39 protein-coding genes and 1 pseudogene (1 of these 40 cut by a window edge) are annotated in these 44460 nt (G+C 60.0%); 11 read left to right on the top strand and 29 right to left on the bottom strand.

The window, feature by feature from the left end; all coding sequences use genetic code 11:
- Both CFII64_RS08060 and CFII64_RS08065 read right to left on the bottom strand, forming a co-directional pair.
- Positions 1–317, bottom strand: the 5' end (the start) of a protein-coding gene (locus CFII64_RS08060; RefSeq protein WP_020290297.1) for a glucose 1-dehydrogenase. The gene continues 541 nt to the left of window position 1, outside the view; the window shows 317 of its 858 coding nt (coding positions 1–317); the start codon lies at positions 315–317; its stop codon lies off the left edge, out of view.
- A 199-nt stretch (positions 318–516) separates the two neighbouring features.
- Positions 517–1554 carry an ABC transporter substrate-binding protein gene (locus CFII64_RS08065; protein ID WP_020290298.1) on the bottom strand — a complete coding sequence of 346 codons (1038 nt, stop codon included), beginning with the start codon at positions 1552–1554 and terminating at the stop codon, positions 517–519.
- Positions 1555–1894: 340 nt separating this feature from the next.
- Here CFII64_RS08065 and CFII64_RS08070 point away from each other — a divergent pair, with 340 nt between their 5' ends.
- A complete protein-coding gene (locus tag CFII64_RS08070) occupies positions 1895–3265 on the top strand; it encodes an LLM class flavin-dependent oxidoreductase (RefSeq protein WP_020290299.1) in 1371 nt (456 codons plus the stop codon).
- Between the two features lie 52 nt (positions 3266–3317).
- A complete protein-coding gene (locus CFII64_RS08075; RefSeq protein WP_020290300.1) occupies positions 3318–4268 on the top strand; it encodes a D-isomer specific 2-hydroxyacid dehydrogenase family protein in 951 nt (316 codons plus the stop codon).
- A 215-nt stretch (positions 4269–4483) separates the two neighbouring features.
- Here the strand turns inward: CFII64_RS08075 and CFII64_RS08080 are convergent, their stop codons facing one another.
- The 3 genes from CFII64_RS08080 to CFII64_RS08090 all read right to left on the bottom strand — a co-directional run bounded on the left by CFII64_RS08080 (position 4484) and on the right by CFII64_RS08090 (position 8717).
- Positions 4484–5095: a peroxiredoxin-like family protein gene (locus CFII64_RS08080; RefSeq protein WP_020290301.1), complete on the bottom strand. Its 612-nt coding sequence runs from the start codon at positions 5093–5095 to the stop codon at positions 4484–4486.
- Between the two features lie 87 nt (positions 5096–5182).
- Entirely contained in the window at positions 5183–7669 is a 2487-nt protein-coding gene (locus CFII64_RS08085; RefSeq protein WP_020290302.1) for a TonB-dependent siderophore receptor, read from the bottom strand.
- A gap of 148 nt (positions 7670–7817) precedes the next feature.
- Positions 7818–8717, bottom strand: coding sequence for a TauD/TfdA family dioxygenase (locus CFII64_RS08090; RefSeq protein WP_020290303.1), 900 nt, complete (start codon positions 8715–8717; stop codon positions 7818–7820).
- A gap of 367 nt (positions 8718–9084) precedes the next feature.
- Between CFII64_RS08090 and CFII64_RS08095 the strand changes: the two genes are divergently transcribed.
- From CFII64_RS08095 to CFII64_RS08105, 3 genes are all read left to right on the top strand, one after another.
- The gene (locus tag CFII64_RS08095; RefSeq protein ID WP_020290304.1) at positions 9085–9894 is read left to right on the top strand and encodes a class II aldolase/adducin family protein; all 810 of its coding nucleotides are present in this window, start codon (positions 9085–9087) and stop codon (positions 9892–9894) included.
- Positions 9895–9956: 62 nt separating this feature from the next.
- On the top strand, positions 9957–10829 hold the full coding sequence (locus CFII64_RS08100; protein ID WP_020290305.1) for an ABC transporter permease: 873 nt from the start codon (positions 9957–9959) through the stop codon (positions 10827–10829).
- A gap of 2 nt (positions 10830–10831) precedes the next feature.
- Positions 10832–11644: an ABC transporter ATP-binding protein gene (locus CFII64_RS08105; RefSeq protein ID WP_020290306.1), complete on the top strand. Its 813-nt coding sequence runs from the start codon at positions 10832–10834 to the stop codon at positions 11642–11644.
- Positions 11645–11708: 64 nt separating this feature from the next.
- On the opposite strand, the gene CFII64_RS08110 is transcribed toward CFII64_RS08105, so the two are convergent.
- The 4 genes from CFII64_RS08110 to CFII64_RS08125 form a co-directional block, all read right to left on the bottom strand.
- The gene (locus tag CFII64_RS08110; protein WP_020290307.1) at positions 11709–12683 is read right to left on the bottom strand and encodes an aliphatic sulfonate ABC transporter substrate-binding protein; all 975 of its coding nucleotides are present in this window, start codon (positions 12681–12683) and stop codon (positions 11709–11711) included.
- Between the two features lie 115 nt (positions 12684–12798).
- Entirely contained in the window at positions 12799–13512 is a 714-nt protein-coding gene (locus CFII64_RS08115) for an ABC transporter ATP-binding protein (RefSeq protein ID WP_020290308.1), read from the bottom strand.
- Positions 13513–13515: 3 nt separating this feature from the next.
- On the bottom strand, positions 13516–14364 hold the full coding sequence (locus CFII64_RS08120) for an ABC transporter permease (RefSeq protein WP_020290309.1): 849 nt from the start codon (positions 14362–14364) through the stop codon (positions 13516–13518).
- Positions 14365–14392: 28 nt separating this feature from the next.
- Positions 14393–15388 carry an aliphatic sulfonate ABC transporter substrate-binding protein gene (locus CFII64_RS08125; RefSeq protein WP_020290310.1) on the bottom strand — a complete coding sequence of 332 codons (996 nt, stop codon included), beginning with the start codon at positions 15386–15388 and terminating at the stop codon, positions 14393–14395.
- A gap of 348 nt (positions 15389–15736) precedes the next feature.
- On the opposite strand from CFII64_RS08125, the gene CFII64_RS08130 reads away from it, so the two are divergent.
- On the top strand, positions 15737–15952 hold the full coding sequence (locus CFII64_RS08130; RefSeq protein WP_020290311.1) for a molybdopterin-binding protein: 216 nt from the start codon (positions 15737–15739) through the stop codon (positions 15950–15952).
- 77 nt (positions 15953–16029) lie between these two features.
- On the opposite strand, the gene CFII64_RS08135 is transcribed toward CFII64_RS08130, so the two are convergent.
- The 6 genes from CFII64_RS08135 to mgrA all read right to left on the bottom strand — a co-directional run bounded on the left by CFII64_RS08135 (position 16030) and on the right by mgrA (position 22646).
- Positions 16030–17118, bottom strand: coding sequence for an LLM class flavin-dependent oxidoreductase (locus tag CFII64_RS08135; protein WP_020290312.1), 1089 nt, complete (start codon positions 17116–17118; stop codon positions 16030–16032).
- 155 nt (positions 17119–17273) lie between these two features.
- Positions 17274–18509: an alpha-hydroxy acid oxidase gene (locus tag CFII64_RS08140; protein WP_084488248.1), complete on the bottom strand. Its 1236-nt coding sequence runs from the start codon at positions 18507–18509 to the stop codon at positions 17274–17276.
- Between the two features lie 331 nt (positions 18510–18840).
- Positions 18841–19677, bottom strand: a complete 837-nt coding sequence (tauC, locus tag CFII64_RS08145) for a taurine ABC transporter permease TauC (RefSeq protein WP_020290314.1) — start codon at positions 19675–19677, stop codon at positions 18841–18843.
- Positions 19674–20465, bottom strand: coding sequence for a taurine ABC transporter ATP-binding subunit (gene tauB, locus CFII64_RS08150; protein WP_020290315.1), 792 nt, complete (start codon positions 20463–20465; stop codon positions 19674–19676). The genes tauC and tauB overlap by 4 nt, the downstream gene beginning before the upstream one ends.
- A 26-nt stretch (positions 20466–20491) precedes the next feature.
- Positions 20492–21469, bottom strand: coding sequence for a taurine ABC transporter substrate-binding protein (gene tauA / locus CFII64_RS08155; RefSeq protein WP_020290316.1), 978 nt, complete (start codon positions 21467–21469; stop codon positions 20492–20494).
- 139 nt (positions 21470–21608) lie between these two features.
- Positions 21609–22646, bottom strand: coding sequence for an L-glyceraldehyde 3-phosphate reductase (gene mgrA / locus CFII64_RS08160; protein WP_020290317.1), 1038 nt, complete (start codon positions 22644–22646; stop codon positions 21609–21611).
- Between the two features lie 377 nt (positions 22647–23023).
- Between mgrA and CFII64_RS08165 the strand changes: the two genes are divergently transcribed.
- The 3 genes from CFII64_RS08165 (at position 23024) to CFII64_RS08175 (ending at position 25057) form a co-directional block, all read left to right on the top strand.
- Complete coding sequence (locus CFII64_RS08165; RefSeq protein ID WP_020290318.1) at positions 23024–23842, top strand: energy transducer TonB; 819 nt, start codon at positions 23024–23026, stop codon at positions 23840–23842.
- Between the two features lie 86 nt (positions 23843–23928).
- Positions 23929–24654: a MotA/TolQ/ExbB proton channel family protein gene (locus CFII64_RS08170; protein ID WP_020290319.1), complete on the top strand. Its 726-nt coding sequence runs from the start codon at positions 23929–23931 to the stop codon at positions 24652–24654.
- Between the two features lies 1 nt (position 24655).
- On the top strand, positions 24656–25057 hold the full coding sequence (locus tag CFII64_RS08175; RefSeq protein ID WP_020290320.1) for a biopolymer transporter ExbD: 402 nt from the start codon (positions 24656–24658) through the stop codon (positions 25055–25057).
- A gap of 112 nt (positions 25058–25169) precedes the next feature.
- Here CFII64_RS08175 and CFII64_RS08180 read toward each other — a convergent pair whose 3' ends face one another.
- From CFII64_RS08180 to CFII64_RS08190, 3 genes are read right to left on the bottom strand one after another with little or no spacing between them, the layout of a single operon-like run.
- The gene (locus tag CFII64_RS08180; RefSeq protein WP_020290321.1) at positions 25170–26579 is read right to left on the bottom strand and encodes an efflux transporter outer membrane subunit; all 1410 of its coding nucleotides are present in this window, start codon (positions 26577–26579) and stop codon (positions 25170–25172) included.
- A 1-nt stretch (position 26580) separates the two neighbouring features.
- On the bottom strand, positions 26581–27612 hold the full coding sequence (locus CFII64_RS08185; RefSeq protein ID WP_020290322.1) for an HlyD family secretion protein: 1032 nt from the start codon (positions 27610–27612) through the stop codon (positions 26581–26583).
- Positions 27609–29177, bottom strand: a complete 1569-nt coding sequence (locus CFII64_RS08190; protein WP_371106426.1) for an MFS transporter — start codon at positions 29175–29177, stop codon at positions 27609–27611. Before CFII64_RS08190 ends, CFII64_RS08185 begins: the two co-directional genes overlap by 4 nt.
- Positions 29178–29218: 41 nt before the next feature.
- Between CFII64_RS08190 and CFII64_RS08195 the strand changes: the two genes are divergently transcribed.
- Positions 29219–29977: an IclR family transcriptional regulator gene (locus CFII64_RS08195; RefSeq protein WP_020290324.1), complete on the top strand. Its 759-nt coding sequence runs from the start codon at positions 29219–29221 to the stop codon at positions 29975–29977.
- A gap of 248 nt (positions 29978–30225) precedes the next feature.
- The gene (locus CFII64_RS08200; protein ID WP_020290325.1) at positions 30226–31386 is read left to right on the top strand and encodes a DUF1624 domain-containing protein; all 1161 of its coding nucleotides are present in this window, start codon (positions 30226–30228) and stop codon (positions 31384–31386) included.
- Between the two features lie 40 nt (positions 31387–31426).
- Here CFII64_RS08200 and CFII64_RS08205 read toward each other — a convergent pair whose 3' ends face one another.
- The 11 genes and pseudogenes from CFII64_RS08205 to purU form a co-directional block, all read right to left on the bottom strand.
- A complete protein-coding gene (locus tag CFII64_RS08205; RefSeq protein ID WP_020290326.1) occupies positions 31427–32155 on the bottom strand; it encodes a DUF4198 domain-containing protein in 729 nt (242 codons plus the stop codon).
- Positions 32156–32173: 18 nt separating this feature from the next.
- The gene (locus CFII64_RS08210; RefSeq protein WP_020290327.1) at positions 32174–34288 is read right to left on the bottom strand and encodes a TonB-dependent siderophore receptor; all 2115 of its coding nucleotides are present in this window, start codon (positions 34286–34288) and stop codon (positions 32174–32176) included.
- A gap of 131 nt (positions 34289–34419) precedes the next feature.
- A complete protein-coding gene (locus tag CFII64_RS30490) occupies positions 34420–35187 on the bottom strand; it encodes a methyl-accepting chemotaxis protein (protein ID WP_371106427.1) in 768 nt (255 codons plus the stop codon).
- 90 nt (positions 35188–35277) lie between these two features.
- A pseudogene (locus CFII64_RS30495) lies at positions 35278–36366 on the bottom strand (cache domain-containing protein); the annotation flags it as partial.
- 173 nt (positions 36367–36539) lie between these two features.
- Complete coding sequence (locus CFII64_RS08220) at positions 36540–37313, bottom strand: IclR family transcriptional regulator (RefSeq protein ID WP_020290329.1); 774 nt, start codon at positions 37311–37313, stop codon at positions 36540–36542.
- Positions 37314–37379: 66 nt separating this feature from the next.
- On the bottom strand, positions 37380–37967 hold the full coding sequence (locus tag CFII64_RS08225; RefSeq protein WP_020290330.1) for a sarcosine oxidase subunit gamma: 588 nt from the start codon (positions 37965–37967) through the stop codon (positions 37380–37382).
- A 3-nt stretch (positions 37968–37970) separates the two neighbouring features.
- Positions 37971–40877, bottom strand: coding sequence for a 2Fe-2S iron-sulfur cluster-binding protein (locus tag CFII64_RS08230; protein ID WP_020290331.1), 2907 nt, complete (start codon positions 40875–40877; stop codon positions 37971–37973).
- A complete protein-coding gene (locus CFII64_RS08235) occupies positions 40874–41182 on the bottom strand; it encodes a sarcosine oxidase subunit delta (protein WP_020290332.1) in 309 nt (102 codons plus the stop codon). Before CFII64_RS08235 ends, CFII64_RS08230 begins: the two co-directional genes overlap by 4 nt.
- A gap of 25 nt (positions 41183–41207) precedes the next feature.
- Positions 41208–42449 (bottom strand): FAD-dependent oxidoreductase, encoded by a 1242-nt coding sequence (locus tag CFII64_RS08240; protein ID WP_020290333.1) that lies wholly within the window; start codon positions 42447–42449, stop codon positions 41208–41210.
- A complete protein-coding gene (gene folD / locus CFII64_RS08245) occupies positions 42431–43336 on the bottom strand; it encodes a bifunctional methylenetetrahydrofolate dehydrogenase/methenyltetrahydrofolate cyclohydrolase FolD (RefSeq protein ID WP_020290334.1) in 906 nt (301 codons plus the stop codon). The genes CFII64_RS08240 and folD overlap by 19 nt, the downstream gene beginning before the upstream one ends.
- Positions 43333–44199 (bottom strand): formyltetrahydrofolate deformylase, encoded by an 867-nt coding sequence (gene purU, locus CFII64_RS08250; protein WP_020290335.1) that lies wholly within the window; start codon positions 44197–44199, stop codon positions 43333–43335. The genes folD and purU overlap by 4 nt, the downstream gene beginning before the upstream one ends.
- Positions 44200–44460: the final 261 nt, after the last annotated feature.

The following is a 44460-nucleotide window of genomic DNA, read 5'->3' on the forward strand; positions in this document are numbered from 1 at the left end:
TGCTCTTTTTCGGCGATGTCGCCGGGGATCAGCAAGCATTGGCGGCCCGCCTTTTCGATCCACTCGGCCGTGGCTTTGGCGTCTTCGTGTTCATCCAGATAGGAAATCACCAGGTCCGCACCTTCGCGAGCAAAGGCAATGGCGACAGCCCGGCCAATGCCACTGTCGGCACCCGTAATCAGCGCCACCTTGCCTGTCAGCCGGCCATGGCCGACATAGCTTTCTTCGCCGCAGTCAGGCACCGGATTCATGATGTGCTGGGTGCCGGGCACCGGTTGTTTTTCCACAGAAAATGGCGGGCGAGGATAGGATTTCATAAGGTTTTTCTCCAGTGTGGTTGACCCGTTGCAAGTCAGGCATCGTCAAGCGACGGGCCGACTCGATTGGTCTTGCGACCGGGAGAAATACGCCTGGGTTCAGAAAATTTGGCTCAGTGGTCTCAAAAATGGCTGTCGAAAAAAAAGCCCCCGTGCCACCAATCAGGCAGCAACGAGGGCTATAAAACTCAATCCTGCGTTAGCCGCCTTGCAGCGGTTTGGCGTCCTGGAAGAAGTAATCCTTCCATGAAGCCGGTTTGTTCTTGATCGCGCCGACCCGGTGCATGAATTCCGCCAGCGGATAAGTGTTCTTCGGTGTGATAGTGAAATCGAATTCCGGGTTGTCGATGATTTTCAGCAGCGCCGCCCGGTTGATTTTCGCCTTGGTCACCCGAATGTAGGTGTCCGCCGCAGCGCCCTTGTCCTTGCGAATGAAGTCTTCAGCTTCACTCAGCGCTTCAATGAAGGCCTTGTACGTTTTGGGATTGTCGTTGCGAAATTTTTCCGTGGCGAACAGCACAGTAGGCGAGTTCGGCCCCAGCAGGTCGTAAGTGTTGAGCACCACATGCACGCCGGGCGCCTGGACTTCCTGCTCCTGGAACGGCGGATTGGAGAAGTGCCCGGTCAGCTCGGTGCCACCGGCAATGATGCTGCCAGCCGCATCGGGATGGGGCAGGTTGACGGTGTATTTGTCCAGTCGTGCATACTCGGCATCGCCCCACAGTTTCGCCGAGGCGTATTGCAGGTAGCGGGACTGCACCGACACCCCCACTGCCGGCACCGCGATGCGGTCTTTTTCGGTGAAGTCGGCGATGGTTTTCACCTTGGGATTGTTGCTGACCAGGTAATACGGAAAGTTACCCAGGGACGCGACAGCTTTCACATTCTGCTTGCCGTGGGTGCGATCCCAAATGGTCAACAGCGGGCCGACCCCAGCCCCGGCGATATCCACCGAACCAGCCAACAACGCGTCGTTGACGGCTGAGCCACCGGACAGCTGCGTCCAGTCCACCTTGATATCCACGCCATCCTGCTTGCCATGCTTCTCGATCAACTGCTGATCGCGGACCACATTGAGCAACAGATAGACGATGCCGAACTGTTCGGCGATGCGCAGTTGGCCTTCAGCCTGGGCCAGGCTCGGCATGGCCAGCGTGCCAGTAAGCAACGAGGCGGCAAGCCCGATGGTGGCGGCCAGGCGGGTGAATCGAGGACGTGACGTCGAGTTTTTGCGCATGCCTTGCTCCAGCTGTGGCGGGGAATTCATCCGAGGGCTAAACAATATAGGTATAAGAAAAATTATTTAAATAACAATAATGAATAACGATATGGCCGTTAAATTTCCTTGTGCCGGACCCGTTTTCACCCCCATTCCGCAGTCCTTGGAGCGTGGCTTACTTCCTAATGCGATAAAAATCGTTTCGATGATTATGCTATCCTCTAATTAATTCTGGATATTTGATAACCTAAAATCATATTAGGTTAGATCCCTTCGGCATTTCACAGGCTCGCGTCCAGCGCTTATGTTCATCCCCGAACCCGGCTTGTTAGCCGCCACGACAAAGGGGACATTCAGCATGGCGAAGCAGCGACAACTCAAATTCGGGGCCATTCTCACGGGCGTTGGCACCACTCAGAACGAATGGCTGAATCCGGAAATTCCCGGTGATGCCAGCGTCGACATCGACTGGTTCCGGCGTCAGGCGCAGCAGGCCGAGGCGGCGAAATTCGATCTGGTATTCATCGTCGACAGCCCGTACATCACCCCGGAATCGGCGCCGCATTACCTCAATCGACTGGAGCCGTTGACGCTGCTGTCAGCCGTTGCTGGAGCCACTTCCAAGATCGGTCTGGTGGCGACCCTGACCACGTCCTACACCGAACCTTTCAACGTCGCGCGCCAGTTCGCGTCGCTTGACTTGATCAGCAACGGCCGTGCCGGTTGGAACGTGGTGACCACCGGGCTTGAAGGCGCTGCCGGTAATTTTGGTCGCGAACAGCACATTGATCACACTGACCGCTATCGCCGTGCCCGCGAGCACATTGAAGTGGTGCAGGGTTTGTGGGACAGCTACGAAGACGATGCCTTCCCCCGCGACAAGCAAGGCCGGACTTTCCTTGATAAGCGTCGCCAACATCGTCTTGACCATCAAGGCGAGTTCTTTTCTGTCACCGGCCCGTTGAATATCCAGCGCTCCAGGCAGGGTCAGCCGGTGATCTTCCAGGCCGGTATTTCCGAGTCGGGCCGCGCCCTGGCGGCGGATTTCGCCGAAGGAATCTTCGCTGGCGTGGACAATTTTGAAGATGCCCAGGCCTATTACCAGGACATCAAGCAGCGCGCTGCGTTGGCCGGTCGTAACCCCGACCACGTGGTGATCCTGCCTGGCATCGCGCCGATCATTGCCGACACCGACGAGCAAGCGCGGCAGATCGAACGTGACTTGCACGGCGAACTGGACCTGAACAAGGCTTTGGTGGAGCTGGGCAGGCCGTTCAACTACCACGACTTCAGCCAATACCCGCTGGACGAACCCTTTCCCGAGCTGGGCGAGCTGGGCAGCAACGGTTATCGCGGACATGCCGAACACATCAAAAACACTTCCCGCGAACAAGGCCTGACCCTGCGCCAGGCCGCATTGCGCTTCGCCACCCGCTATTCGAGCTTCGTCGGCTCGCCGCTGACCGTGGCCAATGAAATCGAGCGCTGGTTCGTCGAAGGTGCGGTGGACGGTTTCAATATCCGCCTCACCGCGCCCAGCGATTTTGCCGCGTTTGCCGACAAGGTCCTGCCGATCCTGCGTGAGCGTGGGCTGTTCCGCACCGAATACAGCCACGACACCTTGCGCGGACATCTCGGGCTGCCGGTCCCGCTCAATCGCCATACCGCGAGTGCGCAGCAGGTCAGTCAAAGCAACGTTGCCCAGCAAATCCTAGAAGTGGCGCATTGATGCACAGCGCCGCTGAATTCCTGTACGCCCAGCCATCGGCACGAGGTAATTGATGACACAGACCGTAATAGCCAGTCAGCACGACGAAGAGCTCAACGCGCTGCTGCGCCAGCGTTTGCCGGAGCACACCATCATTGGCATCGGGCCCGGCTTACCGCAGTCGATCCCTGCCGAAGCGACGATTCTGCTGGCGCGCCCGCTGATCAAACCGGGCACCACCGAGCAACCGGCGAGGCCCGAAGGCTGGCCCTTCAAGCTGCAATGGGTGCAGTTGTCGTCGTCCGGCATCGATACTTATCCCGACTGGTTGTTCGAGGTGCCCAAGGTGTCTTCAGCCCGGGGCACTTCGTCGGTGGCGGTGGCGGAGTTCGCCCTGGCGGCGATTTTTGCCGGGGCCAAGAACTTTCCGCAGGTGTGGATCAAGGACGTCTCCCAATGGCAGCGATTCACCTTGCAACGGGTCAGCGGCAGCGTGTTGGGTATTGTCGGTTTTGGGGCGATCGGCAGTGCGCTGGCCAGTCGCGCACTGGCGCTGGGGATCAAGGTGATTGCGCTGAATCGCTCGGGTAAGCCTTTTGATGTGCCGGGCGTGGAGCGTGCGTCGAGCCTGCAAGCACTGTTTGCCGAATCCGACCATGTGGTCCTCGCCGCGCCGGCAACTGGCGATACCCGGCATTTGGTCGACAGCGAACTGCTGCGCCACGCCAAACCCGGCCTGCACCTGATCAACATCGCGCGGGGCAGCCTGATCGACGAAACCGCGCTGATCGCTGCGTTGGACCAGGGCCTCCTCGCCAGTGCAAGTCTGGACGTCACCCAGATCGAACCCACCCCGGCGGACCACCCGTTTTACGCCCATCCGCAGGTCAGATTGTCACCCCACGTTTCCCCGGCGACGGGCGATCTGTGGGGCAACATCATCGAGCAATTCGCCGACAACCTGCGCCGCTTTCATCAGGATGATCCGTTGACGCAAGAGGTGGATTTTCAGCGGGGTTATTGATCGCTACCGCAGCGGGTTGCCCACTGCGCAAAACCTGCGCTCGGCCTTCCGACGGGGCAGATCAAGATCAAAAGCCAAAGCGACTTGAATCTGTGGGAGCCGAGCTTGCTCGCGAAGAACGGTGACGCGGTAGATCTGGGCCACCGAAGCGCCTGGTTCGCGGGCAAGTCGGAACGCCGCCCGCTCGCTCCAACAGATTTCCTCTTCCGCAACAATCACACCGCCAATTGCACCGCCCGATCATCCAGCACATTCGCCACAGCTTGCAGGATCGGCCCGGCTTCAGTGCGCACCAGCCAGTCCGGGCTGACGTCGGCGAAGATCACCTGACCGTGGCCATCGATCACCACGACCGTTGGTTGCGGCAATTCCCAGGTTCCGGTTCCGGTGACTTCGCCGATGCCGTTGCCTTTGCTCAACGAGGCCGCGCGTGAGGCTTCGTGGAAGCTGTAGAGAATCCCCAACTGCCGAGCCAGTACGTTATCGGTATCCGTGGCGACATCAAACTCCAGACCGTGTCGCTGTTTGATCTCGATCAGACGTTCGGGAACTTGCGGGCTCACGGCAATCAACGGCACGCCAAGCGCCTGCAATTTGGGGAATAGCTGGCGCTGGTAATAGGGCAGGGCAATATTGCAGGCCGGGCACCCGGCGAAACGGAAGAAAGTCAGCACAGCAGGGCCGTAGGCGATGAGTTGATCGCGGCTGAAAGTGCCGCCTTCGACATTCTGCAATGTGAAATCCGGTGCCTGATCGCCAACCTGCACGAAGCGCGCATGCTTGGCGGCATCCACCAGCGTCTGGCGTTGATCGATATTGACCTGCAAGGCTTATGGCGCCCAGCTGGTCAGGCGTTCGCTGTGCAGATCGGCCAGCAGTTGATTCAGTGATTCGCTCATGGGAATTTCCTCTGATTAAAAGTTGTAAGCCAGACGCGTGTAGTAATACGAACCGCCGAAACCAAAGGGCGAGAACTGGCCGTATTTGTATGCGCCGCCCCAATCGGAGATGCCTTTCTTGTCCGGGTAGACGTTGAACAGGTTGTTTGCGCCCAAGGCCAGGGTCAGGCTTTTGCTCATGGCGTAGGCGACGTCCAGGTCAGTGATCCATTTCGCCGAATAGGTGCGGTCGTTGACCGGGTTATTGTCCCCTTCGGTGTAACTGCCGAAGCGGGTCACGGTTAGATTCAGGTCGTAATCGTCGACCTTCCAGTTGGAGGCCAGAATCAGCTTCGATTGCGGCGTGGCGACGGTCAGATCCTTTTGCAAACGTCGATCAAACAGCTGGTATTGCGAGCCAAGGCCGGTCAGTGCGGCGGGGTTGGCCTGGAGTTTCTCGATCTTGGTCTGGTTCCAGTTGTAGGCCGCGCTCCAGCGCACCAGACCGTATTGACCGAGGTTCTGCCTGAACTCGTTGACCACATCGACGCCGCGAGTGCGGGTGTCCACGGCGTTGGTGTAGTACTGCGCATACAGCGAGGGCGACAGGCCGTTGGCGGCGAGAATTTGCGACACCGCGCTGCCGCCCAGCAGGCTGGTGGAAACAATGCGGTCACGAATCGCGATCTGATAGAAATCCGTGGTCAGGCGATAGTTGTCCGTGGGTTCGAAGGTCACGCCGAAGCTGTAGTTGAGGGATTTCTCCGGCTTCAGCTGTTCCGCGCCCAGCGCCTTGGCCTCGGCGCTGTCCACCGGCAGCACCTTGACTGGCACCGAGACTTGCTGGCCGTTGACTACGCCCGCCGAGGTGAAAGTAGAAGAGGCATAAATCGTCTGCGCCAGCGACGGCGCGCGAAAGCCGTTGTTGACCGTGCCGCGCAGGGCCAGGCCGGGCAGGATTTCATAGCGCGTCGAGAACTTGCCGCTCCAGGTGCTGCCGATGTCCTGGGTGTAATGCTCGTAGCGACCGGCCACGCCCAGGTACCACTTGTCTGTCACGTCCAGGCCCAGGTCAAAATAGCTGGCGACGTTGTTGCGGCTGATACTGCCGGCATCTGCAGTGCTGGTGCCGTTGTAGGAGGCAAGGCCCGGCAAAGGCGTCAGTCCGGCAAACGGGCCGCTGGGCAGAATGTAATTACCCGGCGTATAGCTGGCGTAATCCCCGGCTTCGATTTCAAAGCGCTCGAAGCGGTGCTCGAAGCCGAACGCCGCTTGCAGCGGGTTTTTCATGCCGATGTCGAAGCTGCGATTGAAGTCCAGGTTGTTGGTCCACTGATCGAAGATCTGCGACGCCAGATTGAACGAAGTGGGGCTGGTCGGCCCCCATGACGGGTTGATCGTGTTATTGGCATTGAGCGTCGAATCGTCTTCGCCCCAAGTGGAGCTGGCGTCGTAATTCCAGCCGCCCACTTCACCCTTGAAGCCACCGGCAATCTGGAAATCCTTGGTGCGGTTACGACGTTGCGCGTGGATGCCGTCCGGGTAAGGCGTATCCGGGTCGCCGGCCAGCGAGGTGATTTCGTTGGGCCGATAGTTGCCGGTGACTTTGGTGGTTTCCATGTAACTGAAGGTCGAGAACGAATAGAACTTGAGATCATCCTGCAGCGGGATTTCCAGGTTATAGCTGCCGTTGGTGACCTTCTCGCGGCCCAGCCCGTAACTGGGGTTCCAGCCATGGGGATCAACCGTCTGGTCGCGGCTGTCGGGGCGGCCGGCCGAGCCGTACAAGTTGCCGGTGGCGCTGCCGGAGCGGCTAAAGGGTTCTTGCACCTTGCTGTCCAGGGCCAGATTGAGGAAGCCATCGTTGGGCAGTGGCAAGCCGTAATTGAACATCTGGTGCGTGGTGTCGCCATCGCCACTGCCATAGCGTCCGAAACTGGTTTCGGCGCTGCCGCCGTTGTCGCTTTCCTTGAGGATGATATTGATCACCCCGGCGATGGCGTCGGAGCCGTATTGCGCCGAAGCGCCGTCGCGCAGCACTTCGATATGGTCCACGGCAGAAACCGGAATCAGGTCGAGGTTGACCGGCACCGCCGCCGTGCCGATTCGCGCCAGGTTGTTGATCAGCGCGGTGTTGTGACGACGCTTGCCGTTGACCAGCACCAGCACTTGATCCCCGGACAAGCCGCGCATGGTCACGCCGCGCACCGACCACGATGTGCCGCCGCCATTGATGGCCGGCAGATTGAAGGATGGCAGCAGACGCGAGAGTAATTCCTTGAGCCCGACCTTTCCGCTGGCCTGCAGTTGCTCGGCGCTGATCACATCGATGGGCGAAGGGCTGTCGGCCACGGTCCGCGCCTGACCGCCGCGATTGCCGGTGACTACTACGGTGTTCAATGTCTGGTCGGCACTGGCCTTGCCTTCGTTGCTGGCGGCCTGCACCTGAATGCTGCTGGCCAGCAGGCTCAGCGCTGCGTAGGCCATGTATTCGTTGTTCTTTCGGGGTTTGATGGCTTGCATGTCTACCGCTTCCTTGAAAAACCCGGATATCACTGGGCCGACTGGTGCGCGCTTGTGTTGTAGGACTGGCTTCAGCCGGAAGTAAGCTTTCGCGGCTGAAGCCGCTCCTACGAACAATCGAGCCCCTACAAATAGAATGGCTGCTTCGTTAGTCCTGCGCGGTGCGCCGCACGCGGTGGGGAATGTCGTCGTCGGCGATCAGCACCCGTTCCATGCGTCGTGGGTAGTCGCCGTAGTTGTAGATCGGGTAATGCAGGGTGGCGCGGTTGTCCCAGAAAGCGATGGAATGCTTGCGCCATTTGAAGCGCACCTGATGCTCAGGTTTATTGAATTCCTGATGCAGGCGCTCAACCAGCTGCTTGCTGCGCGCGGGCTCCCAGCCAATGATCGAAGGGTTCTGCGAGAAGTTGATGAACAGGCTGTCTTCCCCGGTTTCCGGATGCGTGCGCACCAGCGGATGGGCGAGGATCGGGTAGTGATAACCCACCGCATCCAGGGATTTCTTGAAGTCGTGGACCACTTGCAGTGTGTCGATTTCCTCGCGCAAGGCTTCCGGCAAGGCGCGATACACCGCCCCGGCATCCGCCCAGACCGTATCGCCACCCACTGGCGGCAAATCCACGGCGCGCAGAATCGCGCCAAACGTCGGCTTCAACAGCCAGCTGGTGTCGGTGTGCCAGCGGCCGGTGGTGTTGGGTCCGTACAGCTTGCGCGCGTCCTTGGCTTCAATGAGGTGGGCGAAGGGTTTGCTGGTGTCGTTCTGTTGCGTGGTGGGATGCACATACAGTTCGCCAAACTCACGAGCGAAGGCGATTTGCTGCGCCGAATCGATGTCCTGGTCGCGGAAGAAAATCACTTTGTGTTCCAGCAACAGCGCACGGATTTCATCGCGCTGCGCGGCAGTGATCGGCTGGCGTAAATCGACACCGGAAATCTCTGCGCCGATGGTAGGTTCCAGGCGGTTGACCTGCAACGAACGGACAATCTGCAGTGGAGCAGCAGGGTGGTCATGCTGTGACTGAAGGGCTTTTTCGAGGATTGCGGACATGGCGATGGAACCTCTCTTTGTTATGGATGGTTAACCTCCGCCTGGAGAGGGGTCGGGTAGGGAAGTCCGGCTAACTGGGGATGGGGCCGGTTATTAAAGATGCCGACGGTGCAAACATATAAGCATAATGATTGTTGTTAATATGCTACTTTTTAATGATTAGGTTATAACGAAAATGCATTTGCGGCTCTGGCTTGCCCGCTGCAGGGGCCTACTGGTTGACGAGAAGATTGAAATGCTCGTTCCTGCAGAACGCGATAACAAATAAACAAATTTCATAATTAGCTTAGATTAAAATGTGCTTTTTAAATGTTTTCTTATGCGCTTAGGCTACTTCAATACTTTTTTGAGCCCTTGGAGCCAAGCCATGAGCAACGTCAGCGCATTACCTGTCCATTCCAACGTTACCGGTTCCGCAAGCGTGCGTGAGCGCGTCACGCCAGAAGAGTGGGAGGTGCGTGTCAAGCTGGCGGCGGCCTATCGACTGGCGGCGCAGAAACGCTGGACCGACCATATCTACACGCACTTTTCCGCTCGCGTGCCCGGCGCGGAAGAACATTTCCTGATCAACGCCTTCGGCTTGTTGTTCGATGAAATCAGCGCCTCGAATCTGGTCAAGGTCGATATCGACGGCACCATCGTCGACGATCCTACCGGCCTGGGCATCAACTACGCCGGCTACGTCATTCACAGCGCAATTCACGCGGCACGTCACGATCTGGTCGCGGTTCTGCACACTCACACTCGCGATGGCATTGCGGTTTCTGCGCAGAAAGGCGGACTGTTGCCGATTTCCCAGCATTCTCTGGGTTTTTCGGGGCGCATTGCTTATCACGGCTATGAAGGCGTGGCGCTGGATCTGGATGAGCGCGAGCGACTGGTGGCGGATCTGGGCGACAAGAGTGTGATGATCCTGCGCAATCACGGCCTGTTGACCGGCGGGGTCAGCGTCGAACATGCGTTCCAGCAACTGCACCGCCTGGAATACGCCTGCAATATCCAGATCGCCGCTCAGTCGGCCGGCAATGCCGAGTTGATCTATCCGCCTGCCGAAGTCGTGGCCAAGGTCGAAGAGCAAGCCAAAGTATTTTCCGATGGTCACGGGCCGGGTGTTGCCCGTCACTGGAACGCACTGATTCGCGAGCTTGAGCGGACCGATACGTCCTATAAGGAGTAACTGGGGCTTTTCGCAGTCAACCGTTTATGGGCCTGGCCCACCGCATTTTCAGGAAGACGCCGATGTCTGCAAAAAATCTGGATGTTCGAGACGCCGACGCGGGCTTTCTGACAATTGATAAAGCTGCACCCCTTGATTCGGCGACGCAGCGTCGGGCAAACAGCGAGCGCTGGAAAGCGCCGGATTTTGTCCTGCGTCTGCTGAGCCCCATCGCCTTGCTGCTGCTCTGGGAGGTGGCCTCGCAAACCGGTCTGCTGCCGGCACGGGTCATCGCCGCGCCGTCGCAGATTGGCGGCACGCTGTGGGCGATGATCGAGTCCGGCGAGTTGGCCACGCACCTGTGGGTGTCATTGCAGCGAGCCTTGCTGGGCTTGAGCATTGGCGTGTGCATCGGCGTGGTTGCCGCGCTGATCACCGGTCTGTCGAAGCGCGGCGAAGTGGTTCTCGATTCGCCGATGCAAATGTTGCGCACCATTCCTTCGCTGGCGTTGGTGCCGCTGTTCATCCTCTGGTTTGGCATCGGCGAGTTTACCAAGGTCGCGCTGATCGTTACCGGCACCACGTTCCCGGTGTACCTCAACCTGTTTTCCGGTATTCGCAATATCGATCCCAAGTTGATCGAGGCGGCCAATACCTTGGGACTCAATCGCCGCCAGCTGATCTGGCACGTGATCCTGCCCGGTTCCTTGCCGTCGTTTTTTGTCGGCCTGCGTTACTCCCTGGGGATTTCCTGGCTGGCGCTGGTGTTCGTCGAACAGATCAACACCACCGCAGGCATCGGCTATCTGGCCAGTGACGCGCGAGACTTCATGCGCACTGACGTGATTGTCATCTGCCTGCTGATCTACAGCATCCTCGGACTGGTCATCGACACCATCATCCGCACGCTGGAGCGCTATGCGCTGGCCTGGCGTCCAACATTCGTGAGGAATTGAACATGGCTGCCCTGGACCTGCTGCACCCTGATTTTCATCCGGTTTCCGGCAACATCGCACCTGTGCAACTGCGCAACGTGGTCCGTCAGTTTGGCCCGCAACGGGTGATCGACGGGCTCGATCTGGATATCGCGCCGGGTGAATTCGTCGCCTTGCTGGGTGCCAGCGGTTCGGGCAAGACCACCTTGCTGCGCGCTTTGGCGGGCCTTGATGATATTGACAGCGGCAAGTTGCGGGTGCCAACCGCCCGCGCTGCGGTGTTTCAGGAACCGCGCCTGATGCCGTGGAAAAGTGCCTGGAAAAACGTGGTGCTGGGCCTGGATATCGATAACGCCAAGGATCGTGCGCTGGAGGCCTTGAGCGAAGTCGGCCTGACTCATCGGGTCGACGCTTTTCCCGCCACTTTATCTGGCGGCGAGGCGCAGCGAGTGGCCCTGGCCCGTGCGCTGGTGCGAGAACCTAAGTTGCTGTTGCTGGACGAACCCTTCGCCGCGCTGGATGCCTTGACCCGAATTCGCATGCATCAGTTGATCATTGAGTTATGGCGCACACACACGCCAGCAGTGCTCTTGGTAACTCACGATGTGGACGAAGCCATTCTGTTGGCGGATCGAGTGATTGTGCTCAATCAGGGCAAGATCGCCGACGAGCTACGCATTGATCTGCCACGGCAGCGCAGCACCGCGCAGGCGGGATTTCAGGGGATTCGCACGCGTTTGCTCGGCTTGCTGGGTGTTGACCACGACGCGAGCCATGCTGTTGAAAATGCCCAGCCGGTGCAGGAGCACCTGCGCCGCTTTGCCAATGTTCGCTGAGCAAATGCTCTGTTCCCGGCGTCTCAGCGTCAGCTGCTGCGCCGGGAACGTTGAACGGCTTTAATCAAGGCTTCCAGATATCCACATCCTTGGCATCGACTGCCTTGGGCAGCAGGCCGGCGGCAAAGAATGCGTCGGCGATTTTCTGTTGCTCGCCCAGCTGATCGGCCTTGACCGGTTGCACGTCATAGCTGCGATGCTGGTTGGCGATTTCTACGGTGGCCGCATCCAGATTGCCCCACAGCGGACCGAGCAACTGTGCTGCGTCACGGGGATTGTTCTTCACCCAGCTGCCGGCTTGTTGCAGTTGCGCATAGACAAGTTTCAGTACTTGCGGGTGCGCTTTGGCGTAGCTGGTGCTGGTCAGGTAATAGCGCTTGTACGTCGCCAGGCCCGTGCCGTCGGCGAGGGTGCGTGTCGGCAGTTGCCGCTGCACGCTGGTGAGGAAGGGTTCCCAGGTCACCCAGGCATCGACCTTGTTGTTTTCGAAGGCGGCGCGGCCATCGGCGGGAGTCAGGTAGGCCGGCTGGATGTCGGAGAATTTCAAACCCGCCTTTTGCAGCGCGGCGATCAGCAAATAGTGGCTGCCGGCGGCCTTGGTTACCGCGACTTTCTTGCCTTTGAGGTCTGCGAGCTGCAGCAGCGGCGAATCCTTGTGCACGACAATCGCCTGGGCAGCAGGTGACGGGGTTTCTTCAGCGAAATACGTCAGTTTGGCCTGCGCCGCCTGGGCGAAAATCGGCACGGTATCGGCTACATCGGCGCTGATGTCGACATTGCCGATATTCAGGGATTCCAGCAGCGGCAAGCCACTCGGAAACTCGTGCCAGCTCACGGCGATGTTTTCCCTGGCCAAGGCTTTCTCCAGCGTGCCCTGGGTTTTCAGGATGGTAATCAGCGTCGACGACTTTTGATAACCAATGCGCAGGGTTTCCTGAGCCTGGGCGGGCAACATCAACGACCAGGTGACAGCGACGGCAAGACCGGCCAACAGCGGCCGGCGGAGAATGGAGCGGCGTTTCTCGATGGGTCTGGACATGGCGTACTCGGATTTTGGTAGGACATAGTGGGTTGTGTCAGGATCTGTAGGACCGGCTTCAGCCGGGAGAACGTTCTCCCGGCTGAAGCCGGTCCTACAGGACGAAGAGCGGCTTTCAAATCACATGCGCATGCTGCAACTGGGTCAGCGCGGCGGCTTTCAGGCTTGCCAGCAGCGGGTCGCGGCGGTCCCTTGGATGGGCCAGATCCACCGGCAATTGTTCGCGGATGCTGCTTGGCCGATTGCCCATCACCAGCACCTGATCGCTCAGGTACAGCGCCTCATCGACGTCGTGGGTGACCAGCAGCAGCGCAATGGCGTGGTGGTGCGCCAGTTGCAGCAGCAGGTCCTGGAGTTTCATCCGGGTGAAAGCGTCCACCGCGCTGAACGGTTCGTCGAGCAACAACACGTTGGGCCGCGAGTACAGACCGCGAGCAATCGCCACACGCTGAGCCATGCCGCCGGACAGGGCTTTAGGCAGCGCCTGGGCAAAGCCGGTCAGGCCGACTTCCTCGATCAGCTGCGCGACCCAGGCTTTGTCGTAATGGCGGTCGTCACTGAAGCCGATGTTCTGCTCCACGGTCAGCCAGGGCATGAGGCGCGGTTCCTGGAAAATGAACGCGACTTCCCCGGCGGTGCTGCGCAGCTCGCCCTGGTAATCCTTTTCCAGCCCGGCAACGATGCGCAGCAGAGTACTTTTGCCGCAGCCGCTGGGGCCCAGCAGGCTGATGACCTGGCGGGCGTGCAATTGCAGATGAACGTTGTGCAGCACAGTGGTGGTGTCGAACGTCTTGCGCTCGACGCGGATATCCAGCAGGGGTTCGGGCATGATTCAATCCTTTGCGCTTTGGCCGGTGAAAGTGTCGCGCCACGCCAGATAGCGTTTTTCCAGCCCGGCGAGCACTCCGTCGCTGAGTTTGCCGAGTACCGCCAACACGATAATCGCGGCCAGCACGATGTCCGGACGCGAGGTCTCCCGGCCATCGCTGAGCAGGTAGCCCAGGCCTTTGGTGGCGGCAATCAATTCCGCGGCGACCAGAAACATCCATGCCAGGCTCATGCCGCTGCGCAACCCGGTGAACAAACCGGGCAGGGCGGCGGGCAGCAGAATCCGCCGCACCAGACGGCGCCGACTGAAGCCATACATTTGCCCGACTTCCACCAGCTTGCGATCGATGTCGCGGATCGCTGCGACGCCATTGAGATAAACCGGGAAGAAGGCGCCGATGGCGATCAGCACGATCTTTGAAGTTTCGTCGATGCCCAGCCACAACAGCAGCAGCGGCACCCAGGCCAGGCTTGGAATGGAACGCAGACCCGCGAACGTCGGTTCCAGATACGCTTCGGCTTCCCGGCTCAACCCCACCCACGCGGCGAAGATCAAGGCCAGGCTGGCGCCGATGGCAAAGCCGATCAGCACCCGCAGCAGACTGGCGCTGATGTGTTTCCACAGCGCGCCTTCCGCCAGATCGCCAAGGGTGACGGCGATTTCGCTGGGTGCTGGCATCTGATAAGACGGCAGCCAGCCGATGCGTACCACGATTTCCAGCACAACAATAATCGCCAACGGCAGGGCCAGACCTTTCAAACGGCGGATCCATGCTGATCGCCGAGCGACCTGCGGCGGGCTGGATTGGTCTTGCGCCAGGTCCGCTGGCAGTGCTTTGGTTTTGCTGTTCATGGCTTTCTCCGGCAGCCGCCGTCCGGGTTTACTTGCTGGCGGTCAGGGTTTTGCTGAAGCCGGTATCGATCAACTGATCGATCACTTGATCGACGTTCACCCCACGACGCACCAGTTCTTCCGAGACCAGAATCGGCGCAGCGGCCTTGGACGCGATCACGTCCTTGCTGCTCAGCTGCGGCGTGCTCAGATCGGTACGCGACAGTTGCAGCTTGGCGACTTCCAGCGGCAGGCCGGATTCAGTGGCGAGCAACTGCGCCAGTTCATCCGGGTGCTTGACCGACCATTCCCGGGCTTTTTCATAGGCGCTCAACACCGTCTCGATAGTTTTCGGGTGCTCTTGGGCGTACTTCTCGGTGACGCTGACCACGCCATAGCTGTTGAAGTCGGTGTTGCGATACAGCAAGCGCGAACCGGCCTGAACCTGACTCGCGGCCATGTGCGGATCAAGCCCGGCCCAGGCGTCGACATCGCCTTTTTCCAGCGCGGTGCGGCCATCCGGATGCTGAAGGTGCACAAGCTCTACGTCATCCTTGCTCAAGCCGGCCTTTTGCAGGCTGCGCAGGGTGAACAGGTAAGGATCGGTGCCCTTGGTGGCGGCGATTTTCTTGCCCTTCAGATCGGCCACGGTTTTGTATGGCGAATCCTTGCGCACGACCAAAGCGGTCCATTCCGCGCGGCTGTAGACATACACCGACTTGATCGGGCTGCCGTTGGCGCGGTTCAACACGGCGGCCAGGCTGGCTGACGAAGCGAAATCGACGCCGCCGCTGTTCAGGTATTCCAGCGAGCGGTTGCTGCCCTGACTCAACACCCAGCCGACCTTGGTTTGCGGCAGCGCCTGCTCCAGCCAGCCGAAGTGCTTGAGCACCAGACTCACCGGCGAGTAATACGCGTAATCGAGATGCACTTCAGCGGGCGTGGTTTCGGCGGCCTGAGCCCAGGATTGCAGGCCGATGGCAAGCGCGCAGGCACCGAGTAAGTAGCGAGCGCCGGGGAAGGGGAATCGAGCAGGATTTTTCATCGGAGGGTTCTCTCGTAGAGGCAAGCCAGGCAAGGCGATAGCGTTATTTTCTTATTCAGAAATTCGCAGTTAAGAGCTGCGCTCCTGCATAAATGGAATAATGCAGGCTCTGTGCCACATGCTGAGGGGCAGCGTTTTCAACGGGCAAGCGGCAGAGGGGTGGGCATGAACTGTGTGCTGTTGAAGCAATCTGTTGGGCTGCTGTTGCTGGGCAAACACTTCCGGTTTGCCTGATGAATTCGCTATATACCTTTTAGGAATAAAAACATAGTTATTCATTCCTTGTGGATGTTGATGGGCTCGCGCACCTTATGTGCAACATCCCGTCAATTCCCGAGGAACATTCACATGACCATCAAGGCAATCAACGTTCGCAACCAGTTCAAAGGTGTCATCAGCGCCATCGTCGAAGGCCAGGTGGTTTCGGAAATCGACGTGCAAACCGCGTCGGGCATCGTCACTTCAGTCATCACCACCCGTTCGGTGCATGATCTTGAATTGAAGATCGGCAGCGAAGTCATCGCTTTTGTTAAGTCCACAGAAGTGTCGATTGCCAAGCTCTGAATCTCGGCCGTTGGAGCGAGCCTCATTTACAAATAAAGAGAGCGGCCTTGGCCGCTCTTTTTTGTTTGTGCTTGTGATCAAGCCACTCGCTCTTGCGCCTCGCGTTCGCGCTGGGCGACCAGTTCGCGGGTCAGGGGGATGAGTTTCTTGCCGTAGTCGATGGCGTCGTCCAGTGGGTCAAAACCACGGATCAGGAAGGTGGTGATGCCCAGGTCGTAGTAGTCCAGCAAGGCCTCGGCCACTTGTTCCGGCGTGCCCACCAGTGAAGTCGAATTACCTTGCGCACCCAGCAGGCCGGCGATGCCGGTCCACAGGCGTTTGTCCAGGCGCGAGCCTTGGGCGGCGGCGGCCAGCAGGCGACGGGAGCCTTCATTGGGCGGTTCGCGGCGCACAAAACCATTGGCCTGCGCGATGGCCGTGGCTTTTTGCAAAATGCTGTCGGCGCGCGCCCAGGCTTGTTCTTCGGTATCGGCCAGGATCGGCCGCAGTGACAGGCTGAAACGCACGGTACGCCCGTGTTTGGCGGCTTCTTCACGCACCTGCTTGACCACCGAGCGCACCTGATCGTAAGTCTCGCCCCACAGCGCATACACGTCGGCATGCTTGCCGGCCACGGCGATGGCGGCATGCGACGATCCGCCGAAGTACACCGGGATATGCGGCTGTTGCGGGGATTTCACCTGCGAATGCGCGCCTTCGAACTGGTAGTACTCGCCTTGATGATCGAACGGTTTTTCGCTGGTCCACTCCTGACGCACGATGCCCAGGTATTCATCGGTACGCGCGTAACGCTCGTCCTTGCCGATGTGACTGCCGTCAGCACGCAACTCCTTGTCGTCGCCGCCGGTGATGATGTGAATCGCGGTGCGGCCACCGTTGAATACGTCCAACGTTGCGAATTGGCGGGCAGCCACGGTCGGCGAGATGAAGCCGGGACGGTGGGCGATCAAAAACTTGAGTTTGCTGGTGACACTGGAGGCATGCGCCGCGACAAAAGCGCTGTCCGGACTGTTGGAATGGTAGGCCACCAACGCACGGTCGAAACCGGCGTCTTCGTGAGCCTTGGCAACCTTGGCAACGTAGTCGGGCTGGATGGTCGGGCCGCTGCGCGGGTGAATCTCCGATCCGGGTTGGGTAGCGATGTAGCCGATGAATTCGATAGTCATGAAGAACGTTCCTTACAGGTTCATGAATGGGATCAGGGCAGCGTCCGGACGATGAAAAAACCTGAGCGTCCGGATCCATCGTTACAACATATGGATATGAGGGCGTGGTGTAAAATTCTATTATCTTCTAAGGTAATTATAAAAAAGTTGCATGGTTATCCTAGCGGTTCGAAGCCCGATTGAGGTTTGCGCAGCAGCTGCGTCGGACCCAGCTCCGCCACCGAGCACACGCCGAGCATGGCCATGTCGCGGGACACTTCGTTGGCGAGCAGATCGATGGCGTGGGCAATTCCTTGCTGGCCGGCCACCGCACCGGCGAAGGCGAACGGGCGACCGACGAAGACAAACCTGGCCCCCAGCGCCAGGGCCTTGAGCACATCGGTGCCGCGCCGGACACCGCTGTCGAGCATCACCGGGACATTCGGACAGGCCTTGACGATGCCGGGCAACACATGCAGCGGAGCGACCGCGCCGTCCAGCTGTCGGCCGCCATGGTTGGAAACGATGATCCCGTCGGCGCCGTACTCGCAGGCTTTGATCGCGTCGTCTTTGTGCAGAATCCCCTTGATCACCAGCGTACCGGGCCAAAGGCTGCGAACCCGTTGCAGATGCGCCCAGTTCAGATGACCGCGATTGGCAAAGGTCCGGCCAACGGTCGAGGACATGATCGGTGCGCTGCGGTGGGCATAGTTGTTTTCGAAATGCGGCATGCCGTGCTTGAGCAGGGTTTTAAAGAACGTGCCGAACAGCCATCGCGGATGGGTGATGCCGTCCCAGGCCAGCCGAATGCCTGGCCGCAATGGCGTGGAGAAACCGGCGCGCAGGTTGTTCTCGCGATTGGCCTGAACCGGCGTGTCGACGGTAATCACCAACGTCTTGAAACCCGCCGTCTGCGCCCGTTGCACCAGCGCGATGATATCCGGCTCGTCTCCCGGCAGATAAGCCTGGAACCAGGCCTGCGGATTGGCGTTGACGACGTCCTCCAGCGGGATCAAGGACGAGCCGCTCATGATCATCGGGATGTTCGCCTCGGCGGCGGCCTGGGTCAGGATCAGATCGCCGCGATAGGCGTACAGCGCGCTGATGCCCATGGGCGCGATGCCAAAAGGCGAGTTGAACGTCTGGCCAAACAGCTCCGTGGTCTGGCTGCGTCGAGAGATGTCCACCAGCGAGCGGGTGACAAACGCATAATCGGTGAACGCCTCGCGGTTCCAGGCCAGCGACTGATTGTCTTCGGCGGCGCCCGCCACATAACCAAAGATGGGTCGTGGCAGATGTTTTTCAGCGGCGGCTTCAAAATCGTCCAGGCGCAGCAGCGGTTTCAATCGGCGAGCCTTGGCGGACGTTGGGCGGGGACGTTGTTCTACATCGGCTGCTGGGGACAGTTGCATGCGGTTCTCGTCAGTGGTCAAGAGTGGGATCTCAGGCGGGGCGCTATGGGGTGGATCTCAGTTGCCGACCTTAATCCGTTCAGGTCGGGACACCGCCCAGAATAGTCGCGCGATGCATGACTCGCCGCTGCGGGCGGTAGTCGTCAATCCGCCACTCATCTGCGCGCCAAGGGCCGGGGTGATGGGGGAGATGTGCAGGGTCATGGGAATGTTCGAATCGATTGAAATAATACAATCCTTATAGGAGCCAACTAGTTGGCGAGGCGGTGTGTCAGGCACGCCACTTCGCGAACAAGTTCGCTCCTACTTGCTGAGGTTTCCTCTGCTGAAATCAATGACTCTGCCCATGCCACGGCACCAGCTTGCGTTGCAGCGCGCGCAGGCCCATTTCCATGGCGAAGGCGATGAGGGCGATCACCAGAATGCCCAGCAGCACCACATCGGTGACCAGAAATTGCGCGGCCGATTGCACCATGAAGCCCAGCCCGCTGGTGGCGGCGATCATTTCGGCGGCGACCAGCGTCGACCAGCCGACACCCAGGCCGATACGCACGCCCGTGAGGATTTCCGGCAGGGCGCTGGGCAGGATGACGTGGCGAATCAATTGCCAGCGCGTTGCACCGAGGGATTGCGCGGCGCGCAGTTTGGTCGGGTCCACGGTGCGCACACCGGTGGCGGTAGAAATCGCGATGGGCGCGAAAATCGCCAGGTAAATCAGCAACACTTTGGAAAACTCGCCAATGCCACACCAGATCACGATCAAAGGCAGGTAGGCGAGCGGCGGAATCGGTCGATAGAACTCGATCAACGGGTCGAAAATACCCCGGGCAATACGGTTATGACCGATGGCGATGCCGACCGGAATCGCCATCAACACGGCAATCCCCAATGCCAGGCCGATGCGTTGCAGGCTGGCGCCCAAGTGCTGCCACAGCGTCGAATCCATGTAGCCTTTGGTCATCAGCAACCAGCCTTTTTCCAGCACGGCCGAAGGCGGCGGCAGAAACAGCGGGTCGATCCATTGACCCGCCGTGGCGGCCCACCAGGCAGTCAGCAACACGATCAGGGTCAGCACGCTGATTGAGCGGGTACTCAGTTGCCAGGGCAGGGCAGGAGCCGCAGGGTCGGCGGTTTTGCTCGTCGGGTTGCTCAATTCATAGCTTTTCATCCGCGTTGCTCCCGAGTGATGCCTCGTTGGGAAAACACGGTGGCGAGCACATGTTCACGGGTGTCGATAAAGCGCGGATCGGATTTGATCGCCCGCGCCGATTCGCCCGCCGCATACCGTTGGCCGAAATCCAGTTGCAGGCGTTCGGCGATGTGTCCGGGATTGGGCGCCAGCAGGATCAGGTCGGTGGCGAGGAACACTGCTTCTTCGATGTCGTGAGTAATCAGGAACACAGGTTTGGCGGTGCGTTGCCAGACTTGCAGCAGCAACTCTTGCATCTGTTCCCGGGTGAAGGCGTCCAGCGCGCCGAACGGTTCATCCATCAGCAAGACCCGAGGATCCGCCGCCAACGCTCGCGCCAGGCCAACGCGCTGTTTCTGGCCACCGGACAGCTGCCAGATGCGCCGCTGGTCAAACCCGGCCAGATCCACCAGCGCCAGCATTTCCCGCGCTTTGGCTTCGCGCGCGGTGCGCGGCAGGCCTGCCAGTTCCAGGCCGAAGGCGACGTTGGTCAGCACGTCCTGCCATGGCAGCAGCGCATCGTCCTGGAACACCACGCCGCGCTCGGCACTCGGGCCGTTTACGGCGACGCCGTCCAGGGTGATCTGGCCGGCGCTGGGGCTGACGAAGCCTGCAATCAAGTTGAGCAACGAGGTCTTGCCGCTGCCCGAAGGGCCGAGGGCGACCAGTAGCTGCTGCGGCCCCAGACTCAGGGAAATGTCCGCCAGCACCGGTTCGGTCGCACCGGGATACTGTGCGCTGATGCGCTCCAGTTTGAGCAAAGCCATCGTCGATTCTCCTCTAATGGCTTTGCTTACTGGGTGACGAATCTGGCGCTGACGTAGGGTGCGTAGTCGGCCAATACCGCGTCGACCTTGCCTTGTTCCTTGAGGAACGCTGCCGTCTTGGTCACCGCCTCAATGGTCGGCGCGCCGAGCAATGCGGCTTGATCTGCGGCCAGCGGATACACATTGCCTTGCAGCAGCGCGGGCACATCCGAAGCCTTGGCGCCGGACAGCTTCACGACTTTGTCGACGTTACTGCTGTTCGCCAGCCAGGCGACCGGGTCTTTGCGGTAACTGGCGTAGGCGTCCAGCGTCACCTTGGCGAAGGCCTTGACGATTTCCGGGTGCTTGTCGGCAAAATCCTTGCGCACGATCCAGGCGTCGAACGTTGGCGCGCCGACCTTGGCCAGTTCGCCGGAGGTGATCAGCACTTTGCCGGTTTCCTTGGCGACGCCCAACGCTGGGTCCCAGACGTAAGTCGCGTCGATATCACCGCGTTTCCAGGCGGCGGCAATCGCGGGCGGCGCGAGGTTGAGAATGGTGACTTTCGCCGGATCGATGTTCCAGTGCTTGAGCGCTGCCAGCAGGCTGTAGTGGCCTGTGGACACGAAGGGCACGGCGATTTTCTTGCCGATCAGGTCTTGCGGCGAATTGATCCCGGAACCATTGCGAGCCACCAATGCTTCAGCGGCGCCGATCTGGGTCGCGATCAAAAAAGTTTCCACCGGCAGCTTGCGCGTTGCGGCGGCGGTCAGCGGGCTGGAGCCGAGGTAACCAATCTGCACGTCACCCGACGCGATGGCGGTAATCACATCCGCGCCATTCTCGAATTTGCGCCAGGCAATCTTTGAGTCGGTGGCTTTTTCATAAGCGCTGTCGGCCTGGGCGACTTTGGCCGGGTCGACGGTTGTCTGGTAGGCAACGGTGAAGTCCGCCGCCTGAGCCAGATATGAAGCGCCAGTCAAAGACAGGGCCACCAGCAGGCGAATGGAAAAGTGCAGTTTCATCATGAAGCTCCGAATCAGGCGGGCCGAGGACTGGCTGAAGCAAAGACTAAATGATCTAAGAAACTGTAAATAAATAACTAATTCGCATTAGCTTATGAGCGAATTGCCTGACTCGCTCATGCTTTTCAGCTGGATTATTTCACTGTGCGGACGAAGGCTTTTCCCACAGATTGATGCCGCCTTCCACCGCAAACCGGTCGATCTCGGCCAGTTCTTCCGGGCTGAAATCGAGGTTTTTCAGTGCCTCGACGTTCTCGACGATTTGTTCCGGCCGACTCGCACCAATCAACGCCGAGGTCACGCGTGGATCGCGCAAGGTCCAGGCCAGGGCCATTTGTGCCAGGCTCTGGCCGCGACGTTTGGCGATGTCATTGAGCGCCAGGACGTGCTCAAGGTTTTCCTCCGACAAGTGCGCCGCCTGCAACGAGCCTCCGCCCGGACGATTGATCCGCGCGTTCTCGGGAATGCCGTTCAGGTATTTGTCGGTGAGCAAGCCCTGGGCCAGCGCCGTGAAGGCAATTACGCCCGCGCCGAGTTCTTCGGTGGCGTCCAGCAGGTCTTTTTCGATCCAGCGATTGAGCAGGTTGTAGGCCGGTTGATGGATCAACAGCGGCACTTTCCATTCCTTGAGCAGCGCCGCCATCTCTCGGGTCTTGCTGCCGGAATAGGAAGACAGGCCAATGTATAGCGCCTTGCCTTGCTGAACTGCCGTGGCCAGCGCGCTGGCGGTTTCTTCCAGCGGCGTATGCGGATCGAATCGATGTGAATAAAAGATATCCACGTAATCCAGGCCCATGCGCTGCAGGCTTTGATCAAGGCTGGCCAGCACGTATTTGCGCGATCCGCCACCCTGCCCATAAGGCCCCGGCCACATGTCCCAGCCGGCTTTGGTGGAAATGATCAGTTCGTCGCGATAGCGGGCGAAATCTTCGCGCAACAGACGCCCGAAATTGACCTCGGCGCTGCCATACGGCGGGCCATAGTTGTTGGCGAGGTCGAAGTGATTGATGCCCAGATCAAACGCCGTGCGCAACATGGCGCGTTGCGTGTCGATGGGCGTGCTGTCGCCAAAGTTGTGCCACAACCCCAGGGACAATGCCGGCAGGACCAGGCCACTGCGACCGGTGCGGCGGTAGGGAATGATGTCGTAACGATTTTCCGCTGCGATGTAAGTCATGACGTGTCTCCTTGAGTCAGGTTGGACGGCTGCGGGTGGAAGCGATGTGGCGATTGGAAGCTGCAGTTGGGGATTCACCCCCAAACATAGCATCTTCGACGATACGAAATCGGCGCGATCCAGTGGGACCGGATTTATCCGGGAAGGGGCCTGCTCAGGCACCCGCTTCGTGGCGGTTGATGCGTGCTTGGCGAATGAATTCGCTCCCGAAAATCCATCCAGCCTGAAAGGTTTTATGCAATAACCGAATAACTATCGTCGAAAATATTCTTTTAAGAGATAAGGCGTCTCGTGGATTATTCACTCCAGACGCCGTCGCAGAGCCATCGCTCAACGTTGCGTCGTGAAACTCATTCCAGGACGTGCAGGAGTAAATGATGGGCAATGTCCAAACCGCCAATGCGCATGAAGCGCTATGGCGTCCGGCACCGGGCGGTGCGCTGCTCGATCTGGGACGGATCTATCGTGGGCCGTTGGCGCTGTCACGCCTGCACACCACGCCGAAACGGATCCTGAGCCGTCGCGAAGCGGTGTTGCTCGGGGTATTTGCCATTGTGCTGCATGGTGCGGTGATTTACTGGGTCAACCAGAATCCGCCGGCTGTGCTGCCCGTGGTGCCGCCAGAAATCCCGCCAATGACCATCGAATTTTCCCAGCCGGCACCGCCGGTGGTGGAAACGCCGCCGCCGCCTCCCGAGCCGGTCGTGCAGCCGGTGGTCGAGGAGCCACCGCCGCCGGTCGAGGATGAGCTGGCAGTGAAACCGCCACCGCCCAAGCCGATTCCCAAGCCCAAGCCGGTCGTCAAACCCGTGGTGAAACCGGTCGCCAAACCTGTTGAACAGCCGCCCGTTCCGGCCGCACCGCCACAGCCGGTTGCAGCCCCAGCGCCTCCGGCACCGCCTGCACCGAAACCGGTGACCCCGGCTTCGGCCAGCGCCGGTTACCTTAAAAACCCGGCCCCGGAATACCCGGCGCTGGCCATGCGGCGTGGCTGGGAAGGCACTGTGTTATTGCGCGTGCACGTGCTGGCCAGCGGCAAACCCGGTGAAATCCAGATTCAGAAAAGCAGCGGACGCGATCAACTCGACGACGCAGCATTGGCCGCAGTGAAACGCTGGAGTTTCGTGCCGGCCAAGCAGGGCGATGTCGCCCAGGACGGTTGGGTCAGCGTGCCCATCGATTTCAAGATCCGTTAAATCCCGTGTTCGTTTGAATTCGCGAGCTACCTGAACCAAAGGCGCATCGCTACACCACACATGCCTTGTTCAGAGAGAGTCTTGCCATGAACCTACTTGCTTCCCCCTTCGAATCCATCGAACACGCGGTCATCTGGCTGCTGGTGATTTTCTCCGTCGCCACCTGGGGGCTGGCCCTGCTCAAGGGCGTGCAGTTCACCCGCCTGAAAGTTCAGGATCGTAAATTCCACAAGCAATTCTGGGCCGCATCGAGCCTGGATTCAGCCGCGCAACTGGCTCATGAGCAACCGGGCGCCGCTGCCCGCGTGGCTTTGGCCGGATACGCGGCGATTCAGGTGCCGGACAACGCCCACGCTGCCGATCTGAGCCAGGCCATCAATCATCAGGACCGCCTGGAACGCGCCTTGCGCCAGCAGATCGTGCGGGAGCGACGCTCGCTGGAAACCGGTCTGGCGATCCTGGCCAGTATCGGCAGCACGTCGCCGTTTATCGGTCTGTTCGGTACGGTGTGGGGCATCATGTCCGCGCTCAAGGGCATCAGTGCTGCGGGTTCGGCGAGTCTGGAAACCGTGGCCGGTCCTATTGGTGCGGCATTGGTCGCCACTGGCGTGGGGATCGCCGTCGCGGTGCCGGCGGTGCTGGTTTACAACTACTTCCTGCGTCGTCTGAAACTGACCGCCGCCGACCTCGATGACTTCGCCCACGACTTCTACAGCCTGGCGCAGAAGAATGCCTTCCGCGTATTGCTGCATCCGGTGCTGAACAAGTCCGGCGCAACCGTGGCCGGGCAGAAAGTGAAGGAGGCGTCCTGATATGGCCTTTTCCACCCAGGACAGCGATGAAGTGCTGAGCGAAATCAACGTCACGCCGTTGGTGGACGTGATGCTGGTGCTGCTGGTGGTGTTCATCGTGACTGCGCCGCTGTTGACCAACTCGATCCCGATCAACCTGCCGAAAACCGAATCGGTCGCGCCGGTCGAACAGAAAGACCCGCTGGTGGTGAGCATTGACGGGCAGGGCAAGCTGTTCATCAACAAGGATGAAATTCAGCCCAACCTGCTGGAGATCAACCTGGCCAGCGCCAAGGCGAAAAACCCCGACGTGCGCGTGCAGTTGCAGGCTGACGACGGCGTGAACTACGGCGAAGTGGCGCGGGCCATGGCTTCGATCGAGCGAGCCGGGATTACCAAACTGTCGGTGATCACCGCCAAGTGAGGGTTTGAACCGCACTACAGAACACTGCGTTTTTACAGGCTGATCCTTTGGCATGAGGGCAGCCTGTTTTTTTATTCATGACATTTACCGGAATCTGTTGGAGCGAGGCTTCTCAACCCTTCGGCCAACCCCCGCCCAGCGCCCGATACAACCGAACCCGGTCGATGGCCGCAGCCGTGGCGCTGTCCACCAATGCGCTTTCGGTCTCCAGCAGCGCGCGTTGCACGCCGAGCACGTTGATAAAGTCCGCCGCGCCTTGGGTGTAGCGGTCCCGGGCAGTGCTCAGGGCGATATTGTTCTGGCTGACGGCTTCGCGCAACGCGGTGTACCTTTGCTTTTCGGCGGCGTAGTCGGTCACCGCGTTATCCACCTCATGCCACGCACCAAGCACCACGCGTTGGTAGTTGATGGCGGCTTCCTGTTCCTGTTGTTTGCGCAGCTCCAGGGTGCCGGTCAGCCGACCGCCTTGAAAAATCGGCAGGTACAGACTTGGACCGAACGACCATTGGCGCGAATTCCAGGCACCGAGATCCGAGCCGTCCAGCGCTTGCGAACCCAAGGTCGCACCGAGGCTGACCCGAGGATAGAAGTCGGCCTGCGCCACGCCAATCGCAGCAGTGGCCCGGTGCAAGGCGGCTTCGCTTTGCTGGATGTCCGGGCGTCGCTGCGCCAGTTCTGACGGCAGCCCCAGCGGTACGTCCGGGGCCGGATGGGGAATGCTTTTGGGCTCGATCAATTCGGCATTCAGCGCACGCGGCGGCTCGGCGAGCAGGTAACTCAGCGCATTGATCAAGCGGTCCTGTTCGGCACCCAGGGCCGGGATCACCGCTTCAATGGTCGCCACTTGCGCGGCGGCGTTGGACGTGTCGAGGTTGGTGGTAACGCCATTCTCGAAACGGGCTTGAGTCAGCTGTCGGCTTTGCCGGGCGATTTCCAGGTTTTGCCGCGCCACGCCAAGTTTCGCCTGCACGCCGCGCAAACGGATGTAGTCGGTGGCGGTTTCGGCGGCGATGCTCAATAGCACGCCGTCACGCTGAGCCTGAGTCAGCTGGATTTCGGCATCGGCGGCTTCGATGTTGCGCCGCACATGGCCCCACAAATCGATTTCCCAGCTGGCGTCCAACGTGCTGCTCCATAGCTCGAACGGCGCCTGGCCTTGTTCACCGGATGGATCATTCAGGCCTTCGGCGCTGTTACGCGCGCGACGATAGCTGCCGTTGGCGCTGACGCCAAGCAATTGCTGGCTGCCGGTGACCTGGCGCATGACGCGACTCTGCTCAAGGCGATTACTCGCCCCGCGCACGTCAAGATTGGCTTTGGCAGCACGCTCGATCAACGAGGTCAGTTGCGCGTCGCCCAGCTGCTGCCACCATTGGCTGTCGGCGGGGCTGCCCGGCGCTGCGCCAGTGTGCGGCGCCGCTTGCCAGGTTGCTGGCAACTGCGCGTCGGGTCGCTGAAAGTCCGGCCCGACGCTGCAAGCACCGAGGCTGAGCATTGCCAGAAACAGCAGGCTTTGTTTCATCTCAATGCCCCTGCGCCGTGTCGATTCGGGCGATCACCGACATGCCGATGCGCAGCTTGTCCAGATCCGGCTGGTCGGCGTCGAAGCGGATTTTTACCGGCAGGCGTTGGGTGACTTTGGTGAAATTGCCCGTGGCGTTATCCGGCGCAATCAACGAGAACGACTGGCCGGTGGCCGGGGCGATGCTGTCGATATAGCCGGTGAAGGCATGATCGGGGTAGCTGTCAACGCTCAGCTCGACCTTCTGCTGCGGCAGCATGTGGGCCAGCTGGGTTTCGCGAAAGTTGGCGATCACGAAAGCGTCTTGCAGCGGAACGATGGCCATCAACGCCTGCCCTTGCGAAACGTAAGCGCCCACCCGGACCGAGCGCTGGCCGACCATGCCATCCTGCGGCGCGGTGATCCGGGTGTAGGACAGGTTCAACTGCGCCTGCTGCAACGCCGCCTGATCCTTGGCCAAAGCGGCCTTGGCAACTTCGAGCTGCGCCTTGAGCACATCCAGGCTTTTTGTTGCCGCCACGCGGGAAGCTTCATCCCGGTCGCGGCCTGCTTGCCAGCCGAGCAACTCGGCGTCGGCTTTCTGCCGTTCCTGTTGCGTGCCAGCACCCGCGTTGGACAGGTTCAGGTAGCGCCGGGCGTTTTCCTGGGCGAACTTCAGCGATGCCGAGGTCGCGCGGGTGGTTGCCGATGCTTGATCGATAACTGCTGCCTGACGCTCGATGCTGGCCTTGAGATTGAGAATCTGCGCCGAAGCCGCCTGGACATTGGCCGTCGCCGATGCCTGGGCAGCCAGCAGATCGGCACTGTCGATTTCGGCCAGCAACTGGCCTGCCTTGACGAGCTGGTTGTCCTCTACGGCAACCTTGACGATCTGCCCGGACAGGCGTGGTGACACCAGCACCGAGTCGGCGCGGATATAGGCATCGTCGGTGTGCTCGACCGTCCCGCCGCTTATCAGGCGATAGCCGACATAAGCCGCGCAGACGACGATCGTGATGCCGATCAGAGAGAGGGCGGTTCTATGCTGTTTCATGTCGGTACCGGAGGTTGCGGTGGATAGGCGCGTTTGGGAAGGGTCAGCAGGATGAGCAGCAAAACGCTGATGACAGCGAGCACGGCCAGGAAGGCATCGCTGAAACTCAAGACATAGGCTTGTTCGCGAACCTGTCGCGCCAGAGCCGAAGTGACTTGCGCGGTTTGCATGGGGTCAAGGGTCTGCACTCGCGAAGCAACGCCGTCGAGCAGGACATTGGAGTGAAAGTGCTCGCGATGGGTGACGAAGTTTTCCAGCGCGGACGCGGCCATCACCGATGATAAGCCGCGCAGGGTGTTGACCATCGACGAGGCGAACGGGCCTTCGACGGGTTGAATCACGCTGGTGGCATTCATCAGCAACGGTACGACGACCAGGGGCTGACCGATGGTGTGCAGCATCTGCAGCAGGTAAAAGTCATCGCGAATCCACTCGCTGGTAATCAACGAGCCGCCCAGGCAGGCGATGGTCAGCAGCACCAGTCCGGCGGCGATCACGTAGCGTGAATCGACCCAGCTGCGATTGATCAGCAGCGCCACCAACGGCGCAACCACCAGTTGCGGAAGCGCAATGATCAGCGCCGTCGGCATGGTTTGCAGCGGCCGGTAGCCCTGAATTTGCGTCAGGTACGAGGCGGGAATGCCGCTGCCAGCCATGGCGACAAACAGGAACAGGATCAGCGTGATCAGCCCGTACGCGAAGTTGCGACGCTGCAGCAGCTGCAATTTGAACAGCGGCAGTGGGTGGAACCATTCGTTGAGCAGGAACAGCGGGATGCAGATGGCGGCGCCGAGCAGCAGGGCCGTGATCAGTGGCGAGTTCAACCAGTCCAGACGTTCGCCCTGGGTCAAGGCAATCACCAGCATCGAGAGGCCTGCCACACCCAGCAGCATGCCGCGCCAATCCGCCTGGCGGAATCGCTCCAGACGGAGCGGGTCCTGGGGCAAGCCATAGGCGATCAAGGCCGCGCCGAGCAGTCCGCTGGGAATGATTTGCCAGAACACCATGCGCCAGTCGGCACCTTCTGCCCATAAAGCGGCCAACGGCATCGCCAGATTGGGGCCGAAGGTCGCGGTCAGCGCGTACGCTGACAGGCCATAAAGCTTGATATGCCAAGGCAAGAATCGCAGGGCGGCGGTCATCAGCAATGGGGGCAGGGCGCCGCCCGCCAGTCCTTGCAGCAGGCGCAGACTGACCAGGCTTTCCAGATTGGGCGCGAAGGGAATGACCGCGCCGAACAGGGTAAAGGCGAAGGTCATGACAATCGCGAAGCGCCGCAGGGAAAACGTTACCGCGAACCACGGCGCGATCAGCATGGCCGATACTTCGGCAGCGGCGTAGACCGAGCTGATCCAGGTGCCTTGGTCATGGCCCAGGCCGTACACGCCGAGAATATCGGCCAGGGATATTTCAGTGACCCGGTCGTTGATACCGGACGTGAGCGCAGCAATCAGCACGCCCAGCAAGCCCAGCGCGAGGCGAGTGGTAAAAGGCGCAGGAACGGGCGGGGAAGAGGGCGCGGACACGTAAAATCCTGCTAAGGTAATATGAGATAAACCTACAATGTGGTACACCGTACCAATCAGTGGTACATAAGGCAAGGCGCATGATGACAATTTCAGATACAGATCGCGGTGGGGTGCAGGTCATTTCCAGGGCGGCAGCCATTCTTCGCTGTCTGGAAGGGGAGCCTGGGGGCCTGAGCCTGGGGGAAATCGCCAAGCGGTGCGACTTGCCCCGTTCAACTGTCCAGCGTTTGGTGGACGCTCTGGCGCTGGAAGAGTTGCTGGAAATTCATGGGAGGGGCGGGGTTTGCCTGGGGCCTGCCTTGATGCGTCTGGCGTCCCACAGTCATGTGGATATCGTCCAGCGATCCCGGCCATATCTAGAAGCACTGGCTGCCGAAACCGGGGAATCCACGTTGCTGGCCAGCGCTACCGGCGCCGAGCTGCTGATTCTGCATGCGGTGGTGTCGAGCCAGACATTGCGGGTTTCCCCGGTACCGGGGGGCTTTTTGAATATCTATGGCGTCGGCGGTGGCAAAACCCTGCTGGCGACGATGGACGATGAAGCAGTGATCAAGCTGCTCGGGCGGAAAATCAAACCCTTGACCCCCAACACGTTGACCTTGCCTGATTTGCTCAAGCAGTTGGAGCAGATTCGCAGCAACGGACTTGCCTTTGGTAATGAAGAACACACGCTGGGCGTGGCGTCGGTCGCGGTGAGCCTGCAAACGCCGCAGGGTTACTACTCCATCGACGTGGCAGGCCCTGCATGGCGCATCAGACAGGCCCGAAAAGACATCGAAAAAGCACTGCTCAAATGCCGGGATGAGCTGCTGAGCGGGTTGCGGTCTATTGATTGATGCAATGCTCCCGTTGGGGCGAGGCTTGCTCGCGAAGAACGATGACGCCGTGTTCTTGGTGACCCTGGGTGTCTGATTCGCGAGCAAGCTCGCTCCCACAGAATAGGGCGAGCCAGCGGGGGCTCATTGTTAATGTTGTTGATATAACATAACATTTATCGGTGTTTCCTTAAGATCGCGTGCAGCGCTTCGTCTTACTGATATCCACCAGCTGGCGCTGCAATGAATTCCCTGACCCTGAGTGCTCCATGACGACCCCTATCCCGAAGCCGTTGGTGTCCACGCGCCTGCAGTCCATCGATGCATTACGTGGCTTGATTATCCTGTTCATGTTGCTCGATCACGTGCGGGAAACGTTCCTGCTGCATTTGCAGGTTTCCGATCCGATGGACGTGACCAGCACGCCGCCGGATTTGTTTCTGAGCCGCACCCTGGCGCATTTGTGTGCGCCGCTGTTCATCTTTCTCACCGGCTTGTCGGCGTTTTTGTATGGCGAGCGCCACGACAAGGCCGGAGTCTCCGGTTTCCTGTTCAAGCGTGGCCTGTTCCTGATTGTGCTGGAGTTCACCCTGGTGAATTTCGCCTGGACCTTCCAGTTTCCACCGACCTCCATCTATCTGCAGGTCATCTGGGCGATTGGCCTGAGCATGGTCGCGCTGGCGGTCCTGATCGTCCTGCCGCGCTGGGCGCTGGTGACCTTGGGTCTGGTGATCATTGCCGGGCATAACCTGCTTGATTCCCTGCACTTCGATAAAGATTCGGCCATGTACGTGCCTTGGGCGATCCTGCATGATCGCGGCTGGCTGCAACCGTTGGAAGGCTTGCGACTGCGCACGTCCTACCCGGTGCTGCCGTGGATCGGGGTGATTGCTCTGGGTTACGCGGCCGGACCGTGGTTTGCGTCGGGTGCCGATGCGGGCACGCGTCAGCGCAAACTGGTCGCCTGCGGATTGGGCGCGCTTGCGCTGTTCTTCGTGCTGCGTCTGATCAATGGTTATGGCGAGAAGCCGTGGGTATCCGGCGAGACCGGTGTGCAGACCGTGATGAGCTTTTTCAACATCACCAAATACCCGCCATCGCTGGTATTCCTGAGCCTGACGCTGGGGCTGGGCCTGTTGTTGCTGGTCTGGTTTGAGCGTGCGGCGGGGCGCGGCTGGATGAAGCCGCTGCTGGTGTTTGGTGCCGCGCCGATGTTCTTTTATCTGCTGCACCTGTATGTGCTGAAGATTCTGTACCTGATCGCCACGGCAATCTGGGGCGCCAACAAGGGCGATTATTTCGGCTTTGATTCGGTCGGCGCGGTGTGGCTGTGTTCGGTATTGCTGGCGGTCGGATTGTTCCCTGCGGTACGCGCCTTCGCGAGTTTCAAGGCGCGACGTAAGGATATTGTCTGGTTGAAGTATTTCTAACCCACAAAGCTGGCAGCAAGTGCTGCCAGCTTTTCCCTGCTTACTCGTGATGCGCCTCACCGAGGAAGGTCAACGAAGTAAACAGGCCTTGCTCGTCAATATCGGTGTTGTCCTTCACCGGCACCACGGTCTCGGCAGCAATGATATTCAATCCCTCATTACGCACCACTACCGAAGCCTTGCCTTCAGCGTCAGTGGTTGCACTCACCACATCGGGCTGGCTGCGATAGTCGCCGATCAGCTTGATCCCAGCCGCAGGCTTGCCGTTGAGCAGGACCTGCACCGGCAGCGCCTTGCCCGGCCCGACCTTCAGTGGATCGACCTGCGGGATGATCACCAGCTTCAGGCGTTCCAGCGAGGGCAGCTTTGTTCCGGGTTGATAAATCGCCAGGCTGTACTTGAACGTCTGCAATGCAGTGACGGCACCGGGCACTTCGGTGCGGCCTTTGTTGACCCACTTCTTGTCGGCGGTCTGCGACCACATCCCATTGTTCAGCGCCACGGCCATCATCGCAGGATGGCTCAACGGCTGGAGGCGGGCGTGATCGGCCAGACGCTCGACGGTGACCGGAATCATCTTGCCGCTCATGTCATACGCCCAGGCACCGCTGACTTTCTGCGCCTTGAACGCGCTGTCCTCGGCACCATGGCCATAAACCACTTCAATGTTGCCGCGCCGTTCTTCGGTCCACAGACCGTGGGCCTGGGCCTGGCTGAGGGACAAAGCGCCAAACAGGCTCAGGGTCAGGATTGTTTTTGTGTAGGGCATGGGTGATTCCTTGCAGGATCAGAGGCTGAGGGAAAGGCTGACGGTCAAGTTGCGCGGCTCACCGGGGTTGACCCAGTAATTGCTGTAAGAGCGCTCGTAGTATTTTTCGTCGAACAGGTTGTTGAGGTTCAGGCCGACGGTGACGTTATCGGTGGCCTTGTAGTGCGCGAGCAAATCAACGGTGTGGTACGCCGGTAACTCGAAGCTCCCGCCTGATTCGCCCGAGCGGTCGCCCACATACGTCAATGCCGCGCCCAGATCCGAGCCCTTGAGCGCGCCGTTCTGGAACTCGTAGACGCCGAGCAGGCTGCCGCTGCGTTTGGCCACCCCGAGAATCCGGCTGCCGGCGGGGATCGCCTTATCGCCCTTGGTCACTTCGGCGTCGATCCAGGCAAACGCCCCAATGACCCGGATCGCCTCGCTCAGCTGGCCGTTGAATTGCAGATCGACACCCTGGCTGCGCGCTTTGCCCATGGCCCGGCTGCTGTCGCTGGCCGGATCAAGGGCCAGGACGTTTTCTTTCTCGATATGAAAGGCGGCGAGGGTGGCGCTCAGGCGCTCGTCAAACCATTCGGTCTTGATCCCGAGTTCGTAGCCGACGCCTTCTTCGGGTTTGAAAGTCTTGCCTGTCGCGTCCAGCCCGTTATTGGGTTTGAACGACGTCGAGGCGTTGGCGAATACGCCCAGTTCAGGGGTGAGCTGATAAAGGAGACCCGCGCGGTAGGTGAGCTCGTCATGGCGCTGCTGGCTGGCGGCGTTTTTCGTGAAGTCGTCGATCTGCTGATCGAAATGCTCGAAGCGCGCACCCACCATGCCGCGCAGGCGCTCGGTAAAGACGATCTGATCCTGGAGGTTCAGGGCCTGGCTTTTGACATGCTCATAAAAGTCGGTGCCCGAGCGCACGCCATTGGGCTTGGCCTGACCGTAAACCGGTTGATAGATGTCGATGGCATACGGGCTGCCGGCGATGGCCGTGACGCGTTCGTTCTTGCGATAGTTCTCGTATTCGGTGCCGATCAACAGCTGATGTTGCCAACTGCCGACGTCAACCAGCCCGCGCAGCTCCAGTTGCGTGATGCTGTCGTGCCAATTCATGTCCCGCTCGCGATAGCGCCGGGACAGGGTATGGCCATCGGCGTTCAACGGACGATTTTCCGAGGCAAAACCGGACAGTTCACCCTGCTTGTAATGACTGGCCAGGCGCAGCGACCAGACATCATTAAGGCGATGCTCCAGCGCGGCCTGAATCATGTTGTTGTCGTTATCGATATCGCCGTCATTGGGTTCGCCGAAGAAGCTGCGACGGGAAACGCCGCTCCATTTATTGTTTGGCGCAACGATGCCCCGGTCGAAGGTCGAACTGTGGCGGACGAACTCGGTTTCCACCGACAGATGCGTGTCCGGATCCAGCTGCCAGCTGAAAGTCGGTGCGACAAAAACCCGTTTGCTCTCTACGTGATCGCGGAAGCTGTTGTTGTCTTCTACGGCGAGATTGACCCGGGACAGCAAGGTTTTCTCATCATTGAGCGGGGCGTTGACGTCCAGCGCGGTGCGATAGCGATCCCAGCTCCCGGCGCTGGTTTGCAACGTGGTGAAGGCATCGGCCTGCGGTTTTTTGCTGACAATGTTAACGGTGCCGCCGGGATCGCCTCGCCCGTAGAGACTGGCGGCCGGACCTTTGAGGACTTCGATGCGCTCGACATTGGCCGCGTCCGGCGTGCTCGGGTAGCCGCGATTGGCGCTGAAACCGTCCTTGTAGAACTCCGACGTCGTGAACCCGCGGATGCTGTATTCATACAGCGTCAAGCCGCCGAAGTTATTCTGCTTCGACACGCCGCCGGCATAGTCCAGCGCCCGCTCCACGTTGTTGCTGCCCAGATCCTGCAGCACACGAGCGGGGATCACGCTGATGGACTGCGGGATATCTTTGATCGCGGTGTCGGTTTTTGTCGCACTGGCCGAGCGGGTTGCACGATAGCCGCTGACGGGGCCTGTGGCTAACTCGTAAGCGGTGTCGGCATTGACGGTTATCGCATCAAGTTCGAACGGCTGCGGTGTTTGATTGGCGAAGCTGACATCGGCCATGAGGCCAAAAGCGAGGCCTGCGAAGGAGACCTTTTTGCGGGGAGGCATGTCTGATGTTCCTGATAGATTCGTTACAGTATAACGTTTCTATCAAGAATGACTTTCAACAATAAATTCGGCCAGATGTTACCGGATGTTGCGGCAGATTGAAGTCGATGACTTCGATCTGCCGCTGCGCATCAGGTGCGGAAACGCTTGACCAGCGCATCCAGTTCGCTGGACAGCACTGCGAGGCTCTTCGAGTCGTTGCGGGCCGCTTCGGCCAGATCGGCAACCAGCTGCGCATCGCCATGAATCTGGCTGATGTGCCGATTGATGTCTTCAGCCACATGGTGCTGTTCTTCGGCAGCCGTAGCGATCTGGGTATTCATGTCGCGGATCACGTCCACCGATTCGCGAATCTGCCCGAAACTGTTGCGCGCCTGGCCGATTTTCTCCACCGATTGCTGGGAAACGCTGAGGCTGGCGTGCATCTGTTGCGTGACCGAAGAGGTGCGACGGGCCAATGTGCCCAGCAGGTTATCGATTTCGGCCGTGGAGTCGGCGGTGCGCTTGGCGAGGGCGCGCACTTCATCGGCCACCACCGCAAAGCCGCGACCTTGTTCGCCTGCGCGAGCGGCTTCGATGGCGGCGTTGAGCGCCAGCAGGTTGGTTTGCTCGGCGATGGAGCGAATGGTGTCCAGGATCGACTGGATGGCGGTGCTGTCTTTTTCCAGCTGCACCATGGCGGTGGCTGATTGCGACAATTCGGCACTCAGTTTATCGACGCTGCTCACCGCATCGTCGATCTGGCGCTGGCCTTCGCGGGCCTGACGCTGGCCGCTGTCGGCAGATTCGGCAGCCTGGCTGCAGGAGCGGGCCACTTCATTGGCGGTCGCAACCATTTCGTGGAACGCGGTGGACACCATGTCCACAGCCTCACGTTGCCGGTCGGCCGCTTCGGCCATGTCGTGTGACACGCGCGTCGAGCTGGTGGAGGTGTCGAGGATTTTTGTCGCCGCCAGCCCGATATGCTGGATCAGGCTGCGAATGGCGGTCAGGAACTGATTGAACCAGTTGGCCAGTTGCGCGGTTTCGTCATTGCCGCGCACCGCCAGGTTTTTGGTCAGGTCGCCTTCACCTTGGGCGATGCCTTCGAGGCCGCTGGCCACGCTGCGGATCGGACGCACGATCAGCGACGCGAAGCTGGCGCCGACCAGGGCGAAAATCACCGCCAGTACAGCCGCGATTACCGCAATCAGCCAGGTCAGGCGAGTGGCCGAACTCATGACCTCATCCTGCTTGATCAGGCCAATGAAGTTCCAGCCCAGTTGCTCTGAAGGAAACACGTTGGCCATGTAGCGCTCGCCATCGAGCTCAACTTCTACCAGCCCGCTGCTGACTTTCGCCAGTTCGGCGTAGCCAGCACCCAGTTCGCCGATTTTCTTGAAGTTATGCTCGGGCTTGCGCGGGTCGACCAGGATGTTGCCGCTCTTTTCCAGGAGCATCAGGTAGCCGCTTTCGCCGAGTTTGATCTGCTTGACGATGCTGGTCAGTTGCTTGAGCGTCACGTCAATGCCGACCACGCCACCGGGGTTGCCCAGTGCATTGTTGATGGTGCGTCCGGTATTGACCATGACCGCGTCGTCAGCCGCCCAATAGTAGGCGTCGCTGCGCACGACCTTGCCGGGATTGGCCAGCGCTGCCTTGTACCAAGGGCGCACGCGTGGGTCGTAATCGCCGAACTTCTGACCTTCCGGCCATGGCACATAAGTGCCGTTGGCCAGACCGTAGGAAATGTACGAGTAAGAGGGATGGCTGACGCCCAAACGATTGAACAGCGCGATGATGCTCTTGTCCGTTTCAGACTCTGGCGCACTCTGCTGATCCGCAGTCATGAAGCTCTTGAGGCCATTACCCGCACCTGTCAGCAGCGGATTGGCGACCAGGTACTCGACGTTCTGGCTGATCCCGTCGAAAAACAGCTGCATGGCATTGGCGACCTGCCGGATTTCTCGGCCACTGCTGTCGACGAAGCCATCTGCGGCATCGTTGCGCAGGTTGACAATGACGATGCTGGCGACCACGACGATCGGCAAGCAAGCGATGACGGCGAACGCCCAGGTCAGTTTCTGTTTGATATTCATCCGAACTCCAGAGAGCTGCTGACCTAAAACCCCAGTACCGCTGGTGTTGATCGTGCAGGCACGCAAATAACGCAAAAATTAGTCATATGGTATACCGCTATCGGCGTCATCCCGGGGTTCTTGAAGGGGGTTCGCAGAGCAGGTCGCTGGCAGGCATGAGATGCCTGTTCGCGTCAGCCCGGGTAACCCAGTTCGCGGCTGATTCGCGCCCTGCATTCGAGCAACAGCCGCTGGAAATGGTCTTGTGCGCCTTCGGGGTCCATGACTGCATCGGGGCCGGAGAGGTTGATGGCGGCGACCACCTGAGCGTTGTGATCCTTGACCGACGTGGCAATCGCGGTGGAGTAATCGGAGCGGTGCAGTACCCAGCCACGATTGCGGTCGGCGGCGATCAGGCTTTGCAGTTCCGGCAAGGTGCGCGGGGCGGGGGCCGGGTAATCATCCAGGCGCACATGCTGATAAAGCTGAGCCAGCGCGGTTTCGTTCAGGGCGGTGAGCAGCATGCGGCCCATGGCGGTGCAGTGGCAGGCGATGCGGGTGCCGACGGGAATATTCACCGACAGCCGTTGCGCAGCGAAGGCGCGGAACAGATACAGACTGTCGGTCTGCTCGCGAATGCTCAGGTGGCAGGACAGCGATGTGCGATCACGCAACAGGTTCAGGTGCGGCATCGCCACTTCGACGATGTCGCGGCTGGCCAGATAACTGAAACCATCGCTGATCACCCGTGCACCCAGCTCATAGTGGGTATTGAGTTTGTTGAGGTAACCCATGTTGGTCAGGGTAAACAGAATCCGGTAAACCGCCGAGGTGCTGACGCCAAGGCGTTCGGCGATTTCATTGATGCTCAGCGTGCGGGTCCGGGCGTTGAACATGCCCAGCACGCTCAAGCCCCGAGCCAGGGCCGGGACGCTGTAGTCGGTGTCTTTTTCCGGGGTTTCGAGCATGATTGATTCCAATTATTGTTCGCGAGCGCCCCACCATTGAACTGAAATGCTCCAACTTATCCGTATTTACGCCACACCCAGCTCCAGCAACTTGCCGTCAAACTCGCCCATGGCATCCAGCAGCGCGCCTTTGAAGTAGTCGAGGGACGCGCGGTCGCAGAGAATCTGAAACGCGGGGAGTTCTGCCGATCCCAGGTTGATCACGATCACATTGATCCGCGCTGCCGACGTCTGCGCCACGGCGCCGGGGGCGAAGGCTTGCGGGCGCAGGTCGACGCCGCAGAGCTTGGCCATGACCTCGGACACATGCAGCCCGCTCAATTGCAGCCACGCATGGCTGTCCTGCCGAGGCAGCAGGTAGTTGGCGCTGTGATCCAGTTCCCAGCGCGCTTCTTCATCGGCAATGCGCTGGCCGCGATCCTCAAGGCTGCCCAGAATCAGGTATTCGGTCTGCGACAATCGCGCCACATGGCTGCCGTCGGCCTGGGTCACGGCCCGGTTCGGCGCATCCGGCAGGAAGAATCCACGCGTGCCGAGGTATTCGGCGCTCTGCTGGCCGCGAAAGCCGACGCGCGGCACGTCGGTCAAATCGATCAAGGCGCAGGGTTGAAGCGGGCTGAGCCCGATGTGACGTTCGGCTTGCAGGCTGGACATGGCTCAGAGCTCCTGGCGTTTGGTTTCAGGGTCGAAGAAAGGCAATTGCACCACCGTGGCCTGGACGATTACGCCATCTTCGACGCGAATCGGAATTTTCTGGCCCGGCTGGCTCTGGTCGAACGCGGCATAAGCCATGCCGATGATCTTGCCCAGGGTTTGTGAGTACTCGCAGGACGTGACGTTGCCGCTGATGTCCGGCCCCTTGAGCACCAGATGGCCTTCCAGAGGTTGCGGGCTGTTTTTCGGCAGGCTGAAACCCACCAGTTTGCGTTTCATCGGTTGCGCTTCGAGGATGTCCACCGAGCGGCGGCCGACGAAGAACGGTTTGGTTCTGCTGACTGCCCAGCCCATGTCGATTTCTGCCGGATGGGTCATGCCATCGGTGTCCTGGCTGATGATCACGTGGCCTTTTTCCAGGCGCAGCAGGCGCTGGGTTTCGACGCCGAACGGACGCATGTCGAACGCCTTGCCCGCTTCGGTCAGCGCATCCCAGAGTTGCAGCGCGTGACGCGCCGGAACGTGAATTTCATAACCCAGCTCACCGACAAAACCCACGCGCAACAGGCGCGCCTTGATCCCGGCAACGGTGCCTGAGCGAACGCCCAGATACGGAAAGGCTTCGGCCGACAAGTCCAGGTCGGTGCAGACTTGCTCCAGCACTTTGCGCGAATCGGGACCGGCCACGTTCACTGCCGAAATCGCCGCCGTGACGTTGGCGATGTCGACGTCGAGGCGCCATTGAGCGTTCCACTTGAGCATCTGCTGATAGATGCGATCCACGCCGCTGGTGGTGGCGGTGACGTAGAAGTGATTCTCGGCGAAGCGCGCGCACACGCCGTCGTCGATGACCACGCCCTGTTCGTTGGTCATCAGCGCATAACGCGAGCGGCCAATCGGCTGCTTGAGGAAGGCGAAGGTGTACATGCGATTGAGCAGCTCGGCGGCGTCCGGACCGCGGACATCCAGGCCGCCCAGGGTCGAGACATCGATGATGCCGACCTTGTTGCGCACATGCAGCGCTTCGGCCTGCATGCATTTATCTCGTTCATTGGCTTTGCCGTAATAGGCGGGGCGCTGCCAGATGCCGGCGGGCATCATTTTTGCGCCGGCTTCTATATGCCGCTTGTGCATTGGCGTCTGGCGGTAGGGGTCAAACGCCCGGCCGGCAACGTGGGCCAGTTTTTCCGCTTCGAAAGGCGGGCGGGCGGTGGTGACCCCGGTTTCGCTGATGCTGCGCTGAGTTGAAGACGCCACCAGGCGCGCGGTCGGCAACGCCGAGTGGCGGCCTTGTGACGGGCCCATGCCCACGGTCGAATAACGTTTGACCAGCTGGATGTCGCGATAACCGATTTTGGTGGCGTTGATGATGTCACGCACTTGCAGATCTTCATCGAAATCGACGAAATCCTTGCCTTTGGGGTGCGGGAAGATCGGCCACGGGAAGTTGACCTGGGCCTCGGTGCGCAACGGCAGCGGGCTGGCGTTCAGATCCAGATGCAACGCAGCGACGATGTGCGCTGTGGCGTGAATGGCATCGGCCAGCACGTTGTCCAGGGCGTGATAACCATTGGCGGAACCGGCAACGCTGAGGTTTTTTGGCAGGCCGCTGAGGGTGAATTCCGCGTGTTGGTCGTCGTAGCTGAGTTTGCCGCCCGCCTGACACAACAACTGGTAGACCGGCATGTAGCCGCCGGACATGCACAGCAAATCGCAGTCCAGCAGTAAGCCACTGCTGGCGACCTGACCCTGGCCGGTGATCTTGCGCAGGTCCACGCTCGTGACATGGCGCATGCCTTTTTCATGCAGCGCTTCGTAAACCGTGCTGCCCAGATGGCAGGTGATACCACGCTGTTCCAGGGCCAGCAGCAGTGCACGATCCACTGGATTGGCGCGCATATCCACCAACGCCGCCACTTCCACACCTTGCTCGTGCAGGTCCAGCGCGGCCAGATAACCGTCGTCATTGCCGGTCAGCACCACCGCACGTTTGCCCGGCTTGACGGCGTACAGCTTCATCAAACGCTGGGCGGCGCTGGTCAGCATCACGCCGGGCAAGTCGTTGTTGCGGAAAATCACCGGCTGATCGAACGAACCGCTGGCGATCAGGCATTGCGTCGCGCGCACCTTGTACATGCGCTTGCCCTGAATCACCGGCAAATAGTTGTCGGTGAACCAGGCGTTGCAGGTGGCTTGCTTGAGCACGCGAATGTTGGCGTGACCTTCAACGGCGTCCACCAGTTCGCGGCGCAGGGTTTCAGCGCGCTGGCCGTCGATATCGAAGCGTGCGTAATTTAGCGAGCCGCCAAGAATCGGTTGTTGCTCGATCAGCAGCACCTTGGCGCCGGCGTTGGCGGCGGTCAATGCGGCCTGCAAACCAGCCGGCCCGGCACCGATGACTGCCAGATCGGTGAACAGATACGCCTTGTCGTAATACTCGGGCTGGAATTTCAGGTCGAGCACGCCGAGCCCGGCTTTCTTGCGGATAATCGGCTCCCAGACTTTCCACATGCCCTTGGGCTTGTAGAACGAACGGTAATAGAAGCCCACCGGCATGAATTTGGAGAACTTGCCCAGATAGGCGTCTTTGTCGTTATCGAGCGAGCCGTTGAAGTTCTGGCCGCTGGCTTGCAAACCTTCTTGCAGGGCGAATGAGTCTGCCAGCACATTGGGCTCGTGGGGCAACTGGATCAGGGTATTGGCGTCTTGCCCGGCCATGGTCAGCGGACCGCGTGGCCGGTGGTATTTGAATGAGCGCGACAGCAAAAAACGCCCGTTGGCGAGCAGGGCGCTGGCGATGCTGTCGCCCTCAAAACCTTGATACTGCTGATTGTCGAAGCTGAAACTCAGCGGCTGATTGCGATCGATCAGCAAACCCATGGGGGCGGGCAGGCGGTTGAGCATGCTCATCGGGCAATCTCCTTGGCCGGTGCGGGTGACGAAAGTTCGACCCGCGAGGTGAACACTTCCCTGGGATCGAAGGTGCGCAGGATTTCGTCTCTGCCGGTGTGGCGTTCCACCAGAAACCAGTAGCTGGACGGCGTATGCATCCACCATTCGCGGACTACGCCTAGCGTGTCTTCGCAATTGAACACGTAGTCGGCCCATTCGCCGTCGGTGCAGGTGGCCGCGTCCGGCATGTGTTTGAATTCGCCGCCGTAGGTGAACTCGGTGATGTTGCGCGGCCCATTGAGCGGGCAATTCATGACTTTCATAGTGCGTTCCTTACTCAATGGCGGGTCAGTGACTGGCCGCAGTGGCGCCCATTTCGTTGACTTGCTGGAAGGTCGAAAACCGTTCCAGGCCGAACGGCTTGATCAGCTCCGGAGTCTTGCCGCCACTGGCCACCAGCTCGGCCATGGTCTTGCCGCAGATTGGCGTGGCCTTGAAGCCCCAGGTGCCCCAACCGGCGTCCAGGTAGTAATTTTTCACCGGTGAAAGGCCCATGATCGGGCTGTAATCCGGGGTCATGTCGGTGATCCCGGCCCACTGGCGCATCAACTTGGCGTTGGCCAGGAACGGGAACATCTCGATGGCGTGGGCCAGCAGGCTTTCCTTCAAATCCAGGGTGGAACGGGTGTTGAACAGCGGATACGGATCGGAACCTCCGCCGAACACCACTTCGCCGCGACTGGTCTGCTGCACGTAGCAGTGCAGGGCGGACGAACTGACCAGTGGATCGAGGAACGGCTTGAACGGCTGAGTGACCATGGCTTGCAGCGGGAACGTCTGGATTGGCGAGCGAATCCCGGCTTTCTTCATCAGTTGCGAACTCATGCCCGCCACGGCCTGCACCGCGCATCCGCATTGGATCGTGCCGCGATTGGTCTTGACGGCAGTGATGGTGCCGTTTTCGATGATCAGCTCCTGGACTTCCGTGAGCTGATGGATTTCCACGCCACGCTTGGCCGCTTGCTTGGCGTAACCCCAGGCCACCGCATCGTGGCGCGCGGTGGCGCCGTCCATGTGCCAGAGCCCGGCGAGTACCGGAATGTGGCCCGGATCGAGGTTCAATGAAGGCACCAGCTCGCGAATCTGCTGACGGTCGATCATCTCGGTGCGGCCGCCGAAATGCTTGTTCACTTCAGCGCGCTGGCGGAACGAGCGTACCGTCGCGTCGGTGTGGGCCAGGGTCAGCTGGCCTCGGTGCGAGTACATGATGTTGAAATCGAATTCGTTGGAAAGGCCCTCGAACATCCGCACCGATTCAGCGTAGAACTTCACACCTTCGCTGGTCAGGTAATTGGAGCGAATCACCGCCGTGTTGCGCGCCGTATTGCCGCCACCCAGATAGCCTTTTTCCAGCACCGCAATGTTGGTGATGCCGTGGTACTTTGACAGGTAGTAAGCGGTGGCCAGGCCATGACCGCCGCCGCCGATGATCACCACGTCATAGGACGATTTGAGTTCCTTGGGCGGTGGCAGGTCGACGTCTACCGGGTATTCCGAGCTGAGCCCGTATTTCAATAGATTGAAAGGCATACGGCCTCCGATTGGCTGCGTTGCGCTTGGGCCTGCTGCAAGGCAGCGGTGACCGTGTTTTTCATCAGGAAGGCGATGGTCATCGGGCCGACGCCACCGGGCACCGGGGTGATGGCCGAGACCTGGGGCAGGGCGCTGTCAAAGTCCACGTCGCCCACCAGCCGACTGCGGCCTTGGTCATCGATGCGGTTGATGCCGACGTCGATCACCACTGCGCCGGGTTTGAGCCAGCTGGCGTCGATCAAGCGTGGCTTGCCGACGGCGGCAATCACAATGTCGGCCAGCTGACACAGCGACTTGGCATCGGTGCTGCGTGAATGCACCACCGTTACCGAACAATGGGCCTGAAGCAGCAGGGCGGCCATGGGTTTACCGACGATATTGGAGCGGCCGATGACCACTGCGTGCTTGCCGCTCAAGTCGCCGCAGGCCTCGCGCAACAGATACATGCAGCCACTGGGCGTGCAGGGCGTCAGCACGTCGCGGCCCTGACTCAGGCCGCCGACGTTTTCGCTGTGAAATCCGTCGACGTCCTTGCGCGGATCAATGGCCTGCAAAGCACGGGCTTCTTCAATGTGCGCCGGTAATGGCAGCTGCAAGAGGATGCCGTTGACGCCGGGGTCGGCGTTGAGTTCAGCGATCACGTTGAGCAGCTGCGCCTGGGAGGTGTCGGTGCCCAGGCGATATTCCAGAGAGCGAATGCCGGCCTCTTCGGCGCGCAGGATCTTGTTGCGCACGTAGACCTGACTGGCCGGATCTTCACCCAGCAGAATCACTGCCAACGCCGGTTCGATGCCGTCGCGTTTCAGCGTCGCTACGTCTTCCTTCACCTGAGTCAGAACCCGGGCCGCTGCGGCTTTGCCGTCGATCAATTTAGTCGTGCTCACCGGAAAATCACCGTTCGATCCTTGTTGAGGAAAACGCGATGTTCCAGGTGGTATTTAACCGCTTTGGACAGCGCCACGGTTTCGGTATCGCGGCCCATGGCCACCAGATCGGCAGGCAAGTAGGCGTGATCGACACGCTGCACTTCCTGCTCGATGATCGGACCTTCGTCCAGGTCGCTGGTGACGTAGTGCGCCGTGGCGCCGATCAGTTTCACGCCTCGCTCGTACGCCTGGTGATAAGGCTTGGCGCCCTTGAAACCCGGCAGGAACGAGTGGTGGATATTGATCGCCCGGCCCGAAAGCTGCTTGCACAGGTCATCGGACAGGATCTGCATGTAGCGGGCCAGCACCACCAGTTCGGTGCGGGTGTCGTCCACCACTTTCATCAGCTCGGCTTCCTGAGCGGCCTTGGTGTCCCTGGTCACCGGCAGGTAGATAAAACGGATGCCCTCGCGCTCGGCCATGTGCCGCAATTCGAGGTGATTGGAGACGATGGCGGTGATGGTCATGTCCATCTCGCCCTTGTGGTAGCGGTACAGAAGGTCGGTCAGGCAATGGTCGAACTTGCTGACCATCAGCAGCACACGCATCGGTTCGCGGGTGTCGTGCAATTCCCACTGCATGGCGAACGCGCTGGCAACGTCATCGAAACCGGCCTTGAGCTGGGTGATGTCGCCTTCATGGCCGTCGTTGAAGCGGAACACCGCGCGCATGAAGAATTTGCCGCTGAACTCGTCGTCGAACTGCGCCATTTCACCGATGTAGCAGCTGTTGTTCGCTAGGTAGGACGTGACGGCGGCAACGATGCCGGAAGTGGCCGGGCAGCTGATCTTGAGAATGAAATGGTTCTTTTCGTGTTGCATGGCTTGTCCTCGGGAAGTGGCGGCAGCTCAGCGCAGGGCGAAAAATTCATGGGTGGAAATGGTTTTCATGGGTGAAAAATAATTCCCTTGAGGAATTAAATATTCACGATGCCGTTTTATAGGCGAAAGGGGATTGTGCGTCTAGATATTTTTGGAAAGTTTTTTAACTGTCAGGAATTTTTTTGAGTCGACGAGCGCTTCCGATGGGTATTGGGATTGGATTGGATTGTGTACATATCCATTGCTGCGGTAACGGCGGCT

It is taken from the genome of Pseudomonas sp. CFII64 (assembly GCF_000416235.1).
Taxonomy (GTDB): Bacteria; Pseudomonadota; Gammaproteobacteria; order Pseudomonadales; family Pseudomonadaceae; genus Aquipseudomonas.

Bases quoted from the DNA above. Each gene is read 5' to 3' on its own strand.
- CFII64_RS08125 (WP_020290310.1), bottom strand. From the start codon at position 15,388: ATGAAAAATCCTGCTCGATTCCCCTTCCCCGGCGCTCGCTACTTACTC.
- CFII64_RS08210 (WP_020290327.1), bottom strand. From the start codon at position 34,288: ATGCCTCCCCGCAAAAAGGTCTCCTTCGCAGGCCTCGCTTTTGGCCTC.
- CFII64_RS08200 (WP_020290325.1), top strand. From the start codon at position 30,226: ATGACGACCCCTATCCCGAAGCCGTTGGTGTCCACGCGCCTGCAGTCC.
- CFII64_RS08185 (WP_020290322.1), bottom strand. From the start codon at position 27,612: ATGAAACAGCATAGAACCGCCCTCTCTCTGATCGGCATCACGATCGTC.
- CFII64_RS08070 (WP_020290299.1), top strand. From the start codon at position 1,895: ATGGCGAAGCAGCGACAACTCAAATTCGGGGCCATTCTCACGGGCGTT.
- CFII64_RS08240 (WP_020290333.1), bottom strand. From the start codon at position 42,449: ATGCCTTTCAATCTATTGAAATACGGGCTCAGCTCGGAATACCCGGTA.
- CFII64_RS08115 (WP_020290308.1), bottom strand. From the start codon at position 13,512: ATGCCCGAACCCCTGCTGGATATCCGCGTCGAGCGCAAGACGTTCGAC.
- CFII64_RS08135 (WP_020290312.1), bottom strand. From the start codon at position 17,118: ATGACTATCGAATTCATCGGCTACATCGCTACCCAACCCGGATCGGAG.
- CFII64_RS30490 (WP_371106427.1), bottom strand. From the start codon at position 35,187: ATGGCCGAAGCGGCCGACCGGCAACGTGAGGCTGTGGACATGGTGTCC.
- CFII64_RS08085 (WP_020290302.1), bottom strand. From the start codon at position 7,669: ATGCAAGCCATCAAACCCCGAAAGAACAACGAATACATGGCCTACGCA.
- CFII64_RS08225 (WP_020290330.1), bottom strand. From the start codon at position 37,967: ATGTCCAGCCTGCAAGCCGAACGTCACATCGGGCTCAGCCCGCTTCAA.
- CFII64_RS08220 (WP_020290329.1), bottom strand. From the start codon at position 37,313: ATGCTCGAAACCCCGGAAAAAGACACCGACTACAGCGTCCCGGCCCTG.
- CFII64_RS08100 (WP_020290305.1), top strand. From the start codon at position 9,957: ATGTCTGCAAAAAATCTGGATGTTCGAGACGCCGACGCGGGCTTTCTG.
- CFII64_RS08195 (WP_020290324.1), top strand. From the start codon at position 29,219: ATGATGACAATTTCAGATACAGATCGCGGTGGGGTGCAGGTCATTTCC.
- CFII64_RS08205 (WP_020290326.1), bottom strand. From the start codon at position 32,155: ATGCCCTACACAAAAACAATCCTGACCCTGAGCCTGTTTGGCGCTTTG.
- CFII64_RS08165 (WP_020290318.1), top strand. From the start codon at position 23,024: ATGGGCAATGTCCAAACCGCCAATGCGCATGAAGCGCTATGGCGTCCG.
- CFII64_RS08175 (WP_020290320.1), top strand. From the start codon at position 24,656: ATGGCCTTTTCCACCCAGGACAGCGATGAAGTGCTGAGCGAAATCAAC.
- CFII64_RS08140 (WP_084488248.1), bottom strand. From the start codon at position 18,509: ATGCAACTGTCCCCAGCAGCCGATGTAGAACAACGTCCCCGCCCAACG.
- purU (WP_020290335.1), bottom strand. From the start codon at position 44,199: ATGCAACACGAAAAGAACCATTTCATTCTCAAGATCAGCTGCCCGGCC.
- CFII64_RS08120 (WP_020290309.1), bottom strand. From the start codon at position 14,364: ATGAACAGCAAAACCAAAGCACTGCCAGCGGACCTGGCGCAAGACCAA.
- CFII64_RS08170 (WP_020290319.1), top strand. From the start codon at position 23,929: ATGAACCTACTTGCTTCCCCCTTCGAATCCATCGAACACGCGGTCATC.
- CFII64_RS08235 (WP_020290332.1), bottom strand. From the start codon at position 41,182: ATGAAAGTCATGAATTGCCCGCTCAATGGGCCGCGCAACATCACCGAG.
- CFII64_RS08075 (WP_020290300.1), top strand. From the start codon at position 3,318: ATGACACAGACCGTAATAGCCAGTCAGCACGACGAAGAGCTCAACGCG.
- CFII64_RS08180 (WP_020290321.1), bottom strand. From the start codon at position 26,579: ATGAAACAAAGCCTGCTGTTTCTGGCAATGCTCAGCCTCGGTGCTTGC.
- CFII64_RS08230 (WP_020290331.1), bottom strand. From the start codon at position 40,877: ATGAGCATGCTCAACCGCCTGCCCGCCCCCATGGGTTTGCTGATCGAT.
- CFII64_RS08065 (WP_020290298.1), bottom strand. From the start codon at position 1,554: ATGCGCAAAAACTCGACGTCACGTCCTCGATTCACCCGCCTGGCCGCC.
- mgrA (WP_020290317.1), bottom strand. From the start codon at position 22,646: ATGACTTACATCGCAGCGGAAAATCGTTACGACATCATTCCCTACCGC.
- CFII64_RS08105 (WP_020290306.1), top strand. From the start codon at position 10,832: ATGGCTGCCCTGGACCTGCTGCACCCTGATTTTCATCCGGTTTCCGGC.
- tauB (WP_020290315.1), bottom strand. From the start codon at position 20,465: ATGGCTTTGCTCAAACTGGAGCGCATCAGCGCACAGTATCCCGGTGCG.
- CFII64_RS08130 (WP_020290311.1), top strand. From the start codon at position 15,737: ATGACCATCAAGGCAATCAACGTTCGCAACCAGTTCAAAGGTGTCATC.
- CFII64_RS08090 (WP_020290303.1), bottom strand. From the start codon at position 8,717: ATGTCCGCAATCCTCGAAAAAGCCCTTCAGTCACAGCATGACCACCCT.
- CFII64_RS08095 (WP_020290304.1), top strand. From the start codon at position 9,085: ATGAGCAACGTCAGCGCATTACCTGTCCATTCCAACGTTACCGGTTCC.
- CFII64_RS08110 (WP_020290307.1), bottom strand. From the start codon at position 12,683: ATGTCCAGACCCATCGAGAAACGCCGCTCCATTCTCCGCCGGCCGCTG.
- tauC (WP_020290314.1), bottom strand. From the start codon at position 19,677: ATGAAAAGCTATGAATTGAGCAACCCGACGAGCAAAACCGCCGACCCT.
- tauA (WP_020290316.1), bottom strand. From the start codon at position 21,469: ATGAAACTGCACTTTTCCATTCGCCTGCTGGTGGCCCTGTCTTTGACT.